Here is a 55,963-nt window from a genome sequence, read left to right as displayed (position 1 = left end):
CTAACAATTCGTTATATGAATCCCAACGATAAATATCGAATGTCTTAACTGCTATTGGTAATAAAGAAAAAAGCGGCCCGCAGGCCGCCTGCTTTCTTCCCGGGAGACGCGCCTCARCTCGTCGCACCAGCGGCAGCAGCGCCTCGGCCTCTTCCTCTTCCAGCGCCGAAAGCAGCGCCAGGCTGCCCGCGCCCACGCCCAGCGGGCGGCGGCTGCCCACCTCCAGATAGTTCGCGCGGATGGGATAGTCGCCGAAGCACAGATCCACGCACACCGACTCCCAGCCGATGGGCACGGACAGGATCACCGTATCCCCGAAGCGCCGCGCCAACCGTATCAGCGCCGACCGGGCCAGCCCGCGCAGATCGAGGCCGTTCACCATGGCATGGTGCATCGCATACACTTGCGGCCCGAGCATATAGTGCTTGCTCACCGGGTCTCGCTCCACGAAACCCTCTACCTCCATGTCCTTCAGAATCCGCAGCGCCGTCGATATGTCCAGGCCGGCATGCTGCGCAATGTCCGTCAGTCTGTGGATGCGCCGGTCCGACAGGCTCGCCAGTACGCGGCAAGCCTTCTTCGTAGCGGAAATGGCGGGTGAGTCCTGCAACGACATGGCGAGGGGTTGCCTGGAAAGCCGAACACGGGAACAAGATAGAAAGCCCCGCCAGGCAGGTAAAGTTGCGCCGCAGCAAAATTTTGCCTGGCGAAAGTCGGGCGCCGGCGAGGCGGCGGGGTTCAGGCGGCCCGCCGGAAGCGCAATGGCATCTGGCCGCCCATCGCGTTCATGCGTACACTCGCGGCATGCTACGCATCGACAATCTCGGCAAACGCTACGGCGACCATCTCGTCTTCCAGGGACTGACGCATACCTTCCAGCCCGGATGCATGGCGCTGTGCGAAGAAGACAGCACCGGCAAATCCAGCCTGCTCGCCATCATCGCGGGCGCGCTCGCCCCGGACAGCGGAGACGTCTGGATCGACGGACATTCCCTCATCCACGCGCCGCAGCAGGCCAAGGCCCGCCTGGCCTACGTGCCCGACAATTGCCTCGCCTTCCCCTCCCAGACCGGGCGCGGGCTGTTGGAACAGGTCGCCGCGGAAAAGCACGCCGCCCTGGACGACGCCGTGCTGGACCTGGCCCGCGCTCTGGGCCTGGAACCGCACCTGGACAAGCGCTTCGAGCAGATGTCCACCGGCACGCGCCGCAAGGTCTACCTGACCGCCGCGGCCCTGGGCAGCCCGGCCGTGGTCGTCGCGGACGGACCCAGCAACGGATTCGACGCGCAAAGCCGCGCCGTGCTGGCCGGACTGTTCAAGACCTGGGCGCAGGACCGCGTCGTGTTATTCGCCAGCCACGATGCGGAGCTGGTGCGGGCCTGCGGCGCGCGGCAGGTCCGCGTCGGCACGCTGCGCTAGCCGTCGGCCACGGGCGCATGTCGCCCATGGCCGGCCACTGCAACGCTTCAGCCCGCCGCGTGCGGCGTCTCCGCCGCAATGCCTTGGGCGGGCGGGACGCTCAAGCAACCAGACGCAGATGCCGCTTGCCCACCGGCGCCGTGGGCCGCTTGACCAGGCTGATCGGCACGAACTCCAGCGGCTTGCGGCCAGCCGCCGCGTCGCTCAGCCCCGCCGTCAGCAACGCGGCCCTCGACGCGCCGGACCCGCGCGCGTCCTGGAACCCGCGGGCAAGTTCCATCGCCTGCTGTTCCGCCATCTCCCGCGATGGCCAGATCGTGCGGCAGAAATGCGTTCTGCACACGGTCGTTTGCTGAGTGTGGTCGATAACGTCCACATAACCACGAAATGCGCCGTACTCGACCTCCATGACATTGGGGCGAACCGACTTGAGGGCAAGCGGTTTTTGCGAGATGGGAGCCATGATCGTATTCCTTGAAAGGACACGCATTCATCCTAGCGCGGAACGGCCGCGGGGATGTGGCGCTTTGCAGTTTTTTGGATTGGTATCGGGAGGTGGCGGGGTGAAAGGGGACGTTGCAGAGCCGAATAATGGGCGTTTTTGGCATTGAGCCGTTCTGGCTGGCAGCCAATCCGCATATGAAACTGAGCTGGCAACGCATTGTGCGCTGCGAGTCTGCCGTCTGGCTGGCAGTGGCATCAATCCAATGCGGCTATCCCTTGCGCACCGGATGCGGTCTGCCCGCGATTTCCGCCGCGCCTTCTTACCCAAGCAACTCCAACGCCTCCTCCAACGACACCACCACCGTCCGGGACTCGAACGCCGTCGAGAACAGACGCTCATGCACGACCGGATCCGGGTCATAGCAGCAATCCTTGACCGTGAACAGCCGGTAATCCGCGTCGCTCGCATACGCCACCGACGACAGCACGACGCCGGTGGAGGCGATGCCGGCCATGAGCAGGGTGTCGATGCCTTGGGCGGAGAGGCGCAGCTCCAGGCCGGTGCCGAAGAAGACGCTGGCGCGGTGGGCGAGGATGAGGGGTTCGCCGGGGCGCCGGCCGAGTTCGGGGGAGAGCTGGTCGTGGACGAAAAGCCCCATTCGCTTGATGCCCAGCCCGTTGCGGTTGAGCGGGCTGACTTCGGGGTACCCGGGGCTGAAGTGGATTTTGACGAAGTAAACGCCGACGCCTTTGCGCCGCGCGGCGTCGCACAGCTTGCGCGTGTTGGCGAGCAGGGTGGGCGCCGCCGACGGGAACAGGGCCATGATGTCGGTCTGGTAATGCATGACCAGCAGGGCGGTGCGCGCCGGGTCGATGGCCGGGGGGTGTGCCGGCTGCGCGGCGGGGGCGTCCGGGCCGGGCTGCGGGCTTTCCGGGCGGGGCGATCCGGTTTCGATGCGTGTCGACATGATGGAGACGCGATGAGCGGGACGTTCGACTCTATCACGGGCGTCCTGCGGCGATCGGGGCGCCCGAGGGGCGGAATCCCGGCCCGATTTCATCCGCGCTAATGCTCACTATTAGATTTGCTTAAACATCCAGGATTTTTTGACGATAAATCCCGGCATTCTTAGCATTTCTCATAGGAGACAGCATGGGTGCGCTGAAGAACGATTCGGACCTGGATATCCGCATGCTGCGCATTTTCGCGGCGGTGGCGTCGGCCGACAGCCTGTCGGCGGCGGCGCAGGCGCTGGGGATTACGCAGTCGGCGGTGTCGCAGACGATGTCGCAGATCGAGGCCACGCTGGGCATGAAGGTGCTGGACCGCTCGCGGCGGCCGTACCGGCTGACGCCGGCGGGGGTGACGCTGCAGCGGCAGTCGCGGCAGATCGTGGACGATGTGGACCGGCTGATCGCACAGGTGCGCGAGGCGGACCTGATGAACCGGCCGGCGATCCGGATCGGGATGATCGATTCGTTCGCGGCGACGACGGGGCCGGCGATCGTGAAGCGGCTGACGCAGAGCGCGAGCCAGGTGCTGGTGTGGTCGGGGCTGGCGTACGGGCAGGCGCAGGCGCTGCTGAACCGGCAGGTGGACATCATCGTGACCACGGACGCGCTGGAGGATGTGGACGGGCTGGAGCGCCGCGCAATCCTGACGGAGCCGTTCGTGCTGGCGGTGCCCACGGCGCGCGTGGACGAGTTCGCGCGCATGGATCTGCGCCAGCTGGCGCAGGCGGCGCCGTTCATCCGCTTCAGCCGGCGGTCGCATTTCGGGGCGATGATCGAGCGCCATCTGCGCCGCGCGAGCGTGACCGCGCCGCCGTTCCTGGAGATCGATACCAGCGACGTGGTGATGGCGATGATCGCGGCGAATCTGGGCTGGGCGCTGACGACGCCGCTGTGCCTGCTGCAGGGGCGCTCGTGGCTGGACCAGGTGGCGGTGCTGCCGCTCCCGGGGCCCGGCCTGGCGCGCACGCTGCACCAGGTGTCGCGGCAGGGCGAGTTCCAGGAGATGGCGGAGATGTTCTGGCAGTTCGGCCGCCAGGCGCTGGCGATGGAGATTTTTCCGCAGATGAGTGCGCACCTGCCGTGGCTGGGGCGGCAGATGCGCTTGTGTTGAAGAGCCATTCCCAGGAGCCGCGTCCGTGTCGGGGCGGCCAGACGGCAAAAAAGGAGAGAGACGTGCGGGAGACGAGACGAGGTTTCATCAAGGGCGCGGCGCTGGGCGCTGCCGCTGGCCGGCCGCGTGTGGGCCGCGGGCGCGCAGTCGGTGCGCTACGGCGGGTCGGCGTGGCTGGGGCATTATCCGGCATGGCTGGCGATGCAGGCGGGCTATTTCAAGGGCGAGGGCCTGGAGGTGGGTTGGGAATCGTTCGGCACGACGTCGGCGCGGGTGAGCGCGCTGCTGTCGGGCAATATCGACATGGCGGTCACGGCCGCGCCGGCGGCGCTGGCGGTGATGGCGCGCGGTTCGCGGCATTTCGCCATCGTCGGGGTGCCGGAGAATTTCGGGCGCGTGGAAGGGCTGATCGTGCGCGAAGGAGCCAACAGCCTGCAGGACCTGAAGGGCAAGAAGGTCGGCGTGACCTTCGCGTCCAGCGCGCACCTGCTGGTGCTGAACCTGCTGGAGCAGTCGGGGCTGAAGGCGGACAAGGACGTGACGGTGCTGAATGTGCCGGCGCCGGAGATTCCGGCCGCGTTCCAGTCGGGCCAGATCGACGCGGCGGCGGCATGGACGCCGCAGTTCAACGCGGTGCGCGGCATGTCGGGCGCGCGGGTGCTGGCCGATGATACGCAGTTCTCGCTCTACAAGGAGTACGGCGTGACGCCGGGGCCGGATGTGCTGGTGGCGCGCCGGGCGTTCCTGGACAAGCATCCCGAGGCGGTCAAGGGTTTTCTGAAGGCGTATTTTCGCGCCAACGAGCAGTTGCGCTCTCAGCCCGACAGCGCGGTGACGCCGCTGGTGGCGCTGACCAAGCTGGCGCCGGCGGACCAGCTGGAGATGGTGAAGGGCGCGGACTGGTACGGCGCGGCGGAGCAGCGCTCGCTGTTGGACCCGGGCGGCAAGTACATCGACGGCCTGCAGAAGTTGGCCGAGATGATGGTGCGCTACGGGCAGATCGACAAGGCGCCGCCGGTGCGCGAGTGGGTCGATCCGGCCTATCTGTAGCCTGCAGCCGCCGCTTGCACCGCGTTTTTCCGCTTTCCCCGTTTACGAAATGCCGCCGGCCCTGCCGGCACGGCGGCGGACGCCGCGCGTCCGCCCCGCTTACGCCTGGATCGATTGAATGATGAATGCGCCGACTCGCCAGCGCCGCCCGGACCTGATGCTGATCAGCAGCGTGTCCGTGATCGCGCTGCTGCTATTCTGGGAGGCCGCGTGCCGCCTGCAATGGGTGGATCCGCTGTTTCTGCCTCCGCCCTCTTCCGTGTTCGCCCGCATGACGGGCATGTGGGAGCAGGGCTCGTTGATGGATCACATCCTGGCGTCCGCGCGCCGGGTCATGGTGGGTTTCGCCGCCGCCACGGCGCTGGCGATTCCGCTGGGGATTTTCCTGGGGACGTCGCCGCGCGCCCGCGCGGCCTTCGACCCCATTTTGTCGTTCCTGCGTCCGCTGCCGTCGATGAGCTGGATTCCGCTGTCGCTGCTGTGGTTCGGCATTACCGAGACGCAGAAGTACAGCATCGTGTTCATGGGCACCTTCGCGCCGGCGCTGCTGTATGTGATCGAGGCCACGCGCAACATCGACCCGCTGCTGATCCGCGCGGCGCGCAACCTGGGCGCGAGCGGCGCGCAGGTGATGCGCATGGTCATCCTGCCGGCCAGCCTGCCGCAGATCTTCAGCGGCTTCAAGGTGATCCTGGGGCTGTCGTGGACCTGCGTGATCTCCGCGGAACTCGTGGCCGCCAAGGAGGGCCTGGGCTTTCTCATCATGAACGGCAAGGAGTTCTTCCAGACCGACACGGTGGTGCTGGGCATGGCGCTGATCAGCATCACGGTGCTGATAACCGACGTGGTGTTCCGAATCATTGAAAACAGGGTGCTGGCATGGTCGCGGTAAACGGTGCGGGCAGCAAGGCTGCAAACGACACGATGATCTCCATCGAAGGCATTTCCAAGTCCTTCGGGTCTTTCCATGCCTTGCAGGGCGTGGACCTGCAAGTGAAGCGCGGCGAGTTCCTGGTGGTGTTGGGCGCGTCGGGCTGCGGCAAGTCCACGCTGCTGAACCTGATCACGGGATTCGAGCGTCCCAGCGCGGGCCGCATCGTGGTCAACGGCCGCGAGGTGCGCGACGTGGACCCGCATTGCGGCATGGTGTTTCAGCAATACGCGCTGTTTCCCTGGCTGACGGTGGCCGAGAACGTGGCCTTCGGGCTGAAGCTCAAGGGCGTTTCTGCCGCCGAGCGGCGCGCGACGGCGCAGAAGTTCATCGAGATGGTGGGCCTGAAGGGCTTCGAGGACGCCTATCCCAAGGCGCTGTCCGGCGGCATGCGCCAGCGCGTGTCCATTGCGCGTGTGCTGGCCAACGATCCGGACGTCATCCTGCTCGACGAGCCGTTCGCGGCGCTGGACGCCATGACGCGGCAGGTGCTGCAGGAAGAGCTGACGCGCATCTACGAGCGCGCGGGCAAGACCATTGTCTTCATCACGCACTCCATCGACGAGGCGCTGCTGCTGTCCAACCGCATGGTCATCATGAGCGCGCGGCCGGGCCGCGTGGCTTGCGACATTCCCAACGACCTGCCGTTTCCGCGCAATGCCGACGTGCAGCTTTCGCCGCGCTACATCGAGCTCAAGTCGCAGATCTGGAGCATCGTGCAGAACGAAGTCATGCGCAGCCTGCAGGCGCGCGCGGACCAATGATTCGCCAACCGCAACACTGAACCATCATCATGTCTCACCCTCCAGGGCAATCGCGGACTTATCCTCTCTATCAAAGCGGCTCCGGCTGGAACGCCATGCTGCCCGCGCGCGCGCCGCGCACCGCGCCGCCGCCGCACACGCGCTTCAGGCACGTGGTGATCGGCGCCGGCTACACCGGCCTGGCGGCCGCGCGCAGGCTGGCGGAGCTGCAGCCGCGGGAGCCCATCCTGGTGCTGGACGCCGCCTCCGCGGGCGAGGGCTCCGCCGGCCGCAACTCCGGTTTTCTCATCAACCTGCCGCACAATACCCGCATGGGCGGGCATCACAGCCCGCTGCAGATCGCGCGCAAGCAGATCGCCATGTACCAGGCCGGGCTGGACTGGCTGGCCGAGCTGGCCGAACGGGGCGGGTTCGATTGCGGCTGGGATGTGGCGGGCAAGTACCATGCCGCCGCCACCGAGCTGGGCTGCCGCAACCTGCGCGCGTCGCTGGCGCAGTACCGGGAGTGGGGCGTGGCTTACACGGAGCTCGACCGCGAGGCCATGCACGAGCGGTTGGGCACGCGCTATTACCAATTCGGCTATCACTCCATGAACAATGTGTTCGTGCAGCCCGCGGCCCTCATCCGCGGACTGGCCGACACGCTGCCGCAGAACGTGTGGCTGATGGAGAACAACCCGGTGCTGGCCGTCGGCGGCTCGGGCCCCTACACCGTGCGCAGCGCCAGCGGCGAGTTCACCGCCGACAACCTGATCCTGGCCAATAACGCATTCGCGCGCAAGCTGGGCTTTCTGCGCAGCCGACTCGTCACCATCTACACCTATGCCGGCGTCACGCCGGTGCTGGACGCGGCGCAACAGGCCCTGCTCGGGCAGCGCGACCAGTGGGGCGTGATCCCCGCCAACCGCCTGGGCACCACGCTGCGGCGCATCCGCGGCGGCCGCTTCATGGTGCGCAGCGCCTATTCCTACGAGGCCGAGCAGCCGCTGGAGCGCATGGCGCAGCTGCTGCGCGATTCCTTCCGGCGCCGCTATCCGGAACTGGCCGCGCACGATTTCGAGTATGTGTGGAGCGGTTCCACGGCGCTCACCGGCAACGGCGCGTCTTTCGTCGGCCGCGTCCGGCCCGGGCTCTATGCCGCCGTGGGTTGCAACGGCGCGGGCGTCATCAAGGGCACGATCCACGGCAAGCTGCTGGCCGAGCAGATCGCGGGCCGGCGCAGTCCCATGCTGGACGACCTGGAGGCGTTCGAGAAGCCCAACTGGCTGCCGCCCGATCCGCTGCGCCGCATCGGCGTCATGATCGCCATCGCCAGCCAGGCGAAGAAGGCGGGGCTGGAACGCTGACGCGCCCGGCGGGTCTACCCCTGCAGGCTGCGCAGCTTGCGCAGCTCCGGAAACCACCACATCCACAGCCCCGCCACGGCAAGAGTGCCCAGCCCGCCGATGACCACGGCGGGCACGGCGCCGAAGAGCGCGGCGGTGAGGCCGGACTCGAATTCGCCCAGCTGGTTCGAGGCGCCGATGAACAGGGTGTTGACGGCGCTTACCCGGCCCAGCATGTGGTCCGGGGTGTTGAGCTGCACCAGCGAGGAGCGCACCACCACGCTGATGGCGTCGGCCGCGCCCAGCACGGCCAGCGCGGCGACGGACAGGGGAATGGAGCGCGACAGGCCGAAGACGATGGTGGCCATGCCGAAGACGGCGAGGGCGCCGAACAGCAGGCGGCCGACCTGCATGCCCAGGCTGAGCCGGGCCAGGGTGAGGGACATAAGGGCCGCGCCGCAGGCGGGCGCGGCGCGCAGCGCGCCCAGGGCCCAGGGGCCGGCGTGCAGGATGTCCTTGGCGAAGATGGGCAGCAGCGCGGTGGCGCCGCCCAGCAGCACGGCGAAGAGGTCCAGCGACAGCGTGCCCAGCAGCAGCCGGCGCTGGAAGATGAAGGTAATGCCGGCCAGCAGGGTGCGCGCGGTGGTGGGTTCCTTGCGCGGCGGGGCGCGTTCGATGCGCAGCGAGGCGATGCAGACGCAGGACGCCAGGTACAGCAGCGAAGCCAGGCCGTACACCCAGACAGGCCCGAGGCCATAGCCCAGGCCGCCGAGCGCGGGGCCGGCGATCTGGGCGATCTGGCCGCCCGAGGAAGACAGCGCCGTGGCCCGCGGCAGCCAGGCGCGCGGCACGACGGCGGGAATCAGCGTGGACAGGGTGGGCGATTCGAACGCGCGGGCCGAGCTCATGGCGATGAGGGTGGCGTAGATCAGCGGCTTGCCGCCGAAGCCTTCGAAGGCCGCCAGCGCCAGCAGCAGGGTGGCCAGGGTTTCGACGGCCATGCAGAGGGCGACGATGCGGCGGCGGTCGTAGCGGTCGGCCACGTGGCCGACGATAAGGGTGAGCGCCGCCATGGGCAGGAACTGCGCCAGGCCGATCAGGCCGAGGTCCAGCGCCTCGCCGGACAGCGCATAGACCTGCCAGCCCACGGCCACGGACACGATCTGGAACGCCAGGGACGCGCCCACGCGGGCGGTCAGGAAGTGCAGGAACGCGGGGCGGGCGAGCGGGTTGGTCGAATCGGGGCTGGGCATGGTCGCGCGGGCCGGAGGGCGAACCCGGATTCTAGGCGAGGGGGCTGACGCCCAGCTAAAGCGGCGTCGGCGGCCCTTTTCCTGGGCCGCCGGTGCGCCGCGCGGCGCTATTCGATGGCCACCAGTTCCGCGCCTTCGGCCACCTGGTCGCCCACGGCGTAGAAGATCTCGGCGACCTTGCCGTCGGCGGGGGCGGAGATGGTGTGCTCCATCTTCATGGCTTCCATCACCAGCAGCGGCTGGCCTTTCTCCACGGCGTCGCCCGCCTTGACGGAGATGGAGATGATCTTGCCCGGCATGGGCGCGGTCAGGCCGCCGCCGTGGTCGGCCTGGGCGTCTTCGGAATGCTGCAGCGGGTCGTAGAGCTCGAGCGTGTGGGCGCCGTCTGCGCCGAAGACGTAGGCGCGGCCGGCGTGCAGCGCGACGTTGCCGCCGGCTTCGCGTCCGTCCAGCGTGATGCGCAGCGCGCCGTCGTGCGCCTGCCAGTGGAAGGCCCGCGGCCCGTCGCCGGCGTCGATCGTCCATTGCGCGCCGTCGCGGGCGATTTGCACGTCGCGGCTGGCGCCGTTGTCCACCCATTGCAGGCGGCGCGTGTAGCGCCCGCCCAGGCGCCAGCCGTCGCGCGCGTCCCAGGGGTCGCCGGCGTGCCGCGTCTGCGGCTGCGGCAGGCCTTCGGCGGCCAGCACCGCGGCCGAGGCCAGCGCCAGTTCCAGGGCGCCGGCCGGCCGGGGCTCGGGCAGCAGCGTGGCGCGCCGCCGCTCGATGAGGCCGGTGTCCAGGTCGGCCGTGGCGAAGGCTTCGTCGCGCATGAGGCGGGACAGAAAGGCCACGTTGGTCTGCACGCCCACGACCTGCGTGTCGGCCAGCGCCTGCACCATGCGGGCGCGGGCCTGGCCGCGGTCCGCGCCCCACACGATGAGCTTGGCGATCATGGGGTCGTAGTACGGCGTGATGGTGTCGCCCGCGCGCACGCCGCCGTCCACCCGGATGTCGCCGTTGGTGAAGGCGGTGTGCGGGGGCAGGCGCAGGTGCGCCAGCGTGCCGATGGAAGGCAGGAAACCCTTTTCGGGGTTCTCGGCGTAGAGGCGGGCCTCGATGGCGTGGCCATGGATGCGCAGATCCTGCTGGCGCGCCGGCAGGGGCTCGCCGGCGGCCACGCGCAACTGCCATTCCACCAGGTCCAGCCCGGTGATCATTTCCGTTACCGGGTGCTCCACCTGCAGCCGCGTGTTCATTTCCATGAAGTAGAAGCGGCCGTCGGGCTCGGCGATGAACTCCACCGTGCCCGCGCCCACATAGCCGACCGCGCGCGCGGCGGCCACGGCGGCTTCGCCCATGGCGCGGCGGCGTTCTTCGGTCATGCCGGGGGCGGGCGCTTCCTCGATGACCTTCTGGTGGCGGCGCTGTACGGAGCAGTCGCGCTCGAACAGGTACACGCAGTTGCCGTGCGTGTCCGCGAACACCTGGATTTCGATGTGGCGCGGCTTCTGCAGGTAGCGCTCGATGAGCACGCGGTCGTCGCCGAAGCTGGAGGCGGCCTCGCGCTGGCAGGAGGCGAGCGCGTCGAGGAAAGCGGCGGGGGTTTCCACCACGCGCATGCCCTTGCCGCCGCCGCCCGCGCTGGCCTTGATGAGTACGGGGTAGCCGATGGCGTCGGCCTGCGACTTGAGGAATTGCGGGTCCTGGTTGTCGCCGTGGTAGCCGGGCACCAGCGGCACGCCGGCTTTTTCCATGAGGGCCTTGGCGGCCGATTTGCTGCCCATGGCGGCAATGGCCGAGGCCGGCGGGCCCACGAAGACGATGCCGGCTTCGGCGGCGGCCTGGGCGAAGGCCTCGTTTTCCGACAGGAAGCCGTAGCCGGGGTGGATGGCTTGCGCGCCGGTGTCGCGCGCGGCTTGCAGGATGGCGTCGGCGCGCAGGTAGCTCGCGCGCGGCTCGGCGCCGCCGATGTGCACGGCTTCGTCGCAGGCGGCGACGTGCCGGGCGTCGGCGTCGGCGTCGGAATACACGGCGACGGTGCGGATGCCGAGGCGGCGGGCGGTAGCGGCGACGCGGCAGGCGATTTCGCCGCGGTTGGCAATCAGCAGGGTATCGAACATGGCGTCATCCAGGCAGAAACTCGTTCCAAACACTCTTCCAAACAGCCCCATCGCCCCTCTTGCGCCGGTCCATCCGGGACGCCGCGGACCCGGCTTTGCCGGTCCGCCGGCGTCGCCCGCTTGAGGGGGGCGCGCAGCGCACAGGGAGTGGGTCTTCCTCTACATGCGGAATACCCCGAACCGCGTGTCCTCGATCGGAGCATTGAGCGCCGCCGACAGCGCCAGGCCGAGCACGCGGCGCGTGTCGGCGGGGGCGATGATGCCGTCGTCCCAGAGGCGGGCGGTGGCGTAGTAGGGGTGGCCTTCGCGCTCGTACTGCGCGCGGATGGGGGCCTTGAACGCTTCCTCTTCTTCGGCCGGCCACTGGCCGCCGCGGGCTTCGATGCCGTCGCGCTTGACGGTGGCCAGCACGCTGGCGGCCTGTTCGCCGCCCATGACCGAGATGCGGGCATTGGGCCACATGAACAGCATGCGCGGCGAATAGGCGCGGCCGCACATGCCGTAATTGCCCGCGCCGAAGGAGCCGCCGATGAGGACGGTGAACTTGGGCACGGCGGCGGTGGCCACAGCGGTGACCATCTTCGCGCCGTGGCGCGCGATGCCTTCGTTTTCGTATTTGCGCCCCACCATGAACCCGGTGATGTTCTGCAGGAACACCAGCGGGATCTTGCGCTGGGCGCACAGTTCGATGAAGTGCGCGCCTTTCTGCGCGGACTCGGAGAACAGAATGCCGTTGTTGGCCACGATGCCCACGGGCATGCCGTGGATGTGCGCGAATCCGGTGACCAGGGTGGGCCCGAATCGCGCCTTGAATTCGTCGAACTCGGAGCCGTCGACGATGCGCGCGATGACTTCGCGCACGTCGTAGGGCTTGCGGGTGTCGGCGGGAATGATGCCGTCGAGTTCGGCCGGATCGTAGCGCGGCTCGCGCGCCGGCTTGAGCGCGAGGGGCTGGGGCTTCTTGAGGTTGAGCCGCGCCACCGCGTTGCGCGCCAGTTGCAGCGCGTGCATGTCGTTGGCGGCCAGGTGGTCGGCCACGCCGGACAGGCGGGTGTGCACGTCGCCGCCGCCCAGGTCTTCGGCGCTGACTTCCTCGCCCGTGGCGGCTTTCACCAGGGGCGGACCGCCCAGGAAGATGGTGCCCTGGTTGCGCACGATGATGGACTCGTCGCTCATCGCGGGCACGTAGGCGCCGCCGGCGGTGCAGGAGCCCATGACCACCGCGATCTGCGCGATGCCTTGCGACGACATCTGCGCCTGGTTGTAGAAGATGCGGCCGAAATGGTCGCGGTCGGGAAACACCTCGTCCTGGCGGGGCAGGTTGGCGCCGCCCGAATCCACCAGGTACACGCAGGGCAGGCGGTTCTGCGCCGCGATCTCCTGCGCACGCAGGTGCTTCTTGACGGTCATGGGGTAGTAGGTGCCGCCCTTGACCGTGGCATCGTTGCACACGATGACGCATTCCGTGCCGGCGATGCGGCCGATGCCGGTGATGATGCCCGCTCCGGGCGCTTCGTCGTTGTACATGCCGTGCGCGGCCAGGGGCGACAGCTCCAGGAACGGGCTGCCCGGATCGATCAGCCGCTCCACGCGCTCGCGCGGCAGCAGCTTGCCTCGCGCCACGTGCTTGGCGCGCGCGGATTCGCTGCCGCCCTGCGCGGCCTGCGCCAGTTGCCGGCTCAGATCGTCGAGTTGCGCCTGCATGGCGCGCGCGTTATCGGAAAAATCCTGCGACCGCGGATTGATGCGGGAATCGATGATGGGCATGGGGTTCCACCCGTCCTGCTGTTTTTGAATAATGGGAGCGGTCCGGGCGCGGCGCGCCCGGGCTGCGGTGGGAGGGGAAAACGGCGCGCGGCGACTGTCTCCTTGCAGCCGCGCGCCGCGGGGCTTACAGCATTTCGATGGCCATGGCCACGGCTTCGCCGCCGCCGATGCACAGCGTGGCCACGCCACGCTTGCCGCCGGTCTTGCGCAGCGCGCCGACCAGGGTGGCCATGAGGCGCGCGCCCGAAGCGCCGATGGGATGGCCCAGCGCGGTGGCGCCGCCGTGGATGTTGACCTTCTCGTGCGGCAGGTTGAAGTCTTTCATGGCGGCCATGGTCACCACGGCGAAGGCCTCGTTGATTTCATAGAGGTCCACGTCCCCGGCTTTCCAGCCGGTCTTGGCGAACAGGTTCTTGAGCGCGCCCACCGGAGCGGTGGTGAACCACGCCGGTTCCTGCGAGTGCTGGCTGTGGGCCACGATGCGGGCCAGCGGCTTGACGCCGAGCTTCTCGGCGGTGGAGGCGCGCATCAGCACCATGGCGGCCGCGCCGTCAGAAATGGAAGACGAGTTGGCGGCGGTGACCGTGCCGTCTTTCTTGAACGCCGGCTTCAGGGTGGGGATCTTCTCCGGCATGGCCTTGGCGGGGGCCTCGTCGGTGTCGACCACGGTGTCGCCCTTGCGGCCGGCCACGGTGACGGGGGCGATTTCCCATTTGAAGCTGCCGTCTTCGGTGGCGGCGCGGGCGCGGCGCAGCGATTCGAGCGAGAAGGCGTCCTGCTGCTCGCGGGTGAAGGCATACTTGCTCGCGCAGTCTTCGGCGAACACGCCCATGGCCTTGCCGCGGTCGTAGGCGTCTTCCAGGCCGTCGAGGGCCATGTGGTCGTACACGGTGCTGTGGCCGTAGCGGTAGCCCTGGCGGCCCTTGAGCAGCAGGTACGGCGCGTTGCTCATGCTTTCCTGGCCGCCGGCCACCACCACGCTGGCGCTGCCCGCGGCCAGCAGGTCGTGGCCGAACATGGCGGCTTTCAGGCCCGAGCCGCACACCTTGTGGATGGTGGTGCAAGACACGCCCAGGGGCAGTCCCGCGCCCAGCGCGGCCTGGCGGGCGGGCGCCTGGCCCTGTCCGGCCTGCAGCACGTTGCCCATGATGACTTCTTCGACCTGCTCGGGCTTGATGCCCGCGCGCTCGACCGCGGCCTTGATGGCCACCGAGCCCAGCTCGTGCGCGGCCAGGCCGGAAAGGCTGCCCAGCATGCCGCCCATGGGCGTGCGGGCGACGGAAACGATAACGATGGGATCTGACATGACTCTTGCTCCTGTGAGGATCGGGACAGCGCCGGTTAAGAAGAAGCCGCGCCCGCGAGAGGCTCGGGGCGCAGGCGCCTGTCTGTATCGTAAGGGAAAAATTCCTCGATCCGCCCTTGCGCCACGCGCTCGCGGCAGGCTTGCCACCATTCGGGTTCCAGCAGATCGGCATGGTGACGCATGAAGGCGTCGCGCACCCGCGCGTCGCCCAGCAGGAAGCGCCCGAACTCCTCGGGAAACACATCGTTCGGGCCGATGGCGTACCAGGGTTCGGAGGCCAGCTCCGCTTCTTCGTTGGGCGCGGGCGGAATGCGCCGGAAGTTCATTTCGGTCATGCGCTGTATTTCGTCGTAGTCATAAAACACGACGCGTCCCAGGCGCGTGACCCCGAAATTCTTGTACAGCATGTCGCCGGGGAAGATGTTGGCCGCCGCCAGCTGGCGGATGGCGTCCCCGTATTCGCGCACGGCCGGCTCCAGCAGCGCGTCCGGGGCCTGCCGCAGATAGAGGTTGAGCGGCGTCATCCGACGTTCGATGTAGACGTGGCGCAGGACCACGGTGTCGGCCGTCTCCTCGATCAGGCTGGGCACCAGCCGCCGCAGCTCGTCGAGCAGTCCGGGCGCGAAGCGGGCGCGCGGCAGCGCCACTTGGGAATACTCCCAGGTGTCGGCCATGCGGCCCACGCGGTCGTGCAGCTTCACCATCTGGTACTTGCGGCGCACCGTGGCGTGGTCCATGCAGTCTTTGTCGATGCGGTCCTTGATGAGCTTGAACACGTAGGGATAGGACGGCAGCGTGAACACGCACATCACCATGCCCTTGATCCCCGGCGCGACGTCGAAGGCGTCGCGCGAATGCGCCAGGTGGTGCAGGAAATCTCGGTAGAAGAGCGTCTTGCCCTGTTTCTGCAGGCCGATCATGGTGTAGAGCTCGGCCTTGGGCTTGCGCGGCAGCAGGCTGGACAGGAAATTCACCACCGCGGCGGGGGTTTCCATGTCCACCAGGAAATAGGCGCGCGTGAAGCTGAACAGCGTGCTCAGGTCGTCCGCGCCCAGCAGCAGGGCGTCCAGGCGCACCTGGCCGGCCGGATTGCGCGTGAGGGCCACGGCAAAGGGGTACGCCGTGCCCTGGTTGATGAGCCGCCCCACGATATAGGCGCCCTTGTTGCGGAAGAACAGCGAGCCCAGCGCGTGGACCTGGCAGTCGCTGGCGATGCGGCGCCCGACGTGGCGCGGAAGCTGCGCGCGCAACTGGCGCACGGCGGCGCGCGCGAGCAGCCGCGCGTCGCGCGGCAGGTCCTCGAACGGCAGCGCCAGCCCGAAGTCCGCCACCATGCGGACCAGGCTTTTCTGCAAGCCCTCCGTCACGGGGTAGTACACGCGGTACGAGGGGATGCGGCTGTCCAGGTAGTCGGTGGCCACGGCCGGCCGCACGAAGAGAAAATCGTTGTGGAAGTAGTCCCGGTGCAGGATGCGGCACGACACCGAATTGAAGAACGTTTCCGCGCACTCCGGCTGGCGGTGCTCGGCCAGCAGGCCCACGTATTCCTGCTTCACGTCCTGCCAGAAGGCGGTCTGGGCCGGCGACAGGGCGTCGGAGCCGTTGGCCGAGCGGCTTTCCGGACCGCGGCGCAGAAAGCCTTCGAGCTGCCCCGCGCACTCGCGCACGCGCATGTCGTAGTACTCGATGCGCTCGCGCGAGAGATGCTGGATGCCGTGCCAGTCGCCCGATTCGAAGAGCGCCTTGGCGCGCTGCGCGCTGTAGCGGAACAGCGCGTAGTGGCGGTCGAAGCCCGCCAGGATGAGGCGCGCGACCTCCAGCGGCGAGGGGCCCGGCACGGGCGCCTGCTCGATGTGCTGGATGTCGGACGTGCGGATCATGGCGAAGGCGTCAGGCGGTTTCGTTGAACAGCTCGCGGCCGATCAGCATGCGGCGGATCTCGCTGGTGCCCGCGCCGATCTCGTACAGCTTGGCGTCGCGCCACAGGCGGCCCACGGGATATTCGTTGATGTAGCCGTTGCCGCCCAGGATCTGCACGCCTTCGCCGGCCATCCACGTGGCTTTCTCGGCGGTGTACAGAATGAGGGCGGCGCAGTCCTTGCGCACCTGGCGCACGTGCCCGCTGCCCAGGCGGTCCAGGTTCTTGCCCACCTGGTAGCAGAAGGCGCGGCTGGCCTGCAGCGTGGTGTAAAGGTCGGCCACCTTGCCCTGGATGAGCTGGAATTCGCCGATGGGCTGGCCGAACTGCTTGCGGTCGTGGATGTAGGGCACCACCACGTCCATCACGGCCTGCATGATGCCCACCGGGCCGCCCGACAGCACGGCGCGCTCATAGTCCAGCCCGCTCATCAGCACCTTCACGCCGCCGTTGACCTGGCCCAGGACGTTTTCTTCCGGCACCTCGCAGTCCTCGAACACCAGTTCGCCGGTGTGGCTGCCGCGCATGCCGAGCTTGTCCAGCTTCTGAGCCACCGAGAATCCCTTGAGTTCCTGGGGCTGGCCGAGGTCATGGCGGAAGGCCGACACCAGGATGGCGGCCAGGTCGTCGCCCGCTTCGCGCGCGGCCGTCTCCAGGCTCTCGACGTCGTTATACCGGAAGTAGATGAGGTGGGCGCGGTCTTCGGCGGTGACGCCGGCCAGGGAAGGGCTGCACCAGGGCACCGCGCCGTGATAGGCGCCGCGGGCCAGCAGGATCTTGCGCTTGCCGGTGCCGGCGCGCGCAATGGTCAGCGCCGCGGTGGTGGCGTCGGTGCCGTTCTTCTGGAAAAGCGCCCAGTCCGCGTGCGGCAGCAGCGCGACCATGCGCTCGGACAGCTCGACCAGGCGGGCGGTGGGCCCGTTCATGCAGTCGCCCTGCAGGGCCTGGCGGCGCGCCGCTTCTTCCACGGCCGGATGCCGGTGCCCCGCGATGACGGGACCCCAGCTGCACATGAAATCGACGAACTCCCTGCCGTCGACATCCCACACCCGGCATCCCTGCGCCCGCGCGAAGTATTGCGGATACCCCGGCGGCAACAGCCTGGCGTTCAAGTGGCCGTACATGCCGCCTGGAATCACCTTTTCGGCGCGGCTGCGCAGCCGCGCGTCTTCGAGAACACTGCTACTGCCAGGAGTTACTACCATGGAGGTGGCGGTCATTTTTTTTCCTGTCGTTGCGTTGCAGGGGCCGGGCGTGAACACGATACATGATATATGATGTTTTGACGCAGGGTAAAGCCTTTGCCGCGGGCGCGATGCAAAACGTTCAGCCGCGCGGCTTGCGGCGCACCGATTTCGTCGAGGACTTCTTGATGGGTTCGGGCTCGGTGCCGTCGATGGTTTCGAGATAGGCGACGAACCTCTCGCCGCCCTCGATCAGGTCCTGCTCGACGGCCGTCGCGAGCGCATTGGCGTCGCCCTGCTTGAGGGCCGTGATGATGCGCTGGTGCTGGTGCTCGCCGCGATAGGTGGGATGCCCGTGCGGATAAAGGTAATTCAGGAGCGGGCCGGCCTGGATCCACAGCCGCTCGAGAATGTCGGTGAGCTGGCTCATGCCCGAACGGCGATAGAGGGCGAAATGGAAATCGAAGTTGGATTGCACCGCCTGCGGATAGTCTTTCACCTTCTCGGCGCGGATCAGCGTGGCGTGGATGTGCTCGAGCTCGGCGATGAAAGCCTCGTCGACATGGGGCAGGGCCTCGACCGCGGCCACCGGCTCGAGCATCAGGCGCAGCCGGCGGATTTCCATGTACTCGGCCAGCGACAGGCGGCGCGTGAGGAAGTAGTAGCCCGCCTTCATTTCGATGGCGCCATCGTTGGTGAGCAGCAGAATGGCTTCGCGCACCGGCGTTTCGCTGACGTTGAGGTCGGCGGCCAGTTCGCCGATCTTCAGCCGCTGCCCGGGCTGGAAGCGCCCGGACATCAGCCGGTCGCGCAGGGTGCGGTAGACCTGGTGCGTGAGGCTGGAACGGACGACAGAGGGTTTTGCGGTGGCCATGTTGTCTTTGCGGGTGGCGTCGGCCGATATTTTAGGGAATCTAGGTAGAACTACCGATATCGGGGCGGTTGAAGTAACACGATATATTATATATTGTGATTGCGAATCGAGGCGCTGCCGCATAGGAGGCCGGATGTCTGCATCCCTGGAAGTGTTGCGAGACCGTTGGGGAATTCCGCACGTGCGGGCCCGCGGTGTCGACGAGCTGTTCTACGCCAATGGCTATGTGCATGCGCAAGACCGCCTCTGGCAGATGGACGCGGCGCGCCGCCGCGCGGTCGGCCGCTACGCGGAGTGGGCGGGGGCCGAGGCGGTCGAGGCCGATGCGCTCGCCCGCCGCATGGGCGTGGCAGCCGCCTCGCGGCGCGACTACGAACATCTTTCCGGGCAGACCCGCCGCATGCTCGATTGCTACACGCAAGGCGTCAACGCGGCGATGGCGCAACTGCCCCTGCCCCGGGAGTACCGGCTGCTCGAAGAACGCCCCGAACCCTGGGAGCCCTGGCACTGCGTGGCCGTGATGCGCCAGCGCGGCCTGCTCATGGGCAGCATCTGGTTCAAGCTCTGGCGTGCCGCGGCGCTGCGCACCGTCGGGCCGCAAGCCGTCCGGTGGCTGCGCTACGATGACGGCGGGCAGGAGCGGCTGGTCGCCTCGCAGGCGCTGGCCGACGAGCCGCGCTGGATCGCCAGCCTGCAGGATCTGGAACCCTGCATCGAGGCCCTGCTGGCGCTGGCGCCGCCCGACGCCACGATCGCCGGCTCCAACAACTGGGCCGTCGCGGGCTCGCGCACGGCCAGCGGCCTGCCGCTGCTGGCCGGCGATCCCCACCGGATTTTCGAGATCCCCGCCATGTATGCGCAGCTCCATCTGAGCTGCGATGCCTTCGACGCGCTGGGGTTCTCGGTGCCCGGCGTTCCCGCGTTTCCGCATTTCTGCCATACCGATTCGGTGGCCTGGTGCGTCACGCATGCGTTCGCGGACATCCACGACCTGTATATCGAACGCTTCGACGACGCCGGCCGGCACGAAACGGAGCAGGGCTGGCAGCCTTCGTCCCGCCGCGTCGAACGCATCCGCGTCCGGGGCGGCAGCGACGTCGAGGTCGAGGTGACGACGACGCGCCACGGCCCGGTGATCGCCCGGCACGGCAATACGGGCGTGGCCCTGCGCTCGGTGCAGCTCGACCCGATAGACCGTTCGCTCGATTGCCTGCTGCCGATGCTGCTCGCGCGCGACGTCCATGCCTTCAACGAGGCCTGCCGGCCCTGGGGCGTGATCGACCACAGCGTGGTTTCGGCCGATACCGCGGGGCACATCAGCGTCAATGTGCGCGCCATCGTGCCCGAGCGCGACCGCCTCAACGGCTGGCTGCCGGTGCCCGGGTGGACCGGGCGCCACGAATGGCGGGGGTTCATCCCCTGGGAACGCATGCCCAGGCAGGTGGATCCCGAAGACGGCCTGCTGGTGACGGCCAACAACCGAATCGCCGCCGATGGCCATGGCGACTATCTCTGCACCGACTGCCATCCTTCCACCCGGGCGCGCCGCATCGCCGAGCGTCTGGCGCCGCTGGCGCGCGCCGGCGTGGAAGACATGGTGTCCATCCTGGGCGACGTGGACAGCGCCCGGGCGCGGGAAATCGTCGCCCGCCTGATTGCCGTGCGGGTGGAAGACGAGGCCGCGCGGGCCTTGCAGGAAACCCTGCGCCAGTGGGACGGCCGCATGACGCCCGACGCGGCCGCGCCCACCGTCTATATGGCGGTGCGCCAGGAAATGACCCGTCTGCTGGCCGCCAGGTCCGGGCTGGACGGCGCGGCCACGGACATGTTCGCGACGCTCGCGGCGCCCGGCGTGGCGCCGGTCAACCAGCTCTGGTGGACGCTGCCCGAGCTCCTGCGCCGCGACGATGCGAGCCTGCTGGGCGGGGGTTCCTGGGACGAGATCATGGCGCAGGCGCTGGCTTGCACCGCCGCCAGGCTGCGGCCCGGCCCTTGGGGGGAGGCGCACAAGCCGGTCTACGCCCATCCCCTGGGCAGGCAGTTTCCCGGCGCGCTGCCCGCGCCGGCTTCGCACCCGGTGGCCGGCGACGGAGATTGCGTCAACGCCAATGGCGCCTATCCGACTTCGGGGCTGCCCGCGACCTACGGTCCCGTGGCGCGCTATGTGTTCGACACGTCCGACTGGGACCGCAGCCGCTGGATCGTATTCCACGGCAGCGCCGGCGAGCCCGGCGCGCCGCACTATAGCGACCAGAACCCGCTCTGGGCGAGATGCGAGCTGGCGCCGGCGCCGTTTTCGCGCGCCGCCGTCGATGCGGCCGCCGTATCGCGCCAGACGCTCGACGTGCCCGAAATTCCTTGAGCCGGGACGCGCGGCGTCCTCGTCCTCGTTCATCCGGTCTTCCGCGCGGCGGAAGCCTACACAAGGGGAACATCATGAAAACCCATCGGATCCTGACAGCCGCGGCACTGTGCTCGGCGCTGAGCCTGACGTGGACGGCCGCGGCGGCCGAGGAGATCCCCAGGAAGGGCGGCACGCTGGTGTATGCCAGCCTGTCCGGCCCGGGCACGCTGGACCCGCAGGTGGCGGCCAGCATGGTCGACCTGGAAGTCATACACCACCTCTTCGAGGGCCTGGTGACCATCGACTCCCACTACAACACCAAGCCCTTGCTGGCCCGCGAGATCAAGATCAGCGACGACCAGAAGACCTTCACTTTCCTGTTGCGCAAGGGCGTGAAATTTCACAACGGCAAGGTCATGACCTCGGCCGACGTAAAGGCCACGTTCGAGCGCTATGCCCGCGTAAGCCCGAACAAATCCGTGCTCGACGATGTGGCGGGCTACGACACGCCCGACCCCGACACCTTCGTCATTCGGCTGAAGAATCCCAATGCCGTGTTCTTGGACGTGCTCAAGACGCCCGTCTACCCGTTCGTCATCCTGCCCGCCGAACAGAAGGACAAGCCCGCGCGCGGCATCGACGTCATCGGCACGGGCGTCTTCAAGCTCGGGCAATGGGTCAAGGACAGCTACCTGACGATCCAGCGCTTCGACGACTATGTGCCCGACGACAGCGCCAGCGGGCCCGACGGCTTCGCCGGCAAGCGCACCGCCTATGTCGATACGGTGCGCTTCAACTTCGTGCCCGAAGCCAATGCGCGCGTGGCCGCCATGCAGACCGGCGAAGCCGTGTTCACCTCGACCATTCCGCCGGAGCTGGCCGCGCGCCTGAAGTCGCAGAAGCACCTGCAGGAAGTGACGGTCTACCCATACTGCCAGCAGTATTTCATCGTGAACTCGCAACAGCCGCCCACGGACAAGTCGCAGGTGCGCCAGGCCATCCGCACCGCGGTGCACGTGGACGACATCATGAAAGTCATCGGCGCGTCGAGGAAGAACCACTCCATGGTGTACCCGGACGGCGCCTACTACGGCGGCAAGGCCACCGACGGCCGCTATAACGAGAACGACCCTGGCAAGGCGAAGGCGCTGCTCAAGGAGGCGGGCTACCAGAACGCGCCCATCGTGCTGCAGACCAACAACAACTACGACTACATGCGCGACTCCATTCTGGTGCTGTCCGAGCAGCTCAAGAACGCCGGAATGAACGTGAAGATCGACATCACCGACTGGACCACCAACGCCTCCAACCTGCAGACCGGCAAGGGCAACTGGAACGTCTCGACCACCAGCTTCTGCTCCAACCCCATTCTCGGGCCCCAGCAGTGGCAGACCATGATCTACAACTTTCCGCACGTCAAGAACGACAAGGTGCTCGATGACGCCTACGACGCCTTCTACAAGACCCCGGATCTCGAAGGCCGCAAGAAATCCTGGCTCACCATCGAACAGCGCGTGCTCGACGAAGGCTACATGATCAAGGTCGCCGACCGGGGCAATGTGCAGATCATCAACACCCGCAAGGTCGGGGGCTTCGAGCCTTACTACATGAACCACTTCTGGAACGTCTGGCTGAAATAAGGACGGCGCGCCATGTACCGTATCGTGACCGCGCGCATTGCGCAGGCCCTGCCCGTCATGCTCATCGTGGCGATCCTGACGTTCCTGCTGATGCACATGCTGCCCGGCGATCCCGCCGTCATCATCGCGGGCGACCAGGCGGGCCCCGAGGCGATCGCCGCCGTGCGCCACAGCCTGGGCCTGGACCGCCCGGTGCCGGAGCAGCTCTGGCGCTGGCTCACGCACCTGGCGCAGGGCAACTTCGGCGATTCCCTGATCCTCAACCAGCCCGTGCTTCAGGCCGTCGCCGAGCGCCTGCCCGTCACGCTCTCGCTGGCCGCGGTGGCGTTCGCCATTACCGTGCCCGTGGGCGTGGCGCTGGGCATCGTCGCCGCCTACTGGCGCAATTCCTGGCTGGACTCGGCCGTCATGGGGTTCGCGCTGGTCGGGGTGTCGGTGCCCAGCTTCTGGGTCGCGACCCTGTCGGTGATCCTGTTCAGCGTCAACCTGGGCTGGCTGCCGTCGGCGGGCTATGTGCCCATGTCGGACGGCTTCGGCGCCTGGCTGGCCGCCCTGATCCAGCCGGCCGTCGTGCTGGCGCTGTTCCAGATCGGCTTTCTCGCGCGCATGACGCGCTCGGAGATGCTGGAGATACTCGACCAGGATTTCGTGCGCACCGCGCGCGCCAAGGGGGTGTCGGAGTTCCGCACGGTGGGCAAGCATGCGTTTCGCAATACCCTGGTTTCGGTCGTGACCGTGGGCGGCTACATCCTCAGCCTGCTGATCGGCGGCTCCGTCGTGGTGGAGCAGGTCTTCGCCCTGCCGGGCATCGGCCGCCTGCTCGTGCAGGCCATCCTGGCGCGCGACTACCCCACCGTGCAGGGCACCATGCTCTTGCTGGGGTTCGCCTTTGTGTTGATCAATGTGCTGATCGACATCGTCTACACCTTCATCGATCCGCGGGTGCGCTATGACTGAGCTTGCCATCGACCAGGCCAATCCGGCGCAACAGCCCCAGGCCGGAGCCGGCATGCGGGTGGTCCGGCGCCTGTGGCGCCACCGCTCCTTCCGCATCGGCGCCGTCATCCTCGTGCTCATCGTCGCGGCCGCCATCCTCGGCCCCTGGCTCTATCCGTCGGATCCGATGGCGATGCGCATCGTCAACCGCTTTCACGCACCCTCGTGGCAATACCCCTTCGGCGCGGACCAGTATGGGCGCGACGTATTCGCGCGCGTGCTCTATGGCGCGCGACTGTCGCTGTGGATCGGGTTCACCGTGTCCATCCTGGCGGCCATCGGCGGGGCCGTCGTGGGCATGGCGGCCGGCTACTTTCCGTGGCTGGATTCGCTGCTGATGCGCGTCATGGACGCCTTGCTGGCCTTTCCGGCGATCCTGCTGGCGATCGGCATCAACGCCGTGCTGGGGCCCCAGATACACAGCGTCATCATCGCGCTGGCCAGCGCCTACGTTCCGCGCACCGCGCGCATCGTGCGGGCCTCGGTGCTGGTCATACGCCGGCTCGACTACGTCGATGCGGCGCGCATCAGCGGCGCGAGCGCGTGGCGCATCATCATCAAGCACATCCTGCCCAACACGCTGGCGCCCCTGCTGGTGTCGCTCACCTTCATTTTCGCCTACGCCATCCTGGCCGAGGCTACGCTGAGCTTCCTGGGAATCGGGCCGCCGCCGCCCATGCCGAGCTGGGGCAACATCATTTCGGAGGGCCGCGACTATGCCGTGGAAGCCTGGTGGATCATGCTGTTCCCGGGCCTGGCGATCAGCCTGTCCGCGCTGGCGATCAACCTGCTGGGCGACGGCCTGCGCGATGTGCTCGACCCGCGCCTGAAAGTGGAGGGCAACTGATGAGCCTGCTGGAAGTCGACAACCTGAGCGTGGATTTCCGCGATGACGCGGGCTGGACGCGGGCCGTCAGCGACGTGAGCTTCTCGCTCGAGGAAAATGCATCGCTGGGCATCGTGGGCGAGTCCGGCAGCGGCAAGAGCGTATGCGCCCTGTCGCTGCTGCGCCTGCACCACAAGCGCACCTCGCGCATGCCCGGCTCGCGCGTGCGCTTCGACGGCAGGGACGTGCTGGCCATGCCGGAGCGCGAGCTGCGGCAGCTGCGCGGCGCGGACATCGCCATGATTTTCCAGGATCCGATGACCTCGCTCAACCCCGTGCTGACCATCGCCGACCAGATCGGCGAAACCCTGCGGATCCACCAGGGCCTGGACAAGGCGGCCGCGCGCCGCCGGGCGGCGCAACTGCTGGACATGGTGCGCATTCCCGACGCCGCGCGGCGCCTGGATGAATATCCGCATCGCCTCTCGGGCGGGATGCGCCAGCGCGTCATGATCGCCATGGCCATCGCCTGCCGGCCCAGGCTGCTCATCGCCGACGAGCCCACCACCGCGCTGGACGTGACCATCCAGGCGCAGATCATGCAGCTGCTGCGCGAGCTGCAGGCCGAGATCGGCATGTCCGTCATTCTCATTTCCCACGACCTGGGCCTGGTGGCCGAATTCGTCGAGCGCGTGATCGTCATGTATGCCGGCCACATCGTGGAAGAGGCCGCCGCCGCCGACCTGTTCGAGCGGCCCTTGCATCCCTATACGGAGGGACTGTTGCACGCCATTCCCAACCTGGACGACGACGCGCCTCGGCTGGCGGCCATCCCGGGAAACATTCCCGCCGGCGGCGCATGGCCGCGCGGCTGCCGGTTCGGCCCGCGCTGTGCGCTGGCGCGGCCCGAGTGCCTGGCCGCGCCCGTACCCCTCGAAACGCTGCGCGACGGACGCCTGTTGCGCTGTCCGCCGCGCCGCGCGGCCTCGGAGGCGCGCGCATGACGGCCGAACCCATTGTGCAGGTCAGCCGCCTGACGCGCGATTTCAAGCTGGGCCGCGCCGCGGGCCGGCACGCGGTGCTGCGCGCGGTGGACGACGTCAACTTCGACATCGGGCGCGGCGAAACCCTGGGACTCGTGGGCGAATCCGGGTCCGGAAAATCCACCATCGGCCGCATGATGATCGGCCTGCTTGCCCCCTCGCAGGGAGACATCCGGCTTTTCGGAAAATCGATTACCGGCGGCCAGGGCCGGGCCAACCTGGCCGCCGTGAGGCGCCGGCTGCAGTTCGTGTTCCAGGACCCGTATTCCTCGCTCAACCCGCGCATGCGCGTGGGCGATGCCGTGGCCGAGCCCATGGACATCGCCGGCCGCACCCCGCCGCGCGAGCGCCAGGAACGCATCGCCCAGCTGTTCGAGATGGTGGGCTTGCCGCCCGCCTTCGCCACGCGCTTTCCCCACGAATTCTCCGGCGGGCAGCGGCAACGCATCGTCATCGCCCGGGCCCTGGCCCTGAACCCCGACTTCGTGGTCTGCGACGAGGCCGTCGCGTCCCTGGACGTTTCCATGCAGGCGCAGATCGTCAACCTGCTGATGGACCTGCAGGACAGGCTGGGCCTGAGCTACCTGTTCATTGCCCACGACCTGGCCATCGTCAAGGCCATCTCGCACCGCGTGGCGGTGCTGTATGCCGGCGAGGTCGTGGAAATCGGCGACAAGCGCCGCCTGTACGCCGCGCCGCGCCATCCCTACACCCAGGCCCTGTTGCAGGCCGTGCCCCGCCCGGTCGTGGGCCGCGTCCGCACGCCGCCCATCAAGGGAGAGCTGCTGAGCGTGCTCAACCGGCCCCAGGGCTGCAGCCTCAGCCCGCGCTGCCCGCACGCCGCCGAACGCTGCCGCGCGGAGAAGCCCCGGCTGCGCGAAGTGGAGCCGGGCTGGCAGGTGGCCTGCCATTTCCACGAATCCATCCGTCCGGCGCAGCCCGGATCTTCGTCTTCATGAAAGGAAGCCGCGCGATGTCCCGCCCACGTCCCGAATTCGGTTCCCTCAACCAGCGCGCCCGTCCCACGGGCATCATGCATCCCGACCAGGGCTGGCATCTCTCGCACTGGTATGAGGCGCCGCGCGAAGACCCGGCCCAGCCGGAAGTCTATGTGTACACCGATGCCATGTCCTATGCGCCGGGCGACGAAGTCATCTTCCACGGATCCAGCACCGCGCCCGGCATAAGCCTCGAAATCTGGCGCGACGGGCTGCGGCCCGAATGCGTCTATGCGCGGGACGGCATCGCCGCGCCCTTCGCGCCCATGCCCGCCCACGCCTATCGAGACGGCTGCCAATGGCCCGAGATCGACCGCTGGACCGTGCCGGCCGCAACCCCCAGCAGCTTCTACCGCGTGGCCGCATGGTGCCAGCGGCCCGACGGCTCGCGCTTCCTGCAGCATCACTGTTTCGTCGTGCGCCCGCCGGCCGGCCAGCCCCGCCAGCCAGACCGTTTCCTTTTCCTGCTCTGCACCTCGACCTGGACGGCCTACAACGACTGGGGCGGCGCCAACAGCTACGACGGCATCGACGGCCCGCAGGGCAAGGACTTCTCGCCCGTCTTGAGCACCCGCCGGCCCTGGACCCGCGGACTGGTGTGGCTGCCGCCGGGCGCGCCGCGCCTGTGCGACCCCGTGCCGCGCGAACCCTGGGAAGCCCCGCGCTACCCCACCAAAGAGTGGGCCTACACCAACGGATACGCCCAATACTATGCCTCCTCGGGCTGGGCCCAGTTCGAGCGCCACTTCGCGCTCTGGGCCGAGCGGGAAGGGTATGCCTTCGACTACCTCACCCAGACCGACCTGCACTACCGGCCCGAAATCCTGCAGGCCTACGGCGCCGTCGTGATCGCCGGCCACGACGAATACTGGACCCGTGAAATGCGCGAAACCATCGACCGTTTCGTCGAGGACGGAGGACGCGTCGCGCGTTTTGCCGGCAATTTCATGTGGCAGATCCGGCTCGAAGACGAGGGCGCCCGGCAAGTCTGCTACAAGGCGCGCGCCAAGGACGAAGACCCCGTGGCGGGCGGGCCCGACCATGCCCGCCTGACCGGCGCCTGGGAAGAACTGGCCGTCAACTGGCCCGGCGCGGCCACCTTCGGCGTCAACGGAATGCGGGGCGTGTATTCCTCATGGGGCGGATTCGCTCCCCGCGCCAGCCGCGGCTTCACCATCTACCGCCCCCGCCATTGGGCCTACGCGGGGCTGGACGTGCACTACGGCGACGTCATGGGCGCCCAGGCCGGCATCTTCGCGTATGAGGTCGACGGGCTCGAATACACCTTCCGCCACGGCCTGCCGTATCCGACCCACGAAGACGGCGCGCCCGAAGGCACCGAAATCCTCGCCATGTCGCCGGCGCTGTACGGGGAGGAAATGCACGACGGCGAAGGCTTCCGCTACTACCTCAAAGACGGCGGCCTGGCGCGCAAGGCCGAAGCCCTCAGCGGCGACGCCAGCCCCGAATCCATCGCCCGTCATCAGTACGGTTCCGGCATGATCGTATCGTTCCGGCGCGGCAAGGGCGAGGTGTTCACCGCCGGCAGCTGCGAATGGGTCATGGGCCTGACCCGCAACTGCCCCTACACCCAGGGCGTGACGCACAACGTGCTCAGGCGGTTTCTGGCGGGCGGGTGAGGGGAGGGCGGGCAGGCTCGGCCCTCATGCTGGCCGGCCAGCCAAGTATCATGAGCGCGATCATGAACACGCGCCGCCAGAAACATACATGAAGTCAGGAACGGAGTCCGGCAATTGCCGCGTTCGGCGCTTTGGCTTGAACGCCAGGGGCCGCGACCTGGCCGTAGGCGACATCCACGGCCATTTCAACCGCCTCGACGCCGCGCTGACGGCCATCGGATTCTCGCCCGGGCGCGACAGATTGTTCGCCGTGGGCGATCTCGTGGATCGCGGGCCGGAATCCGCCGACGTCCTGGCGTGGCTGGAGCGGCCCTGGTTCCATGCCATCTGCGGCAACCATGACCTGATGACCTGGCGGCGGGCCCTCAACGACCCGATTCCCGACGTCGACCATCTTGCCCATGGCGGCAGATGGCTGGATGCCTGCGATGGCCCCACCCGGGCACGCATCGCAGCATGCCTGCGGGCCTTGCCGCTGGCGATCGAGGTGGAAACGGCGAACGGCGTCGTCGGGCTGGTCCATGCCGACTTTCCGTACGACGATTGGCAAGCCATCCATGGCGCTGCCTTCAGCCCGGAAGACGAAGACGCCTGCCTGTGGTCCATAGACCGCTATCGGATGCAATATGCCCGGCCCATCCGAAACGTGCGCGCCGTGGTGCACGGGCACATGACACTGCGCGAACCGACCCAGCTCGGCAATGTCTATTACATCGACACCGGCGGATGGCAGGACGGCGGAAGGTTTACGTTGCTGGATCTGCATACGCTCAAGCCTGGGCGATGAGTTTCCGTTTCCCGCCCTCGGGCCGGAAACCGCCAAATCGACGAGTCTGGACGCAGTCGTCCAAGGAGCTGCCGCTGGACGACGGGCCCAACCGCGCGCGCCGTTCTGCTATTCCCTGATCGCCGCGCGCATTCGCCGCCACGATGCCTTTTGACCGGAGCGGCGTCATGAAGTAAAACCTGCCGCCGCCTGCCCCGGTTTTCCGTACCGTGCTGATCGCATCTTTTCGCTTGGCATCGGGCTGTGTCCGACCGGCACCATGTCGCGCAGCGATCTCGCGGATTGCCTCCGGCCCGACCCAGACGCCCGGCGGCGGGCATTGCGCCCCGACGTTCTCGCGCGGACGGCACAGGCAGGCGACATGCGCTCGCGCGTCGCCGGCGTCAAAGCGCGGGCATGCGGAGCATGTTTGACTATTTGGACATAGCCTGTTTCCATACCGACGATGACAGACAACCCCGATCTCAAAGGACTTCAGTCTCGGCGTTCCAAGGGCCTGAGCCGGCTGCTGTTGCTGGCCCGCCGGAACTTTGTCCTGGCCATTGGCAATGTGATCAGCGAAACCGGCAATCCAAGCGTGCCCGACTCGTGCATGATGCTGTTGCCGCACATCGACCTCGAAGGAACACGCAGTACCGAAATCGCCCAACGGGCCGGCATGACCAAGCAGGCGGTGACACAGTTGATTCAACTGATGGAGCGCCACGGTTTGGTGCAGAAACTGGTCGATCCCCATGATGCGCGGGCGACGCTAGTCTCGTTTACCGATCAGGGCATTGAATATCTCACCGGCATGCATGCCGCGATCGACCGTGTTGAGCATGATCTGGCCAGCAAGCTGGGCAAGGCGCAGATGAAAAATCTGCGCGCCGCCCTGGAAATAATGGCGTACCAGTGGCGGCCGGACGCGAATCGAGCCGGCCGCCAGGTCACGGGGCGCGCGGATGCAAAACGGATGCGCCCGCGCGGGCAATAATGACTTTCCGCTGGCGCACGGCATTCCTCCCTGCGAGTTTCCCGTATCGGCCACGGTCGGCAGCGGCCGGAGGCGTGTCTAGTTGGGCCGGGCCAGCTTCGGGTTCTTGCGTACGAAATCAGCCGTGACGGCCGTATCTTTCCGAAGCAGGGCGCCCAGCTGTTCGGGGCTGGAAGACTCCAGCAGATAACCCAGCGGCTCCAGCTCGTCCCGGATCTTGGGGTCGTTCACGAATCCGACCGTGATTTCGTTGAGGCGCTCGATGATCTTCGCGGGAGTGCCCTTGGGGGCAAAGACCGCATACCAGTTCGCGATTTCCGCGTGCACCCCTCCTTCGGCCAGCGTGGGTACGTCGGGCAGGCTCTTGCTGCGCTCGGCGGATGTCACGGCAACAGGATGCAGTTTCCCGCTGGCGACGAGGGGTTTCAACACGGGGATATTTGCGAAGACCAGATTCACTTGTCCTCCTACAGCGTCCATCGCGGCCTGTGCGCCGCCCTTATAGGGAACATGAGTGAGGCTGATGCCCGAATGCGCCTGCAGCAGCGCAACTTGCAAGAACAGCGACGCACTCGAAATGCTGTACTTTCCTGGGTTTGCTTTCGCCTTTGCCAGCAATTCTTCAAGCGATCCGGCGTCAAGATCGACGTTGGACGCCACCAGGCCGGGAATCCTCGTAACCAATCCGACGGGCTCGAGATCTTTCTGCGGATCGAACGACGGCACGGGGCCGGTGGAAGGGTTGGTGGCAAGCGTGTCGATGCCCCACAGAAAGGTATAGCCGTCGGGGCTGGCGCGAACGACCTGCTCACTGCCGATATTGGTTGACGCGCCCGGCTTGTTTTCGATCACCACGGGCTGATCCAGAACGGACTGGACGTAGCTGCCATACTTTCGGGCGATGAGATCGGAAGACCCGCCAGGTGCGTAGGGGACCACGAGCTTGATCGGCCTGTCGGGCCAGGCGGCCCATGCCGGGGCAGTCATGGCAAGAAGAACGCAGCCTGCGAGAAGCGTGGGAAGCCTGAACATATTGTCTCTCCGGGTTCGTTATGGGCCGATCTTCTGAAAGCGAACCTTGCTGGGTCAGGCTGTTGCCGCCGCATGCCGGGCCCGGTAAGAATGGCAAAACTCACGAGTGTCCGCGAAGGCCGCAGGAAGCGCGCGGCCATTGGGCAGCGTCAGCCAGGTGCGAAGCAGCCGCCGCTTGTCTTCCGGTTTTTCGTGGTCTTCGTACTTGGTCCGCGAGTGAAATATCGAGTAGTTGTTGCCGATCTGGATATCCCCGGGCTCCATCATGAACGAGAGCTGCATGTCCGGCTCGCTGCAAATTTCATCCAGGAGATCGAGCGCGGCGATCTGGTCGCCGGTCAGGCGCGGGACATGGTCAAAGCGCTGCGCCATGTCGAGGTAGTCGCGCTTGTACAGCGCGCTGAGCTTTCCTTCGAAATAGTTGAAGACGGGAACACATTGGACTTCATGCCCGGCGGGATGCTGGCCGCGCGCGTCGAAGTAATAGGGCTGCTGCAGCGTCGCAGCCAGATGCGGCGCGCGCTTCAGGATCTGGTTGAATACCTGGTTCACGCTGACCAGCTTGCTGACCCCGCCGGACACTGCTGTCTTGATGCACAGCAGCATGAAAGCGTCTCCTCCGTCATTGTGAAACGTGAGTTCGTTATCCGTTTCGTAGCCGCGAGCGGAATGGTCGTCGGTCAGCTTTTTGCCTTTGTTGTAGACGCTGTGCAGGCGGCTGCCGCTCTTGTCCTGGGCTTCCGGCTCGCCGACGAGCAAGGAGAGCGCCCAGAACAGCTGTTCGCACTGGCGGATGGTGTAGCGGGCCACGGGGAGGCCGCGCAGCACCTGAAAGCCTTTGCCTCCTTCGATCTCATTCCGGATACGCTCCAGTTTTGCCTGCAAAAGAGGCATCTGCACGTCTTCCCGGGTGATCGCCTCGAATCCATCGAATCGAGCCGTAAACCGCTGAACCGCCTGCTCGATCTCCTCGATCTCGTGTTCCGTGTAATGCTCGACCCACGTGCGGGGCTCTTTGAAATCCGCGGCTTTCCAGGTGTCCGGCCCCTGGATCGGCGTCATGTGCGGCGTGGCTGGCATCGCAGTCTCCTTACGATTATTTGGTAAAGTAAGTTGACTATATGCCTGGGCCGGCGATCTGTCCAGATGTCCACAAGCCGGTCTGGCGCCCTCGGCAAATGCCGCCCGCTATGGTGGCTGGGCCAGCGGTCCCCTGGGGAAAAGCGCCTTCCGGTAGGGCATGAACTCCGGCTGCTGCCTGCTGCGTGCCGAGCGGTACAGGCGGCAACTGCCGTTCGCCGCCTTGCATTGCGCCATACCGGCTTTTATGCCTTCTTCGACGGATGGGGCGGAGCGCATGTCGTATTTCCCGGCGCCGAGCACCATGACCGCGCAAGCGTTGGCGCAACAAAGTTCGACCCGGCAGGTCTTGCTGCCCTTGGCATGGCGCTCATTGCGCGCGGCCTGTTCCGCAGCCGCACGATCGGGTCGATCCACGGCCGCGCTGGAATCCCCGTCATTCGTGGCGAACGCGACTTGCAGGAACGCACATGAAGCGCAAGCAGGAGGCGGTCGTCGATTTCAAGGGGGAGGAATCGTCCCGGGCAGGGCGGGCGCCAGGAAACGAGGCGAGGCGCGCCACGCTGTGGTCACCGCGCCCACGATGCCTGTCGTTTCCCCAGTCGTGGCTTTGGTCCTTCAAATCGCCCGTGGGCCAATGAAATCAAGCCCGTAGAAACAAAAAAGCCCTGGAACACGCTACGTGTCCAAGGCTTTTCCGTCTGGAATCTTGGTGGAGCGGAGGAGGATCGAACTCCCGACCTTCGCATTGCGAATGCACGAACTCGACTTCTATCTAGATTGCTGTAGTCTATCCATATCAATGGTTTAGGTGCATAAATGGTCCAGCCTTGACGCGGCGTATAGATTTGTTGTCCCAAATCTGTCCCACTGACGGGCGGTGCCGGAAGGTGAAGAACTCAAAGATGGCCAACTTTCGCAAGCGTGGAGAACTCCAATGGCAAGCCCGGATTCGTCGCAAGGGCTACCCTGACCAAGTCAAGACCTTCAATACCCGTGCCGAGGCCGAAGAATGGGCCAGGGCCATCGAGTATCAGATCGACCGAGGGGCGTTTGTCAGTCGGGCCGAGGCCGAAGCTACGACGCTCTACGAGGCGCTGGGCCGGTATGAGCGCGAGGTGACAGTACACAAGAATGGCGAAGCAGCTGAGAAGTCCGTTTTGCGCGTTTGGAGGGACACCGAACTTGCCTTGCGAACCATGCCGGCAATCCGCAGTGCTGACATTGCCAAGTTGCGCGATGAGTGGCTGAAGGCGTTGAAGCCAGCCACTGTGCTGCGTCGGCTGCAACTACTGTCCCATGTCTTCAACATCGCCCGCAAGGAGTGGGGCATGGAGAGCCTGTCGAACCCACTGGAGCTAGTGCGTAAGCCACAGCCCAACAATGCGCGCACGCGGCGGATTGTGGCGGCTAAGCAGACTGGCGCGCCGGCGGAAGGCAGGGAAGAGGCGGCGGATCAGCAGTCTAATCGGGACACGCCTGACGATGAACTGGAGCGCGTGATCGCGGCGACTGGCTCCAGTGTTCTCCCGGCCGTTGTTCGACTGGCCGTGGAGACAGCCATGCGTCGAAGCGAAATAGTCAATCTTCGCTGGGAATACATCGACCTTCAGGATCGCGTTGCCCATTTGCCCAAGACAAAAAACGGAGAGTCGCGTGATGTGCCGCTTTCTTCAAAGGCTGTGGCTGTGCTCGAAACCTTGATGCCTGAAAAGCATGAAGCAGGTGAGTGCAGTGAAGTCAAGGACGACGATACCCGTGTGTTCAAAATTCGCGGCGATGCGGTGACTCGCGCATTTGAGCGGGCTGTAGAGCGCGCTAGGTCGGCATATGAGGACGACTGCAAGAAGGCCAAGGTTCGCCCAGAGCCGAAGTACCTTGTCGATCTGCGTTTCCATGATCTTCGGCATGAGGCGACTTCGCGCCTTGAATTGCCCCGGGTTTTGCGGAGGCTCCAACCTTTGAGAGAATGGAGCCCTTATGAGCAAGCAGAACAAGTTTTCCCCGGAAGTCCGTGACCGCGCCGTGCGTCTGGTACAAGAGCATCGTGGCGAGTATCCATCGCTGTGGGCGGCCGTCGAGTCCATAGCGCCGAAGATCGGCTGCGTGCCGGCCACGCTGTTGGAATGGGTCAAGCGCAGCGAGATCGACAGCGACATGCGTGATGGCATGAGCACCAGTGAACGAGAGCGCATGAAGGCTCTGGAACGCGAGGTCAAAGAACTGCGCCGGGCCAACGAGATCCTGAAGTCGGCCAGTGCTTTTTTCGCCCAGGCGGCGCTCGACCGCGAACTGAAGAAGTAAACGCCTATATCGACCGGCACCGGGACGTCTACGGGGTCGAGCCGATCTGCAAGGTGTTGCAGGTTGCCCCATCGGCGTATCGGCGTCATGCCGCCCGCCAACGATGCCCGGAGCTGCGCAGTGCGCGCAGCCAGCGCGACGAGGGTTTGATGGCTGAGATTCGGCGTGTCTGGCAAGCCAACATGCAAGTCTACGGCGTACGCAAGGTATGGCACCAGTTGCAGCGCGAAGGCATTGCCGTGGCCCGCTGCACGGTTGAGCGCCTGATGCGTCACCTGGGTCTGCAGGGCGTGCGCCGAGGCAAGCGGGTGCGCACCACCATTGCCGACGGTTCGCAGGCATGCCCACTGGATCGCGTCAATCGCCACTTCCATGCCGACAGGCCCAATCAGTTATGGGTCTCGGACTTCACCTACGTGTCGACCTGGCAAGGCTGGCTATATGTGGCCTTCGTCATCGACGTGTTTGCCCGGCGCATCGTCGGCTGGCGCGTGAGCAACACCATGAGTACAGACTTCGTGCTCGATGCTCTGGAGCAGGCTCTGTATGACCGGCGTCCCGCCGAGTCCCTGATTCACCATTCTGATCGAGGATCGCAATACGTGTCCATCCGCTATACCGAACGCCTGGCCGAGGCAGGCATCGAGCCGTCCGTGGGCAGCCGTGGCGACAGTTACGACAATGCCCTGGCTGAAACCATTAACGGGCTGTACAAGGCCGAACTGATTCATCGCCGAGCGCCCTGGAAAACCAGGGCTGCCGTGGAATTGGCCACGTTGGAGTGGGTCGCCTGGTACAACCATCAGCGCCTGCTCGGGTCCATCGGGTATATTCCTCCTGCGCAGGCTGAAGAACGCTATCTCCGTACCAACTCTGACTCTGTGCCGATGAACGCTGTACTTTAACCAAACAGCCTCCTCGATTCCCGGGGCAATTCAGGCCAGGATGCATAACGGCCCGAGCACCACAACTATGCCCATGCCCACCTTTACGGTGATCAGCACAATCATCCCGACGGCGCTCATGAATGCCGAGATGATCGCGATGAGCAATGCGATGACCCAGAAGCCAAAGGCTCTGCCGATGTTGCCAACGCCAGAAGGCGCACGATCCTGAATGCGGGTGCCAATCTCAGCGCCCTTGTTGGCCGCCTCGTCCATCATCTCTGAAGGCGTTTTCTGAGAGCCAGTGAACAGCTGTGCAACGGATGACGGCAGATCCAACATGACGCCAGCGATCTGTTGTTGATACAGACCGCCAGCACCAGCAATGCCGACGATTACTCCTATAGTGGCGACACGCCGAGCAGCCTCCAATACTGGCGTCTGAATGGCCCCCGTCATGATGAGCCAACCGTACCAGATGAGCGAGATGGACAAGCCGACGGCAACGACCGGCATGATCTTCTCGGTAATCGAGGCCACCATTGGCGTCACAACGCCGGTCAGCATGGTGGTTACCGATTCGTCAACCCAGTTGGCAATGCCCCCTAAGCTTGTAAGGGTGACCGAAGACCCAGCCATTAGCGTACTCCCGGCAGCGGCGCGTGGATCGCGTCGATGCTAAGAGAACTCGCAGCGATTTTTTCGGCCTGAGCCTCCAGCAGAGCCTTTTCCGCTTCGAGCTGACGCTGCAACATGTCTGCGCGGGTTTGGTCCACCTGCACATTCGCCTGTTCAACCATCAGGCGGGCCTGCAGGTCGGCGATGGCCTTCGGATCCTGCGTCATGTTGATCTGCGCCTGAAGCTGGTTGATCTGTTGCATACGGGCCGTCATGCCCTTCTGGATCTGTTCGCTCATGGCTTGGCTGCGCAGCGCCAGCTGCTCTGCACGGTTGTCGAGATTCTTGCGGTCGGTCTCGTAGTTGCCTGTGAGGCGTTCCTCTCGCTCGATGCGCCGCAGGATAGCTTCGAAATCTCCGCTCTCGGCTTGGCGCAGGATCACCCGGGCATCGACTGGAAGCGCGGAGCGGATGGCCGGGTTGTTCAGAATATCGCCCAGGTTGCGCACGCCAGTAATTGACTCGAGCTGTCGCCGCTGGTTATCGAGTTGATCCTTGAGCACCCCAATCTGCTCAACGTACTTGAGCATGGTCTCCGCATGCTTGACCGCGCGGTCTGCGATACTGGCGCCGTCGACCACGGGAATGCCGCTGGCATGAGAAGACGTTGCCACATTGAAAATCATGGCCGACGCGATGGTGAAGGCGGCGCAGCGCCGCCAAGCTTGCTTTGCACGGTACATGGTTAACTCCTTGTCGCCTCTCGGGCGAGCGCGAGGTAATGGGGCAGCCAGACCTCAGGATCTGGCCCGTACTTTGCAATGGCCTCCTCCGCGAGGTCGGCCATATCTGCGGAGCCGGAGAACACGAGCAGCGAATCGGGGCACGTGGACAGGTCGAGTTCCGCGGTCACCGTGGAATCGCCCTGCTTGATCAGACACTGGCGACTGAATTCGCCCAATTTCTGCACCAGCTTGAACGCGGCGGGACTCAGCTTGAAATCGTTGATGTACTCCGCCTCGGACGCTTTCGGGTTGGGCAGAAAGATCTGCGTTGCCGATTGCTGAATCATCGAGCGGCCGACGGGATTGCCGCTGATCGCCTCCGGCTCTTGTGTGGCGAACACGAAGACGCCGTTCTGTTTGCGGATCGTGCGGCTCTTGTTCTGCATGAAGTATTGGAAGTACGGCACCTTGAGCGGGTGCTGAACCTCATCGAAGAAGTACGCAAAGCGCCGACCGTCGATCATGTTCTCGGTCCGATGAAGCAGATAGGTGATGGCCGCGTCGCGAATTTCGCCATGGTCGAGAAACTCGGTCAAGTCGAAGCCGAAGAGATCCGTGCGTGACAGATCGAGCTCGTCGGTCTCATTGTCGAGGAGCCAGCCGTTCTCATAGCCTGTGCACCACCGTTGCAGCCGCTCGCGCAGGCTGAGCGAGGCTCCCTCGGACGGGGCTGACGGGAGGAACTGGAGCAGGGTCGACAATCGTCGCTGCGGCTGTTCGATGTACTCCACCAGCTTGTGTACTGCAGCCTCGATCTGCTTCTGTTCAGCCATTGTCGGCGGTTCTCCCCCATCGGCCGCCAGCTGGCGAGTCAAGTTCACCATGAAGGCCGTGTTCGTTTTGGTGGGCTCGAGTTGCAGGTAGTTCCAGCCGGTCGGCAGGCCCAGCTGCATCGAAAAATACTTCCCGCCCATGGCCATCACGGCGACCTGCATGCCACGATCTTTGTCGAAGATCGCGCCCGTGTAGTTGAACTTGCGAGCCTGCGAAATGAGATGGCCGAGGAGGACAGTCTTGCCTGTTCCGGACTGACCGATGATCGACGTATTGCCCAAGCGGCGTTTACCCGTCTCATCAACTTCCGCGAGCGATGCGTGGAAGTTCATGTAATAGGGAGTACCGCCTGTGGTCTTCAGCATCGTCACCGCCGGTCCCCAGGGGTTGCCCGCCGGCTTGCCGAACAGGTAGTTGTGCATCGAGGAGAAGCACAAGTAGTTCAGCGAGGTGATGGGGGCAGGACGTGGGCGCCATTTCCAGTTGCCCGGCAGTTGAGCGGCCCAAGCCGCGATGAGCGCGCGGTCGACCAGGCGGACCACCACTTCGTCATTGGCGAGTGCACCGCTCAGCTCGGCGGCGGCGCGTAGCGTGCGTTCGCTATCCTCGCCGAAAACTTGCAGGGTGGCATGGTGGTCGCCCATGACGAACTTGCCGGCGGCCAGGTCGTCTCGCGCCGTCTTGAGATCATTGATCTGCGAAGTGGAATAGTCGCCCGAGTCTTGTAGCCACTTGATCTGGCGCGACAGCGCTTTCAGGCCCTCGGCCTTCGACATGGAGCCGAAGGACTGCGACAGCACGAATTCGTGCGGCTGATTCAGCAGGCAGTTCAGATGGCCAGGCTTGGTGCTATTGCAGTACTCGCGGATTTCCAGCATCACGTAACGACGCGTCCAGTCGGGGCCTCGCATTTCTGCCTGCTCCCCGTGGGTGGAGAAGAATTGGCGGCTGACCGGCAGATAGTTGTAAAGGCGAGCGTCGACGACGGGGACGGGTGACATCTTGCCGTTGAGCAAGAGCCCGAAGAACTCCGCCGGCTCCGAGAAATGCCCGACGCGGCGGTTGCCGGCCTCATCGGGCGGTGTGGCCCGATTCACGATGGTGAGCAGTTCTGGGCCATAACGCTTGAGCGAGGAGCTCAGCTTGCGGTTGATGTCATCGAGCTGGTCGATGGCCTGCGTTTGCCACGCCAGGGCGTCACGGGCTGTGCGACGTTCGAACTTTGAGAGCAGCTGCAGCGCGGGATCGATCTGCGGCCGAATGATGATCGTCAGATACATCTCATTGATCATCGGCGGCTTGCCATCGAAAACCTTGCGGTAGGCGGCGTCGTGAGCGCGTGAGAACGCGTCGGGGTAGTTGCTTTCCGGGTATTCGGAGACACGACGCCGAACCAAATGCGTCCAGAGGCCGAAGCCACTCGGCCACCCACGGAGAACGTTGTTCAGCTCCTCGATCCAGGCCTTTTGCTCGGCTTCGGAGTAACCTTCGAAGGTGCGTCCGTCGATGCGCCAGGTCGACAGATATTCCCAATCACGAGTGGCAATGATGGATTCGGTGACATGGTGCGAAAATGGAACATACTTGCTGACTGCCGGCTCTTTAGCGGGCAGCGCCGGAGCGTGGTGGGTCATTGATTACGATCTCCCAGCTGCCGGCACCAACGCCGGCGCTTGCCGTATGGGGTGGGGGTCAGGGAAACGGCGCCCCAGTGCCGTTTGTTGGGTGCAAAGAGCTTGGTCTTTGCCCAGAGCTCCCAAATCCAGAACGCGCGATCGTCATTTCGGCTGAGCACAGCCACGACCGGGTACAGGACAGGTCCGAGCAGCCAGCCCCAGAGGGTGAACATGGCGACCGAGACGGTCAGGAAGACCAGGCCAACAAAGGCTCGGGTCGGAACGCCGCCCTTGATGGTGGCTATGCGGGTGGCTCCCTTGAACAGTGGGTACTGATTCGGTGGAACGCTCGACGCTGTGGCAGGCGTCTCGGGCGCGGCCCCACCGCGCTGGCGCGACGCCTTTTCAGGGGCGCTCATATTCAGAAGATCAGCTTGATGAGGCCGCCGGCGAGAGCGCCGGCAAACACAACGCCGCCAGCCCACTGGATCAGCTGGTCTTTGCGGATGACCTCCGCGGAGTAAGCGAGGCCCAGGGCGCCGGCGATGATCAACGCAATTACCGGAATGACGAGCCAGAGCCAGTCTCTGAAGTTCTCCGCGGCTGCCTGCACCTTTTCGAGCTGGGCGAAAGCCAGGTCCGGGTGGACAAGCAGGAGCGCGCCCAACGCGAAGTAGGGGAGCAGGGCAAAGGGACGCGAGGAACGTTGCGACGTGGTCGACATTGGAATCTCCAATAGCTATTCGCCACCCAGCACGTGAGTGCGGGCGGCAATGTGGTAGAAGAAGGGAGCCGCGAGCCTGCGGGGGGCAGAGCGGCGAGAGAACAAGGAAGGAGGCGTTTAGCGGCTAAACGCCCTTGGCGCCGCTATTGCGGGCGCGTGGCCGGTCGCATGGGGACTGGTGCCCCGAAGACGGCATCCGCTCGCCTGTTGAAAGCGTCTTTTCGAGGTGACGTGAAGGCGTCAGCGCGCGGGGTGTGAAAGGCGTCGGGCCGAGGCGCAGCGAAGGCATCGGGCCGAGGTGCCATGGAGGCATCCTGACGCTTCACCCCGCTGGTGGCGGGCGGCCGGGCGGCTCCCTCGACCTGCTTGACAATCGCAGGAACGGGCATGCCCGCGCCCGCGATGACCTTGGCGACGTATCCATTCTTGAATCCATCGGTCAGGTTTCCGGTGTTGTAACAACTGAACGCGGCGTACAGGGCCGGTTGCCCTGGTCCGTGCAACGCCGCGGCGCGCCTGTAGCACTCCACGAGCACGCGCTGTGCGGAGGCCAGGTTTACGCACGGGTCGAAGATGGTTTCGGGCGTTACGCCGAGCCATTGCCAGTTGCGCACGTTGATCTGGCCATAGCCCACGTCGAAGTTGACGCCCCGGTCCATCAGCTTTCGGACCTCCGCAATCGCCTCCTCGCGAGACTTCGGCCGAATGCTGCGATGCGGCTTGCTGTTGACGCCGATGACCAATGGGTTGAAGGCGGATTCATGGCGCACGACGGCGGCCAAGGTGCTGATATGGACGTCAGGTGCGCACTGGCGGGCCAGTGCAGGAAAATCCATCGTCAGTTTCCTCCGCCGTAGTTCTCGCGCGCAGCCTTCTTGGCGGCCTGGTCGCGTTGGTACTTCGCCAGAGCGCGGTCATAGTCCTTCGCCTCGGCCCAAAAGCCGTCCTCCTCCGGCGTGCCGACGTAGCGAGGCATATCGCCGCGCAGGTCGGTGTACTCATGGAGGATGTACGCGGAGCAGTAGGACGGCAGCTTGTCGGAGATGACCGTGCGGTCGTAACCGGCATCGCCGCCCTGACCATAGGTGTAGGCCAGGGTTCGATTCAGCGTTTTCGCGTCGCACTGACCAGCGCCGTGGGCAAGCGCCTTTGCCAATCCCTGCATCGCGCTAGATTCCCGGACTACCGGGCAAAGCGCGAGGAATGCCTGCCGAGCGTCCAGTGTGTCAGAGAGCTTCTTCTTCTTGATGCCGAAGAAGTGGGATAGGGAAGCGCCGCACTCGGACGGGCGGCTACTGCCGGACAGACACAGCAATGCTTCGCATGCGAGACGCACGTCGCCGGTAAGAAGGGAAGTGTCGATGTCTACCGAAGGCGGCAACTGGACTGAGACGCCGCTGGCCATCGCAGGCGCGAACCCTGGCATGAGCGTCAGCACGAAAAACGCCAGAAGGCGCTTGAGTCGGATGGACATGGTGGAGCTCCTATAGGCAGAGGTTGTAGGAATTGGTCGCCACCACGCGCTTGCCCTCGCGGGTCTCGGTTGTGGCCGAGCATCCGTCGACGGCTATGACGTTCACGATCCGGGTGGCCGACTCGCACATGTCGGCGTCGCCGCCGGTCGAGTTGTCGCAGCTGCCAGTCAGCTCCGCGGTCTTGCCACCGTTGGAGAGCTGGCAGTGCCCTGCATAGCCATTCGTCACCGACTGGCCGGGCGAGGCGATCGAGCCGCTCCAGATAGTGCCGGTGGAGTTGCCGCTTCCGGCGGTGGAGCCGATCGCCCACAGGCATGTCAGCGTGGCGGCGGGCCGATACAGCGTGACGCCGTACATCGTCCCGTAGTTCACCTGCATCCCCTTCCAGATCTGCTTGTGCGTGCTGGAGGAGATTGCGGTGCCCTTGAAGTTGTTGGTGCCGGAGTATTCGGCCCCCCGAGCTTTGGCGATGACGGTGTCTACGACGCCGGCGCCGCGCGGCGCTTGGCAGTTTTGCTGCCAGGGCCCCCAGTCCTCATGGGCGACGTCTGCGGGATTGGCTTGCAGAATGTAAGCGGTGCGATAGCGCACCTGCGTTCCCACGTATCCGTCAGGGCATTGAGTCGTCTCGCTCTGGGTTTCGGCGCGCCTGCAGCCGCCATAGACGGTGTGCCAGGAATATCCGGCGATGCAGCCGCCCGGGGGCAGAGGGGCGCCCTGGTTCACCTGTACGGACATGTGTTGCAGGTCGGTCTGCAGCTGCACATCGGCCTGAGTTTGGGCATGGGCCAGCGGTGCGAGCGCCAGGCCGACAAGGGCGAGCGCACGCGCGCCCCAGCACGCGATGGTGCGGAACTTCATGGTTATCTCCTGTTGAAAGGTGGGCGTTAGCTCTTGCAGCCTTGCATGACAGCGGCACGCGCGTTCGCGTCGGCTGGCGTGATGATGACGCGGTCACCCGAGAGCGTCGCGGTTTGGGCCACCCGCACGTAGCTGGACCCTGCATTCTGGAAGGTGCCGGAGAACGAGCCGTTCACCGTGACAGCGCCAGCAGCATTGACATAGCCGGAACCCTGAATCGTGCCGCCCACTGAGCCCGCAACATTCACGTCAGATCCCGTGACGGTGGCGCCAAGCCCCTGCAGGGAGACATAGCGCCAGGGGGTTAGGCCAGCCGGGCAGACCAGAGACGGCACCGTCGCGTTGTTCGGCAAGTTGGGGTACACGCCGGTTACCACATGGCCTGTGGCGGAGAACCAGGCACCATTCACGCAGACGGCCAGCATCTTGTCGGCCGTCGAGGCGTACAGCCCCTCGGGTGTGCAGGCCGCACCAGGCGTGACCGCTGTGTTGAGGAGCAGCCCTTGGTTTGTCTGGATTGTCCTGTCCACCGTCAGCGTGTTGTGCAGCGTGACGGGCCGTGTTTCCCCGTGCCGGACGAATTGGGCAAACGGCGTGGCATCCAGACCTGCGGCGACGACCGCATGTCCTACTTCGGTGCCGAAGTCAAACCACGTGCGCGGCACATTGACCAATGGGCCGACCACCTGTGTGCCGCCGCGCGCGTCGTGGCCACCATATCCGTCGGCGGACATCATGACCTTGGCCAACAGCGTCGGCGAATAACGCGCGCGTGAGCCTGCCGGAGCCGTGCAGCCACCGGGTTGCCGTTGACTGCGCTGCGCGCTTATCGGGTGACATGTATAGACATAGGCTGTCGTTCGGCAGTCGGCGCCGGGGCACGTGCCCTGCCGCACAAGGGCGAACCGCACCGCGTCGCCCAGCGCCGGATAGCGTGGTGTGTTAGCCGGCAGGACGCCGAGCTCGACCAATTCGGGGACGCCACCGCGCGCGACTTGGCCGCCAGCGACTCCCACCCAGGACAGATTCGCCGGGACGCCGTCGCCGCCAGTAATGTTCTCGTTGCTGAGCCAGGACTGATACTTCACCTGCAGGTCGACAACCGCGCCACGCACTTGGAGCATGTAGCGTCCAGTGCTGGCCGCAGCGTTGTCGTCGACGGCACGGCTGATCTCGCCTGCTCCAAATATGGCCGCGAATATGGCGACCACGATTGTGATGATGACGGGAATCAAGGCATTTCCTTCGTTTGGCGGGTCGGACTTAGCTGATCTGGGCCGGTCCTATAGCTGTCTGTCCAAGAAGTGGGCTGGAGCTTGTTTAGCTGGAGCTTGTTTATCGAGATGAGCGATCTCAATCTTGAGCCAACCAGGCACGTTGGCCCGGGAAACAGAGCCGAGTTCTCGCGCTTCGTCTTGTAGGTGTTGGTAGGCGGTCACGTCGATGGGGTCATATTGGGCCAGCAGGTTGTCCAGGAGCGATACATACGTCCAGGGACGCTTGCTCCAGTGCAAAGCAACCCGATGAGCCACCACGCCAGCGAGCAGGACGAGGCCGTAGAAAGCAATGAGAAACGCGGTGCTGGGCGTGCTGTCGACCGCCAAGTGCGACAGGCCGACCATTCCCACCACGACGGCAAACGCGACGAGGCGGGCGAAATCTTCCCGAGGCGACGACAGAACTCGGAACACGGAGCTCTTGTGATAGACGCGCAAGATTCGTGTCAACTGACGGCGTCTGCGCTTGAATTGCGCCATGTGAGCACGAGTAGATTGGGACATCGATCTGGTTCCTTTGGTAGGCGCTTCACCGCGTCGTGGACGCGGTGAAGCGCATTCGGTCACGGGCTTACCGCGAGGCGAAGACGAACGTGTTGGAGTCGCCCTTCTCGCACAGAGCTTGCGCGGTCGCCGGGTCAAAGGTGCCGGGTTCGTTGTTGCTGCCCAGCGTCTTGGCTGCCGTTCCATTTACGGAGATGGTTTCGGACACCGCGGCCAACGTTGAGGCGAGCGTCGGGCACGCCTTTGCGTTGACGTTGGTGAGGGTGAGCGAGAAGGCGCTACCCATCGCGCCGCCGCCCAAAGCGGCCGGGGCTAGCGTGATGGTGCCGTTGCTGCCGGTGCCGGATCCACCCAGACGGTGGGCCACAGTGGTGGTCGACACCTTGAAAACAGAGGAGCCTTGCAGCGCCGGAATCAGGTTGTCGACGGTGGTGATGTTGGCGTAGGGCGTGACGTTATCGGATTCTCCAAGAACTTTCGTTCGCGCCATGAACCGCTGCAGCTCGCCGGCGACGGCGGGTACACGCATTTCGGTCACGATGCCGTTGACAGCCGGAACACCGAAGACGAGCGCCAGCAGCGTAATCGCGACGACGATGACCACTTCGGCCAGGCTGAATTGGCCCAGTTGGCGGTAGGCTGCCGGGTTGCGACGCGCGAGGTTCGAGTTGAGCCGGTAGACGCTCGACGTGGCGAGTTTCGGGCGCGGGTGTTGCGATTGGGAAGATGCATTCATGCAAGACACTCCATTGCGGGAGATAGAAATACGAAAACCCCGATTCAGCGGGGTTCGGTGGAGGGGGTAGCGTTTTCGGGAAGGCCCGCAGGCACGCCGGCCTAGAAAGCGCCGAGCAACATGGCGCTGCGCAAGTCGAAGATGACGGCATAGTGCCAGGCGAGGAAGCCCAGCAGCGCGGCCACGGATATGAGCAGCAGAACCCAGCGGATGACGACCGCTCGGTGCTCGATGCGGCGGAGCATGGAGCGCTCCAGCCGCGCTCGGGTCTTCTGCAGCGCCACGTCCAGACCCAGCGCATCGGTCAGATCCTGGAGATACCAATAACTTTCGCGATCCAGCAGCCCCACGTCGAGAATCGAGGCGCCATCGGTGGAATCATCGAGTTTGGCGATCATTGCCTGCAGTCGAGCGTTGAGCCAACGGGAAGCGCCGGCGCGCTGGGCGTTGATTGCCTCGCGCAGTGGCACGGAAACGCCAGCGCGTCGCTTCAATGCCGTTGCCAGCGAGCTGACAACAGCTACAGCCTGGATATCACGGTACAAGCGGTATACCCCCCAGGTGTCGAGCCATCGTCGGATCCTGCCGTCCCAGTGCGGAAAGGACAGAGGCAGAGCGATGACAAGTCCCGCCGACAGGAGCCACAAGATGATGCCGTGTTCTCGAACCCACTCCGCATAAGCGAAGAACGACCGTGCAAACGGTCCGTAGAACCGTTGATCCACGGGCGGGAAGGCCGCCAGCAGTTCTGGCGCCGACACATAGGGAACCACGACCATGGCCACGAGCCAGAACACGATCAGCGAAACCACACCGGCCAGCAGCGTCCACTTGAGAATATCGGCGAGGGTTCTTGTCAGGCGTACCAGCGCGGCGATGTCCCGCAGGCCTTCGACGAGAATGGCATCCCCTCTGTGCTGAAGTGCCGCGATTTCAGCGACTTCCCGCTGCGGCAGCGTGCCCAGGGTCGCCTGTCCAAGCTCGCCGCCATCGGCCAGATTGAACGCCCAGCGCGCAGACAGGAAGCCGCGGGCCGTTCGCGGACCGTAGCGGCGGGCGTCAGCTTCGAACATGCGCAGCAGGGTCCGCTGTCCGGCACTGTCCGCGATCATGTCCGCGAGGTAGTCGTACCAGTCCGCTCGATGCTTAGCGAACTGATTGGCTGCCAGCTTTACGCGCAGCCGCCCAAGGAGAGATCTCATGGCGCCTTTTCCATGTCCAGGGTGGCGAAGGCCACAAAATGCTGCTCGAGGTCGCGCGGATCGATGGCCCCCTGGCTCATCTTGTAAACGGCGCATTCCATTGCGGTCTTGCCATGCATGTTGGGATCGTCGTAGGCCGCGGTGCGTTGCGCCTGGAAAATCTGCAGCAGCCGCAGTTCATCTCCGTGCGAAATGGCGCGCAGGGCCTCGGGATCCACGCCCGGCTCGAAGATCTCGGCCACAACCGTCCGACCGGCATAGCCATACAGCTCTGGAATCGCCTTTTGCCGGCAATGCGCGCAGCCTTCAGGGTTCCGTATGCGAATGCTGTCGTGGCCGATCCGGTAGAGTCGCTCTATGCGAGCCATGTATCGTCTCCACCAATCTCCCGACCGTTGCACCCCGATGGGGTCCGCCGCTCCCGAGAAAAGGGCGTTTGCCGGCAACGCGCACTCGCACAGCACCGGCAGGAGCGTTTGGTGAGCCAGAAGCTTCAGGAAGCGGGGGGATCCGAGTACATCCCAAGGTATGCCGATCTGCACGGATGCCAAGCGCTGCGGGATGCTGAGCGCACCGCCCACGTGCAGCGTCGTATAGCAACTCGATCCGGCCTGGGTGATGTCCTGAAATGCCTGGCCAGTCAGCGTGTCCCGGATTTCCCCGAGGAACACGTCGCTTGCGGCGGCCCTCTTGAGCGCCATCAGCTTGGCCTGAAATGCTTCCTTGTCTGCGTCGGTGTGGCTGCGGGACAGGCTGGCCTGTAGTGCGCCGGGGAACCGCTGTTCGGCCGGATCTTCGATGGACATTTTCTTGCGAGTGGGGGGCAGTCGCACGATCAGCTGACCGATGGTGGTCGTTTTGCCGGAGCCCGGTACGCCGCCTATGACGATGGCGCCACCCAGGCTCTGCATCGCCCGCTCGAGCTGTTCGACCTGCGACGGCAGGAATCCGAGGCTGGCGAAATCGACCGATTCGACCTTGGCATCGAGGTCAAGGGCGCGGATGGTAATGGACGGTCCGGTGTCAGCGACGAACGATCCCCAGCGCAACAGGTAATTGCGGTCATCGATCACCTCGTAGAATCGTCCCTGCTGCTCGACCTTGGTGCTGAACACCGCACCATTGCCGCCGGAGACGTCTTGCCAGCCTACGTGGGCCATTTCCAGCATCCGATCGGTGGGCATCACGAGATGGGCCGGCGTGACGTACTGACCGTCGATCGTCGCGCTCACCTTGGACAGCGTGCTCGTCATGTCGATGTTCAAGTGGAGGTCGCTGGCGCCGTTGCGAATTTGCCAGGCGATCAAGTCGTGAAGGCCAGTGCGGACTGCGGACCGACCGCCTTCGGTCACCAGCTTGGCAGCGAGGTCTTTGGCTCCCAATCGCTCGCGCACGAGGGTGAGGAGCACGACGGGTGCCACCGTGTAGATGACGACACCACGGCCGTGCCGGTCGGCATGTTTGGCACGTTCCAGCACGGCCCGGAAGATATCGGAATCCAGTTGGCCGCGCTTAACGAATACGGCGTACTGGTCACCCTCCAGCTCGGCGACGCAGGCAATGATCGCGGCGTCGGGACCGGACCAGTCGACCTTGAGCGCCCGGAAACGCGGATGCAGATCTGCGATGTCCTTCATCGTGCCCAGGTCGCCGCGCGGCTCATCGGGCGGGCGAACGTCCAGGTCTGCGGGGTCGTGAATCAAAGGCGTTTCGGCTTCGGCGGTGGTAGGGCTGCCTTCGGCCAGCAGGCGCGGGGCCAGCTGGCGGAACCATTCAACCAGCGATCTCATGGGTGAACCTCGTTCAAGCACACGGAAATCTGCGTCTGCTTTTCGGTTTCGTGACGGTTGTCAATGAAGATGGCGCACGGGGTTGCGATCTTCACCAGGCGCAGGCCTGGATCGTGGCCCATGGCCGGAAGGCGCTGGCCGGCTCGGTACATTACGTCGCGACCATCGACGTCGACGATGGCCGAGATACTTCCGCCCACGCCGACGATGCCCTTGAGGCGCGCCGCCCGTGGCCGCGGCTTCGGCGGCTCGACAGGCTCACTGGCGTCGCCGGGATTGGAATCAGGAGCTGCTGTCGTTACCTGCAGTTGGTTCGTGGCGGAGACGCTGGCTCTGGTGCTGGCGGCATGGCCCTGGGCAAGCCGCTCATTGGCCAGAGCCCGTCGTGCGTCTTCCTCCAGCAGCTCCCGGACCAGGTGCGCCGGCGGCGCCGGCGGCGGGGCCGGAACGACCTGCAGGTTGATGGATTCAGCGGAGGTGGTCATCGGCAGAACAGGGGCAGCCAGCAGCCCAAAGACCGCTGACAGGCGGACGAATCCCGAACTAACGGGGTTGAACATAAAGAACTCCTTCAAGCGTGGCAGCAAAGCTGCTCGCGGTGAGCTTGGGCTGCGTGTCCGGCTGGTAACGCACCTGCAACTGTGTCAGCGCGGTGCTATCGGGCAGCGCGAGGCCATAGAACGAGCGCAACGGTGCATTGATCGTGAAGCTGCGCATGGCCGGGACCGTCATGTCCGCAGGCAGTGGTACGGGCTGTTCCAGGCCATTGGGTAACTGGATGTTGGGCACCCGGATCGGCACGGCCTTCGGGGGGTCGAGCTTCACATCCTGCAGCGCGGGACTGAGGGCCTGCCAGCTGGGAATCCAGATGCGGTCCAGATCACCGGCGACGGGCACTGCGGCCAGCGCCAAGGGCTTGGTGGTTCTTGTCTCATCCATGGGCCAGCTGGCCTTGGCCGTGCCCAGTGTGGGGAAGGACACCTTCCAGGAGACAGGCAGCGCGGCCCTGAGCGAGTTGTTATCTGCCAGCAGGCCTCGCACGTACTCGGCGGAGCACGAGCCCGCAGCAGGCTGGCAGGACGCTTCGGCCAATTGCCACCGCCCCGGGTTCACGGGGACATCCGCCACCGCGTTCAACAGGCGGTTCAGGCCGGCCTCTCCATCCGCTTTGGTGCTTCGCGCCCAGCTGTCCAGCGCCTGCTTCCAAAGCGCATGCGCATCGACTGCGGTACGCATCGCTTCAAGCCGCTGACGTTCTTGGGCCTGTTTCTCTTGCCACCAGGTCTGGACGGTGTCCCACGCGACATACGCGAGGATCAATCCGAACACGACCCACCACATGGGCGAAATCATGGACAGCCGGAATGCCGCTCTGCGCAACGACGATTGTGTGTTGGCTTGGCTTGCCAGCTGATTGAACTGGAAGGGTGCAGCACCCGGTCGGTCCGTGCCGTGCAGGACGGCGTCCCGGTAACGCTGCAGTAGACCTTCCAGCGCCTGATTTGCCGCATCGGCATCCGGCAGTATCCGGTCGCCGCCTGTCTGTACCGTGCCATCGACGGCGACGGTGATCCAGAAGCCGCCCTGCGGCAGTTCGGCGAACGCGATGTGCGTGCCGTGCCTGTACAGTTGGGCGAAGGCGGCGGCCGCCGAGTACAGGCGGGTTTTTGCCTTGGCCCGACGGTCGCGGCCCTGGGCGATCAGCAGACCGACCACGAGGCTGCGCGGGCCCGCCTGCGTGAAATGGGTGGCGCCGGCCTGGTGCGCGGCCTTCATGGCCGCGGCGGTGAGATCCTGGCCCAGCACCGCCTGCCAGCTCATGCCGACCACGAGCGCATTGTGCGTGCCGGCGATGGGGATGGTTTGATAGCGCTGTTGCCTTGCCACGATCAATATCCTTCTTCGGGAATGGCAGTCATCAGAAGCAGCGTGATCTGCTTCTTATCCTGCGCGGCGTCCGATCCGCCGAGGGCGATCGGCGCTTTGTCGTCCAATCGGCGGCGCGTGCTGGTGCCGGCGGACTGCTCGAACCCACCGATGAGGGCCGGCTGTCCAGGGCGAAGCTCAACCTGCTGGATCGCGCCCTGACCGCCGATGTTGGCCTGCTGCACGAAGGAGGGGTAATCCGGCGAGCCGAATTCCAGCTTCTGCAGTGCGCCGATCATCCGTGTGTCGTCGTACGAGACGGTGAGCTGCACGCGACCATCATCCTGGGCGTTCGGCACCACCGTGAGGAAGGTGCCAACTGTCTTCTCGTCCTGGGTAACGCTTACGGTCGGGCCCGACGCGTCCGAGTAGCTCTGTGTCTGCTGCAGATCCTTCACGTATGGAATGTTCTGCCGCACCGCCACAGTGGCGGGTCGGAGATTGGAGGCCAGAATCGGAATGCTCGTGTGCCGCACGACCGTGCCCATCTCATTCAGCGCACTCATGAGCAGCTTGGATCCGGCAAACGGTCCACTTCCCACAGTGCCTCCGAGGGAGCCGGCCGCTTTGGTGCCGTCCAGCAGGGCACCAGGCGCGTCGCCCGCCGCAGCGTTTCCTCGGCCCAGGCTGTTGTAAATCAGGTGCCAGTCCAGGGCTGCCTGGCTGGTCTGGTCGAGTTGGACCGTGATTTCCTCGAACAGCATCCGCACGCTGCGCGACATGATTCGGTTCTCGGCTTCCAGGAATTGGGCCACGGCATCGAGTGCGTCCTTCGTGTCGGTGACGACGATGCTGTTGGCCGCGCCGGCGGCCGCTTTGACCACCCCGGCCCGCGTCAGGTACTGGCTCACCTTCGTCAACACCGCTTCGGCCGGCGGTGTTTGCCCTGCGGTCGAGTATTTCGACCGGTTCTGCGAGGCGAACTGTCCATCATTGCCTTGCGAGCCGCTCTTGCCGGACAGGCCCAATTCAAGGCTGGTCTCCCCGGTCAGCTCCAGGGCCTTGACGTAAAACGTGCGCGTTTCGGTTCGGTAAAACCGGATCGCACCGACCTTGTCGTCATAGCGCCAGTAGACGCCCAGGCGCAGCGCGACGGAGTCCAGGATTGTGGAGAGCGGGGCCTTGCCTGCCGGCAAGGGCTCCATCTTCGTGCGTGCCACCCCCGGGGGCAGAGCGGGGCCGGCGATGCGGTCCACGCCGGTCTCGGGGACCAGGGCAGGAACGAGCGTGTCGGCGGTGGCCGGGGCGAGCTCGCGGGCAGTGATCGCCATCTGGTCGGAGCCAAGGCGCGGCAGGAAGTACTCCCGCGGCAGCAACGCATCAGGCGCGACTTGGGTCGGGATGCCGGTGGCGAGCTGGATCCGTTCAGCCAGGGTGCTCAGGTCGGTGGCGCCGCCTTCGAACAGCAGGGTGGTGTTGACGTTGGCACGCAGTGCGGGCGGCAAGGAGACTTCCCGGGCCAGCGGTTGGGGCCGGCCTGCAACCCAGGGAAGGTCGACGGTCTGGCCTTTGGCGCGCTCCGGGTCACGCACCTGCTCCCTGAACGCATCGAGTTTCTCGTGGCTGCTGGAGCGGGCGGAATCCGCGCGCTCGGCGATGCGATCGGTGGCCTGGAGGGCGGAGCAGCCGGCTAGCACGAGGAGCGCGAGCGAGGCCGCCACTTTGCGATAAGCGGTCATTGGGGATTCCTGTTTTGGGGGGCCGCGCTCAGGGTTGCAGCGTTGCGGCTGGGGCGCGGTTGCAGCTGCGGGTGAACGGGATTACACGCAGCACGCGATTGGCATAGAAACATGGCCGCACGGGCGATTCGGTCATGGCAATGGCCTGCGAAAGCGCCTGGGTGGCTTCCTGGAACGATTCGGCTTCGAACTCTGCCGGTGCCTGGATGGGAAGGTCGAAGTTGAGTTCCCACTGATCGGGACCGAAGGTCCAACCCGCCTTGGCCGCCCAGCGCGTCAGAGCCTGGCGAACCGTGCCGTCATCGGGACTGAGGTGCCAGACCTCCTTGACGACGATCGGTTGCGGTGCGGGCTCCGGTGCCGAAGGCGGCACCGGCGTGCTGTCGGCACTCGTCGGAAGGCTCGCTAGGGCGTCTGTCGTCGGAACGAGAGCAGAGCTGGCCACGATGGGCGCGTTCGTTTCAGCCATCGGTTGGACGGCGTCGGTCGGCGCGGTGGCGAGTGCTTTGTCGGAGGTCGCAGGAGCGGCGGCCGGCGTATGCGGTTTGGGCGGTGCCGGCGGCACAGGGATCGCAGGGGGCTGCGGCTTGCCGGAGACGGGTGTGGAAGCCGCCGGCACAGGCGAGGTGGCCGATGGACTCGCCTGGGCGGTCTGGTCGAGCGCAATCTTGACCGGCTCGGCAGGTGCGGGGGCCGAGGCGAACTTGTCCGCGTCCTGCGTCTTGCGCGGATCGCCGTGATTAATGGCCACCCGATTGCTGTCGTCGGGCATCGGAGGGGCCGGCGGCACAAAACCGCAGGCCGAGAGAAGGCAGGCCACCGTGAAGGCGGTGGCCAGAATTTTGGCTTGCATGATTACTCCAGGGATATGTCGGCCGGACTGGCCAGGCGGTTATTCCGGCAGCTCCTGGTGCCGGTCAGGGGTCCAAGGGCGGACGCCCTGGCGTTCGAGTTCGGCGTGGACAGCTCGCAGATCGCCCGGCGCGGCTGCGCGGCGTGCCAGCAGCAGAAGCTCCGTGAGAATCGGTGCCGTGCCGGCGCGTTCAGGCTGGGCCGCGTCTGGCCCTGCATCCAGCAGGGTCAGCCGGAGCTGCGCCACCTGGTCCGCGACCGTGTCTTCAGTTTCCAGCCGAGCTCGTAGATACTGCGACAGGCTCATGCCTGAGTGTTTGGCGGCTGCCTCGTACCGGCGATGAGCATCGGCAGACAGGCGAAAAGTTACCGGGCATTCAAGCAGTTGCCGCATGGAATCGGCCCTCCTCCACGACGATATGTCCGATGGCCTCGGCGAATGCCCGGTGAAACGCCGCCCGGCGGATCCGGTACTCCACCTGGCTGTCTTTGCGACCGGCGCAGTGCTCCCGGAAACGCTCGTCCCGGAACTGAGCGGCCGTCAGCTCGGTTTCCGTCTGGAACCAGAGCCGGGCGGCGTGCCGGGCGGCGCGGGCGGTGGAGGGGAATTCATAGGGCGCGTCAAAGCTGCGGGGCGCGCGCGCGCCCGCCACGTGTGGATGCCTCATGGGAAAATCCTGGGTTGCCCGCGGGGGGGCAGGAATGCCGCCAGGGGAGCGGCCGGCGTTGGGAAGGGGTGTGCAGCGTTGCTGCTGTGTTATCCACGGGGCGCGAAGAGCGCGCCGCCGAAGTTTTGATTCAGACGGTTACGGGCATGCCAAGGGTGTCACTCGTGACTACGCGACTGTGTGGACAAATCAACGGGACCAAACTCGGCGGGCTACGCCAGAGAACGCAACCGTGCTTGAGCGTTCCTGGCTTGCACCACTGCACCGCCGTCGGAGCCCTGACACTTCACCAAATGGTCTGCCCAGCGCGTGAGTGCGTCGCATCGCTCCTTCCAGTAGCTGTACTGATCGTAGATCCCCTCGACGCCCGTGAGCTTATGGTTCAGGCACATTTCAGAAATGTCTCGGCTTACACCAAGCGCCCGCATATGCGATTTCGCCGTGGAGCGCAGATCGTGCGGGGTGAATCGCCGGATGTTGGGCTGGTGGTTCTGGATCCAGTAGTTGATGGCTCCCCACACGCCGTCCTTTCCAATGGGCGCGTCTCCGCCGTGCGTCTTGAGCCTGGCCACCGAGCGCGCGGCACAATGTACCGGGAACCAAGGGCGAGGCTATCCAGTTCTCGGAACCATTCGACCACCGGGGGGGCCAGGGGGATGTCTATGGCCGGCCCGGTCTTCGACTCAGGGATATGCCACAGCCCGGCGCCCAGCCGCTTTATCGTTAGTTCGTCGGTCCTGATGTTATGTCGTAGAGCGGTGCTGAACTCTGACACGCGCACGCAGGTTGCCGCGATGATCCACACGCTCAGCTGGTTCTGCCGGTTCATCTTGGCATGCATGAGTTCGGCCAGCTCATCATCGGTGAGCATCAGGCGCACTTTGGCCTTCGGTCGCTTCCCGATTACCGCCTCCAGGCTGATACCCAGCCCTGGGTTGACCTGTATGATGTGCTGGCCGGCGGCATGCTTGAACACCTCCCTGATGACGATGTACAGGGTTTCCGTCTCGCGCCATCCCGACTCATGGGTCTTGAACGTTCCCTTCGTTTTGCTGATCAGCTCAATGACGTCGGCGTGGTTGATCTCCTCTGCTGACCGCGACCCCCATTCTTTGTCGATCCGTTCCAGTTGGCGCTTGTAGGTACGGTTCGTCGAGCGCGATAGGTGCCGAAGGACCTTCTTTTCGTAGTCCTCTATCAGCCACTTTATGGGCTTGGCGGCCTTGGCCTTCTGCTTGGCCTTGCGCTTCTCCGCTGCTGGGTCTTTGCCGGCGTCAATCATGGCGCGCAGCTGGCCAGCCTCCTTTCGCGCTTCGGCCAGGGTGATATCCGGGTAGTTGCCGATGGTGACCTCGCAACGGCGGCCGGGCATCCGATATCGCAGCACCCATGTAGCCGTTCCGGCTTTCGACAAGGTGAAGGTCAGGCCGCCGCCGTCTGATTTGGCGAGCGGCGCGCCGGCGCGGATCCAGGCCTTGATCTGGACGTCTGTTAGCAGGCCTTGCAGTACTCGCTTTGTCGCCATGACTCCCTCGATTTGGGTAGCTTACGTGCATAGCTACCCACTTAGCTACCCTTTTTTTGCGAGATGGGAGGATAACGCGTGAGAGGTCCAGAAAGAAAGCCGCAAGTGTTTATGCGGCTTTCCAGGGGGAGCTGATAAGTGGTGAGAAGTCCAGAATACTAGATCAAGATTATGTCGTACTGTTCCTGCGTATAGCCGCCCTCGACTTCGAGCGATATCCGCTTGCCGACGAAATCGCCCAGCATGGCCAGATGCTGGCTTTCTTCTTCCAGGAACAGGTCCACCACCTGCTGCGACGCCAGGATGCGGAATTCCTTGGGGTTGAACTGGCGCGCCTCGCGCAGGATCTCCCGCAGGATTTCATAGCAGACGGTGCGCGGCGTGCGCACCGTGCCGCGCGCTTCGCACATGGGGCAGGGCTCGCAGAGCTGGTGCGCGAGCGAATCGCGCGTGCGCTTGCGCGTCATTTCCACCAGGCCGAGTTGCGTGAACCCGTTGACCGTCATGCGCGTGCGGTCGCGCGCGAGCGCCTTCTTCAGCTCTCCCAGCACGGTTTCCCGGTGTTCGGGATCTTCCATGTCGATGAAATCGAGAATGACGATGCCGCCCAGGTTGCGCAGCCGCAGTTGCCGCGCAATGGCCTGCGCGGCTTCCAGATTGGTCTTGAAGATCGTGTCGTCGAAATTCCGGCCGCCCACGAAGCCGCCCGTGTTCACGTCCACGGTGGTCAGCGCCTCGGTCTGGTCGATGATGAGATATCCGCCGGACTTGAGGTCCACGCGCCGCGACAGCGCGCGCGCGATCTCCTCGTCCACGTTGGCGGTATCGAACAGCGGCCGCTCGCCGCTGTAGTGCTCGATGCGGTCCACGACCGAAGGCGTGTACAGGCGCGCCCATTCGCGCAAGGCGGTGGTGGTGGTGCGCGAGTCCACCAGAATGGAGTTCGTGTTGGGGCCGACCATGTCGCGCAGCACGCGCTGCGCCAGCGTCAGGTCGCGGTGCAGCAGCGCCGGCGCGGGCTGGGTGCGGGCGGCCGCCTGCACGCTGGCCCACAGTTTGCGCAGATACTCCAGGTCGGCCGTCAGTTCCTCGTCCGTCGCGCCCTCGGCCTGGGTCCGCACGATGAAGCCGCCTTTTTCCTCGGGCGGCACCAGCGCCTGCAGGCGCTCGCGCAACTGGATGCGCTCGGCCTCCGAATCGATCTTCTGCGAAATGCCGATGTGCGGATCGTGCGGCAGATACACCAGCATGCGTCCCGCCATGCTGATCTGCGTCGACAGCCGGGCGCCCTTGGTGCCCAGCGGATCCTTCACCACCTGCACCATCAGGGTCTGGCCCTCGAACAACAGCTTTTCGATGGGCGTGGGCGGCAGGCCCTGGCTGCGCTCGCCGCGGTTCTCGCGCAAGTCGGCAATGTGGATGAACGCCGCCCGTTCCAGCCCGATATCGATGAATGCGCTCTGCATGCCGGGCAGCACGCGCACGACCCGCCCCAGGTAAATATTGCCCACGTGGCCGCGCTGGATACTGCGTTCCACATGCAGCTCCTGCACCGCTCCCTGCTCCACCAGGGCGACGCGCGTCTCGAACGGGGTCACGTTGATCAGGATGTCTTCGCTCTGGGCGATCACGGCGGGGGGCATGGGGGCATCATCTCCTGGCAGGGAAGGCGAATGGTAAACGCAAGGGCCGGGCAACGCCCGGCCGCTACGTATATATATAGATACCTGGCCCCCGAGGGAAGGGCCGCGGCAAAAAAACAGGGTGCGATCCCACCATGATCTCTGTATCTGTTTGCCGGCATTTAATGGCTTTTCATGAAACCGGCATGACAAGTCCGAAATCTATGCTATAGTCTCGCTCCCTTGCCGCTGGGCCCGGAAATTGAAGCGGGGCGGTGCGGCAGGGCAAGGCAAGGCGCGGGGTTCTGCGGTGCAGGGGG

The 55,963-nt window shown here is 65.4% G+C and carries 50 protein-coding genes, 1 tRNA gene, 2 pseudogenes and 1 other annotated feature; of the genes and pseudogenes, 17 read left to right on the top strand and 36 right to left on the bottom strand.

Going from position 1 to position 55,963, the window contains the following annotated elements; all coding sequences use genetic code 11:
* Positions 1–616, bottom strand: a 616-nt coding sequence (locus AD428_RS00920; RefSeq protein ID WP_152967945.1) for an IclR family transcriptional regulator, incomplete at its 3' end; no start/stop codon positions are given.
* Between the two features lie 188 nt (positions 617–804).
* Between AD428_RS00920 and AD428_RS00915 the strand changes: the two genes are divergently transcribed.
* On the top strand, positions 805–1,419 hold the full coding sequence (locus AD428_RS00915) for an ABC transporter ATP-binding protein (protein WP_053243795.1): 615 nt from the start codon (positions 805–807) through the stop codon (positions 1,417–1,419).
* Between the two features lie 100 nt (positions 1,420–1,519).
* Here the strand turns inward: AD428_RS00915 and AD428_RS00910 are convergent, their stop codons facing one another.
* Together AD428_RS00910 and AD428_RS00905 are read right to left on the bottom strand one after the other, a co-directional pair.
* Positions 1,520–1,882 carry a hypothetical protein gene (locus AD428_RS00910; protein WP_053243794.1) on the bottom strand — a complete coding sequence of 121 codons (363 nt, stop codon included), beginning with the start codon at positions 1,880–1,882 and terminating at the stop codon, positions 1,520–1,522.
* A 301-nt stretch (positions 1,883–2,183) separates the two neighbouring features.
* Positions 2,184–2,831: an isochorismatase family cysteine hydrolase gene (locus AD428_RS00905; RefSeq protein WP_082308195.1), complete on the bottom strand. Its 648-nt coding sequence runs from the start codon at positions 2,829–2,831 to the stop codon at positions 2,184–2,186.
* 185 nt (positions 2,832–3,016) lie between these two features.
* Between AD428_RS00905 and AD428_RS00900 the strand changes: the two genes are divergently transcribed.
* From AD428_RS00900 to AD428_RS00880, 5 genes are all read left to right on the top strand, one after another.
* Positions 3,017–3,988: a LysR family transcriptional regulator gene (locus AD428_RS00900; protein WP_053243793.1), complete on the top strand. Its 972-nt coding sequence runs from the start codon at positions 3,017–3,019 to the stop codon at positions 3,986–3,988.
* Positions 3,989–4,114: 126 nt separating this feature from the next.
* Positions 4,115–5,038 carry an aliphatic sulfonate ABC transporter substrate-binding protein gene (locus AD428_RS00895; RefSeq protein WP_235488693.1) on the top strand — a complete coding sequence of 308 codons (924 nt, stop codon included), beginning with the start codon at positions 4,115–4,117 and terminating at the stop codon, positions 5,036–5,038.
* 121 nt (positions 5,039–5,159) lie between these two features.
* Positions 5,160–5,930: an ABC transporter permease gene (locus tag AD428_RS00890; RefSeq protein WP_053243801.1), complete on the top strand. Its 771-nt coding sequence runs from the start codon at positions 5,160–5,162 to the stop codon at positions 5,928–5,930.
* A gap of 32 nt (positions 5,931–5,962) precedes the next feature.
* Complete coding sequence (locus AD428_RS00885; RefSeq protein WP_053243791.1) at positions 5,963–6,733, top strand: ABC transporter ATP-binding protein; 771 nt, start codon at positions 5,963–5,965, stop codon at positions 6,731–6,733.
* Between the two features lie 29 nt (positions 6,734–6,762).
* On the top strand, positions 6,763–8,079 hold the full coding sequence (locus tag AD428_RS00880; protein ID WP_053243790.1) for an NAD(P)/FAD-dependent oxidoreductase: 1,317 nt from the start codon (positions 6,763–6,765) through the stop codon (positions 8,077–8,079).
* 14 nt (positions 8,080–8,093) lie between these two features.
* Here AD428_RS00880 and AD428_RS00875 read toward each other — a convergent pair whose 3' ends face one another.
* From AD428_RS00875 to AD428_RS00845, 8 genes and pseudogenes are all read right to left on the bottom strand, one after another.
* Positions 8,094–9,311: an MFS transporter gene (locus AD428_RS00875; protein ID WP_053243789.1), complete on the bottom strand. Its 1,218-nt coding sequence runs from the start codon at positions 9,309–9,311 to the stop codon at positions 8,094–8,096.
* Positions 9,312–9,418: 107 nt separating this feature from the next.
* Complete coding sequence (locus AD428_RS00870) at positions 9,419–11,410, bottom strand: acetyl/propionyl/methylcrotonyl-CoA carboxylase subunit alpha (protein ID WP_053243788.1); 1,992 nt, start codon at positions 11,408–11,410, stop codon at positions 9,419–9,421.
* A gap of 159 nt (positions 11,411–11,569) precedes the next feature.
* Positions 11,570–13,177, bottom strand: coding sequence for a carboxyl transferase domain-containing protein (locus tag AD428_RS00865; protein WP_053243787.1), 1,608 nt, complete (start codon positions 13,175–13,177; stop codon positions 11,570–11,572).
* A 124-nt stretch (positions 13,178–13,301) separates the two neighbouring features.
* Positions 13,302–14,483 carry an acetyl-CoA C-acetyltransferase gene (locus tag AD428_RS00860; RefSeq protein ID WP_053243786.1) on the bottom strand — a complete coding sequence of 394 codons (1,182 nt, stop codon included), beginning with the start codon at positions 14,481–14,483 and terminating at the stop codon, positions 13,302–13,304.
* A gap of 35 nt (positions 14,484–14,518) precedes the next feature.
* Positions 14,519–16,363, bottom strand: a complete 1,845-nt coding sequence (aceK, locus tag AD428_RS00855) for a bifunctional isocitrate dehydrogenase kinase/phosphatase (RefSeq protein ID WP_053243785.1) — start codon at positions 16,361–16,363, stop codon at positions 14,519–14,521.
* A 10-nt stretch (positions 16,364–16,373) separates the two neighbouring features.
* Positions 16,374–16,967: pseudogene (locus AD428_RS27325) on the bottom strand (acyl-CoA dehydrogenase family protein); the annotation flags it as partial.
* Between the two features lie 183 nt (positions 16,968–17,150).
* Positions 17,151–17,525 (bottom strand): annotated as a pseudogene (locus tag AD428_RS28710) (aminotransferase class III-fold pyridoxal phosphate-dependent enzyme); the annotation flags it as partial.
* A 202-nt stretch (positions 17,526–17,727) separates the two neighbouring features.
* Positions 17,728–18,459, bottom strand: coding sequence for a GntR family transcriptional regulator (locus AD428_RS00845; protein WP_053243784.1), 732 nt, complete (start codon positions 18,457–18,459; stop codon positions 17,728–17,730).
* A gap of 133 nt (positions 18,460–18,592) precedes the next feature.
* On the opposite strand from AD428_RS00845, the gene AD428_RS00840 reads away from it, so the two are divergent.
* The 9 genes from AD428_RS00840 (at position 18,593) to AD428_RS00800 (ending at position 29,709) form a co-directional block, all read left to right on the top strand.
* Positions 18,593–20,821, top strand: a complete 2,229-nt coding sequence (locus AD428_RS00840; RefSeq protein WP_053243783.1) for a penicillin acylase family protein — start codon at positions 18,593–18,595, stop codon at positions 20,819–20,821.
* Between the two features lie 74 nt (positions 20,822–20,895).
* On the top strand, positions 20,896–22,443 hold the full coding sequence (locus AD428_RS00835) for an ABC transporter substrate-binding protein (RefSeq protein ID WP_200907967.1): 1,548 nt from the start codon (positions 20,896–20,898) through the stop codon (positions 22,441–22,443).
* Between the two features lie 12 nt (positions 22,444–22,455).
* Positions 22,456–23,400, top strand: a complete 945-nt coding sequence (locus tag AD428_RS00830; protein ID WP_053243782.1) for an ABC transporter permease — start codon at positions 22,456–22,458, stop codon at positions 23,398–23,400.
* Positions 23,393–24,286, top strand: coding sequence for an ABC transporter permease (locus tag AD428_RS00825; protein WP_082308193.1), 894 nt, complete (start codon positions 23,393–23,395; stop codon positions 24,284–24,286). Before AD428_RS00830 ends, AD428_RS00825 begins: the two co-directional genes overlap by 8 nt.
* A complete protein-coding gene (locus AD428_RS00820) occupies positions 24,286–25,269 on the top strand; it encodes an ABC transporter ATP-binding protein (RefSeq protein WP_053243781.1) in 984 nt (327 codons plus the stop codon). The genes AD428_RS00825 and AD428_RS00820 overlap by 1 nt, the downstream gene beginning before the upstream one ends.
* The gene (locus AD428_RS00815; protein ID WP_053243780.1) at positions 25,266–26,267 is read left to right on the top strand and encodes an ABC transporter ATP-binding protein; all 1,002 of its coding nucleotides are present in this window, start codon (positions 25,266–25,268) and stop codon (positions 26,265–26,267) included. The genes AD428_RS00820 and AD428_RS00815 overlap by 4 nt, the downstream gene beginning before the upstream one ends.
* A gap of 14 nt (positions 26,268–26,281) precedes the next feature.
* Positions 26,282–27,946 carry a N,N-dimethylformamidase beta subunit family domain-containing protein gene (locus AD428_RS00810; protein ID WP_053243779.1) on the top strand — a complete coding sequence of 555 codons (1,665 nt, stop codon included), beginning with the start codon at positions 26,282–26,284 and terminating at the stop codon, positions 27,944–27,946.
* 136 nt (positions 27,947–28,082) lie between these two features.
* Entirely contained in the window at positions 28,083–28,733 is a 651-nt protein-coding gene (locus tag AD428_RS00805) for a metallophosphoesterase (protein WP_353506955.1), read from the top strand.
* A 445-nt stretch (positions 28,734–29,178) separates the two neighbouring features.
* The gene (locus AD428_RS00800; protein ID WP_053243777.1) at positions 29,179–29,709 is read left to right on the top strand and encodes a MarR family winged helix-turn-helix transcriptional regulator; all 531 of its coding nucleotides are present in this window, start codon (positions 29,179–29,181) and stop codon (positions 29,707–29,709) included.
* A 78-nt stretch (positions 29,710–29,787) separates the two neighbouring features.
* On the opposite strand, the gene AD428_RS00795 is transcribed toward AD428_RS00800, so the two are convergent.
* The 4 genes from AD428_RS00795 to AD428_RS25870 form a co-directional block, all read right to left on the bottom strand.
* Positions 29,788–30,741, bottom strand: coding sequence for a Bug family tripartite tricarboxylate transporter substrate binding protein (locus tag AD428_RS00795; RefSeq protein ID WP_053243776.1), 954 nt, complete (start codon positions 30,739–30,741; stop codon positions 29,788–29,790).
* A gap of 54 nt (positions 30,742–30,795) precedes the next feature.
* Complete coding sequence (locus AD428_RS00790; protein WP_235488653.1) at positions 30,796–31,821, bottom strand: TauD/TfdA family dioxygenase; 1,026 nt, start codon at positions 31,819–31,821, stop codon at positions 30,796–30,798.
* A gap of 108 nt (positions 31,822–31,929) precedes the next feature.
* Positions 31,930–32,238, bottom strand: coding sequence for a DUF4189 domain-containing protein (locus AD428_RS29170; protein ID WP_160318535.1), 309 nt, complete (start codon positions 32,236–32,238; stop codon positions 31,930–31,932).
* A 293-nt stretch (positions 32,239–32,531) separates the two neighbouring features.
* Positions 32,532–32,617 (bottom strand) — tRNA-Ala (locus AD428_RS25870).
* Positions 32,618–32,726: 109 nt separating this feature from the next.
* Between AD428_RS25870 and AD428_RS00785 the strand changes: the two genes are divergently transcribed.
* Together AD428_RS00785 and AD428_RS00775 are read left to right on the top strand one after the other, a co-directional pair.
* Entirely contained in the window at positions 32,727–33,839 is a 1,113-nt protein-coding gene (locus tag AD428_RS00785) for a site-specific integrase (protein WP_053243775.1), read from the top strand.
* Positions 33,802–35,030, top strand: a protein-coding gene (locus AD428_RS00775) for an IS3 family transposase (protein WP_102964834.1) whose coding sequence is annotated in 2 segments (ribosomal slippage) — positions 33,802–34,081 and positions 34,081–35,030 — 1,230 coding nt in all. Because the reading frame shifts where the segments join, the coding sequence is not laid out codon by codon here. Before AD428_RS00785 ends, AD428_RS00775 begins: the two co-directional genes overlap by 38 nt.
* Positions 34,080–34,196: a sequence feature (AL1L pseudoknot), on the top strand. It overlaps the preceding gene by 117 nt.
* Positions 35,031–35,060: 30 nt before the next feature.
* On the opposite strand, the gene AD428_RS00770 is transcribed toward AD428_RS00775, so the two are convergent.
* The 21 genes from AD428_RS00770 to rng all read right to left on the bottom strand — a co-directional run bounded on the left by AD428_RS00770 (position 35,061) and on the right by rng (position 55,664).
* Positions 35,061–35,576 carry a type IV secretion system protein gene (locus AD428_RS00770; RefSeq protein WP_160318534.1) on the bottom strand — a complete coding sequence of 172 codons (516 nt, stop codon included), beginning with the start codon at positions 35,574–35,576 and terminating at the stop codon, positions 35,061–35,063.
* 71 nt (positions 35,577–35,647) lie between these two features.
* A complete protein-coding gene (virB5, locus tag AD428_RS00765) occupies positions 35,648–36,370 on the bottom strand; it encodes a P-type DNA transfer protein VirB5 (protein ID WP_053243772.1) in 723 nt (240 codons plus the stop codon).
* Between the two features lie 2 nt (positions 36,371–36,372).
* Complete coding sequence (locus tag AD428_RS00760) at positions 36,373–38,820, bottom strand: VirB4 family type IV secretion/conjugal transfer ATPase (protein ID WP_082308191.1); 2,448 nt, start codon at positions 38,818–38,820, stop codon at positions 36,373–36,375.
* The gene (locus tag AD428_RS00755) at positions 38,817–39,221 is read right to left on the bottom strand and encodes a type IV secretion system protein VirB3 (protein WP_053243771.1); all 405 of its coding nucleotides are present in this window, start codon (positions 39,219–39,221) and stop codon (positions 38,817–38,819) included. Before AD428_RS00755 ends, AD428_RS00760 begins: the two co-directional genes overlap by 4 nt.
* Positions 39,222–39,223: 2 nt before the next feature.
* A complete protein-coding gene (locus AD428_RS00750) occupies positions 39,224–39,526 on the bottom strand; it encodes a TrbC/VirB2 family protein (RefSeq protein WP_053243770.1) in 303 nt (100 codons plus the stop codon).
* Between the two features lie 143 nt (positions 39,527–39,669).
* Positions 39,670–40,362 carry a lytic transglycosylase domain-containing protein gene (locus tag AD428_RS00745; protein WP_053243769.1) on the bottom strand — a complete coding sequence of 231 codons (693 nt, stop codon included), beginning with the start codon at positions 40,360–40,362 and terminating at the stop codon, positions 39,670–39,672.
* 2 nt (positions 40,363–40,364) lie between these two features.
* Positions 40,365–41,000: a TrbM/KikA/MpfK family conjugal transfer protein gene (locus tag AD428_RS00740; protein ID WP_053243768.1), complete on the bottom strand. Its 636-nt coding sequence runs from the start codon at positions 40,998–41,000 to the stop codon at positions 40,365–40,367.
* A 10-nt stretch (positions 41,001–41,010) separates the two neighbouring features.
* A complete protein-coding gene (locus AD428_RS00735) occupies positions 41,011–41,862 on the bottom strand; it encodes a hypothetical protein (RefSeq protein ID WP_053243767.1) in 852 nt (283 codons plus the stop codon).
* A gap of 26 nt (positions 41,863–41,888) precedes the next feature.
* Complete coding sequence (locus AD428_RS00730; RefSeq protein WP_053243766.1) at positions 41,889–43,097, bottom strand: hypothetical protein; 1,209 nt, start codon at positions 43,095–43,097, stop codon at positions 41,889–41,891.
* A gap of 48 nt (positions 43,098–43,145) precedes the next feature.
* Positions 43,146–43,643: a hypothetical protein gene (locus AD428_RS00725; protein WP_235488645.1), complete on the bottom strand. Its 498-nt coding sequence runs from the start codon at positions 43,641–43,643 to the stop codon at positions 43,146–43,148.
* 67 nt (positions 43,644–43,710) lie between these two features.
* Positions 43,711–44,379 (bottom strand): type 4 pilus major pilin, encoded by a 669-nt coding sequence (locus AD428_RS00720; protein WP_082308190.1) that lies wholly within the window; start codon positions 44,377–44,379, stop codon positions 43,711–43,713.
* Positions 44,380–44,480: 101 nt separating this feature from the next.
* Positions 44,481–45,581, bottom strand: coding sequence for a hypothetical protein (locus AD428_RS00715; RefSeq protein ID WP_053243764.1), 1,101 nt, complete (start codon positions 45,579–45,581; stop codon positions 44,481–44,483).
* On the bottom strand, positions 45,578–47,371 hold the full coding sequence (locus AD428_RS00710; protein WP_053243763.1) for an ATPase, T2SS/T4P/T4SS family: 1,794 nt from the start codon (positions 47,369–47,371) through the stop codon (positions 45,578–45,580). Before AD428_RS00710 ends, AD428_RS00715 begins: the two co-directional genes overlap by 4 nt.
* Entirely contained in the window at positions 47,368–47,931 is a 564-nt protein-coding gene (locus AD428_RS00705; protein WP_053243762.1) for a hypothetical protein, read from the bottom strand. Before AD428_RS00705 ends, AD428_RS00710 begins: the two co-directional genes overlap by 4 nt.
* A complete protein-coding gene (locus tag AD428_RS00700; protein WP_053243761.1) occupies positions 47,915–49,258 on the bottom strand; it encodes a hypothetical protein in 1,344 nt (447 codons plus the stop codon). The genes AD428_RS00705 and AD428_RS00700 overlap by 17 nt, the downstream gene beginning before the upstream one ends.
* 2 nt (positions 49,259–49,260) lie before the next feature.
* Positions 49,261–50,976, bottom strand: coding sequence for a hypothetical protein (locus AD428_RS00695; protein WP_053243760.1), 1,716 nt, complete (start codon positions 50,974–50,976; stop codon positions 49,261–49,263).
* Positions 50,977–51,004: 28 nt separating this feature from the next.
* On the bottom strand, positions 51,005–51,829 hold the full coding sequence (locus tag AD428_RS00690) for a toxin co-regulated pilus biosynthesis Q family protein (protein WP_053243759.1): 825 nt from the start codon (positions 51,827–51,829) through the stop codon (positions 51,005–51,007).
* Between the two features lie 39 nt (positions 51,830–51,868).
* A complete protein-coding gene (locus AD428_RS24140; RefSeq protein ID WP_235488640.1) occupies positions 51,869–52,222 on the bottom strand; it encodes a hypothetical protein in 354 nt (117 codons plus the stop codon).
* The gene (locus AD428_RS00680) at positions 52,206–52,496 is read right to left on the bottom strand and encodes a hypothetical protein (RefSeq protein WP_152967943.1); all 291 of its coding nucleotides are present in this window, start codon (positions 52,494–52,496) and stop codon (positions 52,206–52,208) included. Before AD428_RS00680 ends, AD428_RS24140 begins: the two co-directional genes overlap by 17 nt.
* A gap of 409 nt (positions 52,497–52,905) precedes the next feature.
* Positions 52,906–54,021, bottom strand: a complete 1,116-nt coding sequence (locus AD428_RS00675; RefSeq protein ID WP_369798663.1) for a tyrosine-type recombinase/integrase — start codon at positions 54,019–54,021, stop codon at positions 52,906–52,908.
* Positions 54,022–54,179: 158 nt separating this feature from the next.
* A complete protein-coding gene (gene rng, locus AD428_RS00670; protein ID WP_053243756.1) occupies positions 54,180–55,664 on the bottom strand; it encodes a ribonuclease G in 1,485 nt (494 codons plus the stop codon).
* Positions 55,665–55,963: the final 299 nt, after the last annotated feature.

The organism is Achromobacter sp. DMS1 (assembly GCF_001270295.1).
The sequence above is the reverse complement of the archived record's forward strand: the minus strand, read 5'-3'. Positions and strand labels throughout refer to the sequence as shown.

Bases quoted from the DNA above. Each gene is read 5' to 3' on its own strand.
- AD428_RS00915 (WP_053243795.1), top strand. From the start codon at position 805: ATGCTACGCATCGACAATCTCGGCAAACGCTACGGCGACCATCTCGTC.
- AD428_RS00910 (WP_053243794.1), bottom strand. From the start codon at position 1,882: ATGGCTCCCATCTCGCAAAAACCGCTTGCCCTCAAGTCGGTTCGCCCC.
- AD428_RS00905 (WP_082308195.1), bottom strand. From the start codon at position 2,831: ATGTCGACACGCATCGAAACCGGATCGCCCCGCCCGGAAAGCCCGCAG.
- AD428_RS00900 (WP_053243793.1), top strand. From the start codon at position 3,017: ATGGGTGCGCTGAAGAACGATTCGGACCTGGATATCCGCATGCTGCGC.
- AD428_RS00890 (WP_053243801.1), top strand. From the start codon at position 5,160: ATGAATGCGCCGACTCGCCAGCGCCGCCCGGACCTGATGCTGATCAGC.
- AD428_RS00885 (WP_053243791.1), top strand. From the start codon at position 5,963: ATGATCTCCATCGAAGGCATTTCCAAGTCCTTCGGGTCTTTCCATGCC.
- AD428_RS00880 (WP_053243790.1), top strand. From the start codon at position 6,763: ATGTCTCACCCTCCAGGGCAATCGCGGACTTATCCTCTCTATCAAAGC.
- AD428_RS00875 (WP_053243789.1), bottom strand. From the start codon at position 9,311: ATGCCCAGCCCCGATTCGACCAACCCGCTCGCCCGCCCCGCGTTCCTG.
- AD428_RS00870 (WP_053243788.1), bottom strand. From the start codon at position 11,410: ATGTTCGATACCCTGCTGATTGCCAACCGCGGCGAAATCGCCTGCCGC.
- AD428_RS00865 (WP_053243787.1), bottom strand. From the start codon at position 13,177: ATGCCCATCATCGATTCCCGCATCAATCCGCGGTCGCAGGATTTTTCC.
- AD428_RS00860 (WP_053243786.1), bottom strand. From the start codon at position 14,483: ATGTCAGATCCCATCGTTATCGTTTCCGTCGCCCGCACGCCCATGGGC.
- aceK (WP_053243785.1), bottom strand. From the start codon at position 16,363: ATGATCCGCACGTCCGACATCCAGCACATCGAGCAGGCGCCCGTGCCG.
- AD428_RS00845 (WP_053243784.1), bottom strand. From the start codon at position 18,459: ATGGCCACCGCAAAACCCTCTGTCGTCCGTTCCAGCCTCACGCACCAG.
- AD428_RS00840 (WP_053243783.1), top strand. From the start codon at position 18,593: ATGTCTGCATCCCTGGAAGTGTTGCGAGACCGTTGGGGAATTCCGCAC.
- AD428_RS00835 (WP_200907967.1), top strand. From the start codon at position 20,896: ATGAAAACCCATCGGATCCTGACAGCCGCGGCACTGTGCTCGGCGCTG.
- AD428_RS00830 (WP_053243782.1), top strand. From the start codon at position 22,456: ATGTACCGTATCGTGACCGCGCGCATTGCGCAGGCCCTGCCCGTCATG.
- AD428_RS00825 (WP_082308193.1), top strand. From the start codon at position 23,393: ATGACTGAGCTTGCCATCGACCAGGCCAATCCGGCGCAACAGCCCCAG.
- AD428_RS00820 (WP_053243781.1), top strand. From the start codon at position 24,286: ATGAGCCTGCTGGAAGTCGACAACCTGAGCGTGGATTTCCGCGATGAC.
- AD428_RS00815 (WP_053243780.1), top strand. From the start codon at position 25,266: ATGACGGCCGAACCCATTGTGCAGGTCAGCCGCCTGACGCGCGATTTC.
- AD428_RS00810 (WP_053243779.1), top strand. From the start codon at position 26,282: ATGTCCCGCCCACGTCCCGAATTCGGTTCCCTCAACCAGCGCGCCCGT.
- AD428_RS00800 (WP_053243777.1), top strand. From the start codon at position 29,179: ATGACAGACAACCCCGATCTCAAAGGACTTCAGTCTCGGCGTTCCAAG.
- AD428_RS00795 (WP_053243776.1), bottom strand. From the start codon at position 30,741: ATGTTCAGGCTTCCCACGCTTCTCGCAGGCTGCGTTCTTCTTGCCATG.
- AD428_RS00790 (WP_235488653.1), bottom strand. From the start codon at position 31,821: ATGCCAGCCACGCCGCACATGACGCCGATCCAGGGGCCGGACACCTGG.
- AD428_RS00785 (WP_053243775.1), top strand. From the start codon at position 32,727: ATGGCCAACTTTCGCAAGCGTGGAGAACTCCAATGGCAAGCCCGGATT.
- AD428_RS00770 (WP_160318534.1), bottom strand. From the start codon at position 35,576: ATGCTGACCGGCGTTGTGACGCCAATGGTGGCCTCGATTACCGAGAAG.
- virB5 (WP_053243772.1), bottom strand. From the start codon at position 36,370: ATGTACCGTGCAAAGCAAGCTTGGCGGCGCTGCGCCGCCTTCACCATC.
- AD428_RS00760 (WP_082308191.1), bottom strand. From the start codon at position 38,820: ATGACCCACCACGCTCCGGCGCTGCCCGCTAAAGAGCCGGCAGTCAGC.
- AD428_RS00755 (WP_053243771.1), bottom strand. From the start codon at position 39,221: ATGAGCGCCCCTGAAAAGGCGTCGCGCCAGCGCGGTGGGGCCGCGCCC.
- AD428_RS00750 (WP_053243770.1), bottom strand. From the start codon at position 39,526: ATGTCGACCACGTCGCAACGTTCCTCGCGTCCCTTTGCCCTGCTCCCC.
- AD428_RS00745 (WP_053243769.1), bottom strand. From the start codon at position 40,362: ATGGATTTTCCTGCACTGGCCCGCCAGTGCGCACCTGACGTCCATATC.
- AD428_RS00740 (WP_053243768.1), bottom strand. From the start codon at position 41,000: ATGTCCATCCGACTCAAGCGCCTTCTGGCGTTTTTCGTGCTGACGCTC.
- AD428_RS00735 (WP_053243767.1), bottom strand. From the start codon at position 41,862: ATGAAGTTCCGCACCATCGCGTGCTGGGGCGCGCGTGCGCTCGCCCTT.
- AD428_RS00725 (WP_235488645.1), bottom strand. From the start codon at position 43,643: ATGTCCCAATCTACTCGTGCTCACATGGCGCAATTCAAGCGCAGACGC.
- AD428_RS00720 (WP_082308190.1), bottom strand. From the start codon at position 44,379: ATGAATGCATCTTCCCAATCGCAACACCCGCGCCCGAAACTCGCCACG.
- AD428_RS00715 (WP_053243764.1), bottom strand. From the start codon at position 45,581: ATGAGATCTCTCCTTGGGCGGCTGCGCGTAAAGCTGGCAGCCAATCAG.
- AD428_RS00710 (WP_053243763.1), bottom strand. From the start codon at position 47,371: ATGAGATCGCTGGTTGAATGGTTCCGCCAGCTGGCCCCGCGCCTGCTG.
- AD428_RS00705 (WP_053243762.1), bottom strand. From the start codon at position 47,931: ATGTTCAACCCCGTTAGTTCGGGATTCGTCCGCCTGTCAGCGGTCTTT.
- AD428_RS00695 (WP_053243760.1), bottom strand. From the start codon at position 50,976: ATGACCGCTTATCGCAAAGTGGCGGCCTCGCTCGCGCTCCTCGTGCTA.
- AD428_RS00690 (WP_053243759.1), bottom strand. From the start codon at position 51,829: ATGCAAGCCAAAATTCTGGCCACCGCCTTCACGGTGGCCTGCCTTCTC.
- AD428_RS24140 (WP_235488640.1), bottom strand. From the start codon at position 52,222: ATGCGGCAACTGCTTGAATGCCCGGTAACTTTTCGCCTGTCTGCCGAT.
- AD428_RS00680 (WP_152967943.1), bottom strand. From the start codon at position 52,496: ATGAGGCATCCACACGTGGCGGGCGCGCGCGCGCCCCGCAGCTTTGAC.
- AD428_RS00675 (WP_369798663.1), bottom strand. From the start codon at position 54,021: ATGGCGACAAAGCGAGTACTGCAAGGCCTGCTAACAGACGTCCAGATC.
- rng (WP_053243756.1), bottom strand. From the start codon at position 55,664: ATGCCCCCCGCCGTGATCGCCCAGAGCGAAGACATCCTGATCAACGTG.